Origin of the sequence: Aeromonas sp. RU39B (genome assembly GCF_900156095.1) — a bacterium.
In the GTDB taxonomy this organism is placed as follows: domain Bacteria; phylum Pseudomonadota; class Gammaproteobacteria; order Enterobacterales; family Aeromonadaceae; genus Aeromonas.
The window spans coordinates 169482-225885 of the sequence record NZ_FTMJ01000002.1; the positions used below are offsets into that span (position 1 = coordinate 169482).

Sequence of the window (56404 nt, forward strand, 5' to 3'; positions counted from 1 at the left end):
CCGCTCGATACGCCGATCAAAGCTGGCGACGAAGTGGCTTTTTTCCCGCCGGTCACAGGGGGCTAACATGCAGCCGGTGATCCGGATTCAGCGCGAGGATTTTTCCCTCGCGCACGAATATGAGCGTCTGGCAGCCGATGCGGGCAGCGGCGCCGTCGTCACCTTCGTGGGTAAGGTGCGCGACGTCAATCAGGGGGAGGCGGTCGCCGGTCTGTCGCTGGAGCACTATCCCGGCATGACTGAAAAAGCGCTGGCTGAGATTGTCGCAGAAGCGGCCCGGCGCTGGCCACTGCTTGATTGCACCGTGATCCACCGTATCGGGGATCTGCTGCTCGCCGAACAGATAGTATTGGTAGCCGTGAGCTCGGCCCACCGCGAGGCGGCCTTTGCTGCTTGTCATTTCATCATGGATTTCCTCAAGACCCGTGCTCCGTTCTGGAAACGCGAGCTGACGACCGATGGCCGCCACTACTGGGTTGAGGCTCGTCACAGCGATAACCAGGCTGCCGACCGTTGGCAGGCAGCATCATCAACCGGGTCCGAGAGTGACTCGTCCAAGGAGTAACCGAGAATGAAGCGTCAAATGGGATGGGGCTTGGCCCTGCTGTTGGCCATGCCTGCCGCGCAGGCTGATGAAGTGAAAGTCGCCGTTGCAGCTAACTTCAAGGCCACGCTCGGCAAGATTGCCGACGCCTTCAAGGCCGATACCGGCAACACCGTGACCATCAGCTCGGCCGCCACCGGAGTGCTTTATACCCAGATCACCCACGGGGCGCCGTTCGATCTGTTCCTCTCGGCCGATGCAGCCACCCCGGCCAAGCTGGAAAAAGAGGGCAAGGGCAGCGGACGCTTTACCTATGCGGTGGGCAAACTGGGCCTGTGGCACAAGGGTGGCCCGGCGCCTGACGACGCTGCGCTGCGCGCCTGGCATGGCAATCTGGCCATCGCTAACGCCAAAACCGCCCCCTACGGTGCGGCGGCCATGGCAACCCTGGACCATCTGAAGATCGATACCAAGCAGTTTCGTGTGCTAACTGGCAGCAACATTAGTCAGACCTGGCAATACGTGGAAAGTGGCAACGCCGAGTACGGCTTTGTGGCCTGGTCCAATCTGGTGGATGCTGGCAAGACGGGCGAAGCCTGGGCAGTGCCGGCGGATTACTATCCGGCTATCGAGCAGCAGGGCATTGTACTTAAACCAGGTAAGGCCACCGATGCACTGGTCGCCTGGCTTAAGAGCGACAAGGGCCGCGCCCTGATTACCGCCGCCGGTTACGGCCTGCCGGCCGGGAACTAACTGACCATGCCCGGTAGTGCTGACCTGCTCGCCATTGTTCTGACTCTAAAGCTGGCTGCCTGCACCACCGGGATCTTGCTGCTCATTGCGCCACCACTGGCCTGGTGGTTGGCGCGCAGTCGCCACCTGCTGCGGCCGCTGGTCGAGGCGCTGGTGGCGCTGCCTTTGGTGCTGCCCCCCACCGTGCTTGGCTTTTATTTGTTGCTGGCTTTTTCCCCTGAAAGCTGGCTCGGCCAAAGCTGGCAGCAGCTGTTTGGCTTCCAGCTGGCGTTCAGTTTCAGCGGACTGCTTATCTCTTCGATGCTCTACTCGTTTCCCTTTGTGGTGCAGCCGCTTACCTCTGCCTTTGTCAATCTGGGCAATCGTGAGCTGGAGGCGGCCGCCACCTTGGGGCTCGGGCCGCTTGAGCGCTTCTTTCGCATTGTGCTGCCGATGACCTTGCCAAGTTTTGTGATGGCGGCCGCGCTGGGCTTTGCCCACACCCTCGGTGAGTTTGGCGTGGTGCTGATGATTGGCGGCAATATTCCCGGGGAGACGCAGGTGCTCTCGATTGCCCTGTTTGATCACGTCGAAGCGCTCGATTATGGCAATGCCCACCGGCTGGCTGGCGGCTTGATGCTCTTCTCGCTGGTGATTTTGGTGCTGGTCTATGGCGTGCTGCAGCGCCGTCAGCGGAGACTGCTCGGATGCTGACCCTCGCTTGCCGCCGCCATTTTGGGAGTTGGGATCTTGAGTGTGATCTGCGCTGGCGCGGGGAGGGGATCTGTGCCCTGTTTGGCCCCTCCGGCAGTGGTAAAAGCACCTTGCTGCGCATTCTTGCCGGCCTTGATCGCGCCGCCGATGACCAACTGCTTTGGCACAATGCCGCCCTTGCCAGCTTGCCACCAGAGCGACGGCGTATCGGATTGGTCTTTCAGGATGCGCGCCTGTTTGGCCATTTGACGGTGCGCGGTAACTTGCTGCTCGCCGCCGAAAAAGGTCAAGGACGCTGGCAACCGGACGAGTTGGCGCGAAGGTTGGGGTTTTATGAGCTGATGGCGCAGCCGGCGCAGGCGCTCTCTGGCGGCCAGCGGCAGCGGGTGGCGCTGGCGCGTGCCCTGCTGGCCGAGCCCACCTTGCTGTTGCTCGATGAACCCTTCTCGGCGCTGGATCGGCGCAGCCGTCTGCACCTTATCCACGAGCTGCAAACACTGCAGCGCGAAGCGATGCTCCCCATGCTCTATGTCACCCATGCCATGGAAGAGGTGAGCATGCTGTGTGATGAGTTGATCCTGATTGAAAACGGGAGGGCAATTGCCCAAGGGGCGCCCGATACGCTGTTTTCAAGGCTCGATCTGCCGATTGCCAGCCGCGATGATGCCGGTGTGATCCTCTCGGCTAACCTGCAGCAGTGGCTGGCGCCCGAGCAGATGGCGGAGCTGCATGTCGACGGTCAACCGCTGTTTGTCACCATGCCGGCGGCGCCTGATGCGCCGGGGCCGGTACGCATCAAGGTGGCGGCGCGTGATGTGGTGATCGCTACCGAGCCGCTTACCCACTCCAGCCTGTCGAACTCTTTGCAGACCACCTTACAGGACCTGCGCGACGTCTTGCCGGGACAAACCCTGTTGCAGCTTGCCCTCGGGCAGCAGATACTGCTGGCGCGTATCACCCGCCGCTCGGCCGAGCGTCTGGCGCTCAAGCCGGGTTCACGGGTATACGCTTATATCAAGGCCGTGAGTTTGCTCGGGGAGGCGTAATGCGCCGCAAACGCAGAGAGGTTCGCGTCAAGGGCCTCTATCAGCGCAGTGCCGGTGAAGGGCCGCTGCTGCTGTTTCTACATGGACTCGGCTCATCCAGTCTCGACTGGCAGGCGCAGCTTGAGTATTTTTCCAGCCATTATCGGGCGGTGGCGCTTGATCTGCGTGGCCACGGCCTGAGCCTGCGCGACGGGCCGTTTGATGTACCGACGCTTGCTGCTGATGTGCTGCAGTGGCTCGACGAGCAACCCGGGCAGGTGGTACTGATCGGGTTGTCACTCGGCGCCATGGTCGCACTGGAAGTGGCGCTGGCTCGGCCGCAACGAGTGGTTGGCATGATGCTGATCAATGGCTTTGCCGAGTTTTCCCTCGACAATGAGGCCGCAAAAGCCGATTTCACACAGCGTCTCAAATGGTTGCGCTGGATTGGCATGCTCCCCTTGGGGTGGTGGCTGGCGCGTAAGCTGTTTCCGGACAGCGAACAAGGTTCGCTGCGCCAGACATTTCGCCGCCGCTTTCGCCGCAACAACAAACGGGTATATAAACAGATACTGGAAGCGCTGCCGGGCTGGAGCGTGCGCGCTCGCTTGGGAGTGCTGAGCCAACCGGTTGCCGTGGTATCCAGCAGTGACGACTATTTGCCGCTGGCCAAGCGGGTGGCGCAGTTTGCCGCGCTGCCCAACGCCAGCGTCTATACGCCAAGCGGCCATCACGCCTGGCCGGCGGAAGATCCCGCAGCCTGCAACAGTTTGTTGGCACGGTTTCTGGCAAATTTGAATTACGAATAAGAGGATGAGTGAAGAGCCATGAATGAACGTCTCTTGACCGGACTGCTGGTGCTGGCACTGGGTGCGTGTGCCCAGCAGCACACCGCGTTGCACTATCAGGGTGACAGCTCGGCCGAGGTCGCCATGAATGGCTCGCCGGCCCTGTCGTTAAACGGTGTCTGCCCGGATGGCGAAACCGTGCACCTGACCCGTGAGCAAAGTGGCCAGGCCATCGGCTCGTTGGCTAGTTTTAACCCGGCAACGACCGAAATTCGCTGCGGCGATCATTAATGCTCATGTCATCTAGGGCGCAGAGTGATCACCTGCGCCCTGTCCATCACGCCTCCCGATAACACCCCGCTCCATCAAAAGACCCGCTGCGATCTTATGGTCTACCACGTTAATCTTGCGATGAGTGCTCATCAGCGGAGCGTTGTTGCTGCAAGCGAGCCAGCAGGAAGCGCGGAAAGGTGACAAATTGCTCAGCCAGAATGCGCGTGACAACATCCAGCGCTCCATCAAAGGGGACACTGGCCTCTTGCTCGCGTTTGTGACCAATCCCTTGTGCCAGAAACGACAGCAGCAAGACAGGCAGGCCGACCAGCCAACTCCCGCTGTGGTACCCGAACAGAGATGCTAGACAGGCGACGGTGCCCAGCCAGAAAAACGGCACCGCCACCATGTGAATAATCAGATTGACCCGGTCGTGGTGATAGTGGGCATAGCCGGAAAATTGCCATTGCAGCAGGTCTCGCCGAATCCTCATTGTCATGCTCCTAATGTTATCTAGACAGTGACAAGTATGTTAGACTACTAGTCATTGTCAAGATCCCCTTTGCGAGCGTTTATGTCATCCGCTGATTCATCCAAGACGCCAACTCGTTATCACCACGGCGATTTGCCAAGCACTCTGCTCGCCGCCGTGGGAGATGTGCTGGCACAAGGGGGGCCCGATACTCTGAGCTTGCGGGAAGTGGCAAGGCGGGCTGGTGTATCGCACGGCGCGCCGGCTCATCACTTTGGTGATGCGCGCGGATTGTTGACGGCTTACGTGCGAGAGGCTTTTTTAGACTTGGCCGCCACTTTGCAGGCGACCCGCGTCGAAGGGGGAGAGCTTGCCCGGCTCAAGGCTCTAGGGATGGCATACGTGGAGTTTGCTCTGGCGCATCCGGCCCGCTATCAGCTCATGTTTCGCCGCCAGCGGATTGACCACGATGATTGCGCGTTGCAACAAGCTGCAGAGCAAGCCTTTTTACCTCTTGCTCAGTGTGTTGCCACTCTCACCAAGACGCCGCACAGCAGAGCGGCCGACAATCCATATCTGCTGTTGGCCTGGTCCAGCGTGCATGGCTTTGCGATGTTGGCTCTCGAGGGGATTCCTGCGGTGTTAAAACACAGCGACAACCAGTGGCGGGCTCAGCTTGGACAGATGCTCGACACACTGCTGGCAAGCTGGCCTTCGTCCGAGTCGTGAGGGTACAAAAAACCCGGCTCGCTTGGCCGGGCTTGGGGGCGTTAATCCGAGCAGCCGGGACAGCCTGGACGGCGGGGCAGACGCAGAGCACGAAACTGGCCGGTCAGCCCGTCAATCAATAGCATGCGGTGGGTGAGCGGCTCGCCGCAGCCCGAGAGCAGTTTGATGGCTTCGAGCGCCTGTAAACTACCGACCATGCCCACCACCGGCGCCATGATGCCGGCTTCGACGCAGGTGAGCGCCTGCTCGCCAAACAGCTGACTTAAGCACTCGTAGCAAGGCTCGCCCTGGCGCCACTGAAAGCTGCATACCTGACCTTCAAAGCGGATCGCCGCGCCGCTCACCAGCGGGACCTTGTGGGCCCGTGCGCGGCGGTTAAGCAAATTACGGGTCGAGAGGTTATCGCTGCAATCGAGGATCAGCTGATGAGTGGGCAGCAGCGCATCGAGGAGCGACTCGTCGGCGCCCTGGCAGTGGGTCGTGATGGTCAGGTGCGGGTTGAGGGCACGCAGGGCCGTGGCGGCGGAGTCCACCTTACTCTGGCCAATGCGCTCATCAGTGTGCAGCACCTGACGCTGCAGGTTGGAGAGCTCGACCTTGTCGTAATCGACCAAGGTGAGGTGACCGACACCGGCGAGCGCCAGATATTGGGCGGCGGCGCAGCCTAAACCACCGCAGCCAATGACCAGAACCCGGGCCTGCTTGAGCGCCTCTTGTCCCTCAAAATCGAACGATTTCAAGATGATCTGGCGGTTGTAGCGTAGCAGCTCGGCATCCGAGAGGATCTCGCTCACAGCAACATGCTCCCAAACAGCTCAACCGTGACGGTTTCACCGGCTTCTACCCGGCCGCGATCTTGCTCCAGCACGATGTAGCAGTTGGCCTTGGAGAGCGAGCTAAACACGCCCGAATCTTGCGATCCGGTGCTGCGTACCACCAGACCGCTGGCGGTGTTCTCCACGATCCCGCGTTGAAAATCGAGGCGGCCCGGCGCCTTTTTAAGGGCGGTGGCGGCGGTGGCACTCAGGCGCAGTGGCGCCTTGAGGGTCTCTCCGGCCAAGGTTGCCAGCGCGGGACGCACCAGCTGATCAAAGGTCACCATGGCCGAGACCGGGTTCCCGGGCAAGCCAAAGAACCACGCCTTGCCAAGGCGGCCAAACGCAAACGGCTTGCCGGGCTTGATGGCCAGTTTCCAAAAACCGATCTCGCCCTGCTCTTCAAGCAGCTGTTTGGTGTAATCGGCATCCCCCACTGACACGCCGCCCGAGGTGATGAGGGCATCAGCCTGCTCGCTGGCATGCAAAAACGCGTGACGCAGCGCCGCCGGATCGTCGGGAATAATGCCAAGATCGAGCAGCTCGATGCCGAGGCGCTCGAGCATGGCGCGCACGCCATAACGGTTGGAGTCGTAAATTTCGCCGTGGGCCAGCGGCTCGCCCACCATCTTGAGCTCATCACCGGTGCTCAGTAACGCCACACGCGGGCGGCGGCGCACGGCCACTTCGGCAATCCCAAGGGAGGCCAGCAGGGGCAACTCCCGCGCAGTCAGTCGCAGGCCTGCGGGCAGCACCTCGGCCCCTTCCTCAATGTCTTCACCACGGCGGCGCACGTTTTGACCCAGACGTGCCGGCTTGGTGAACGTCACCTCATCGCCATTGACCTCGGTCTCTTCTTGCATGATCACGCAGTCAGCGCCGGCAGGCAGCGCGGCGCCGGTCATGATCCGCACGCACTGACCGCTCTGGCACGCATCGCCGTCCTGCAGCGGGTGGCCGGCCAGGGCACGACCTTGTAAGGTGAGGGTGCTGCGATGTTGCAGATCGGCTGCGCGCAGGGCGTAGCCGTCCATGGCCGAGTTATCAAAGGGCGGGACGGCCATGGGGGAGATGATGGCGCTGGCCAGCACCCGGCCAAGACTGTCTGCCAGCGGCACGATTTCTTGTCCGTCCAGCGGGGTGAGTGAGGCGAGCATGTCGCGCAAGGCGCACTCGAGGGGACGCAGTGACTGATGACCCATGGGGTCCTCCTTCTGGTGATGACACGCGTGGAGAAGGGCGGATTATCCCAAAAATGGTCGCAAATGGGCAGGGTGATGGAGCACTCGGTATCAATCATTGGCCAGCATGGCGCGCATAGGGTCAGAAGTTGTCCGGATATTGCGGGCGATCAAGGGTGCTTGTCCCTTGCAATCTGCTGGCTTCGCGCTTCTACTATGGGCCGAGCTGGCTCTAATAATGAAGAAAAGAGAGTGAACCATGAGTGACCTGAGTCCCCACGCCCGTCTGGTCCGTGATGCCCTGGTGGCACAGGGACTGGAAACCCCATTGTCCCCCAATGGCCTGGGGCAGGGTGAAAAACGCCAGAAAATCGAAGAGCACATGCGTGCCATTATGGAAGTGCTTGAGCTGGATTTAAGTGATGACAGCCTGGCCGAAACGCCTCATCGCATTGCCAAAATGTTCGTCGGCGAGATCTTTGCCGGCCTCGATTACGCCAACTTCCCCAAGGTGACGGTGATCGAGAACAAGATGCAGGTCGATGAGATGATCCTGGTGCGTGATATCACCCTCACCAGCACCTGCGAGCACCACTTCGTGACCATCGATGGCCTGGCTCATGTGGCTTACATCCCCCGTGGCAAGGTGATTGGTTTGTCCAAGATCAATCGCATCGTGCAGTTTTTTGCCCGTCGCCCGCAGGTGCAAGAGCGGCTGACCCAGCAGATCTTGCTGGCACTGCAGACCCTGCTTGGCACTCAGGATGTGGCCATCAGCATGACCGCCACCCACTACTGCGTCAAAGCGCGGGGCGTGATGGATGCCAATTCTGCCACCACCACCACCTCCCTGGGGGGCGTCTTTAAAACCCAGCCGGCGACGCGCTCGGAGTTTTTAGCCGGTTTGCGCGCGCCTCGCTAAGTCTTGGCGATAGCGTTTGCCATAAACAACGGCCCCGCACAGTGCGGGGCCGTTGTCGTTGCAGAGCTAGTGTGCTACTGCAAACCGATAATCTCACCGTGCTCGTCAATGTCGATATGGCGATAAGCCGGTAGGCTGCCAAGACCTGGCATGGTCATGATGGGGCCGCACAGAGCATAGATAAATCCGGCGCCGGTGCAGGCGACCAGCGACGCGATGGGCAGGGTAAAGCCGCTGGGCACCCCCTTGAGCATGGGGTCATGACTGATGGAGAGCGGCGTTTTGGCCATGCACAGCGGCAAGTGGCTAAGCCCCTCGCGCTCCAGCTTTACAAGCTCAGTAGTGGCCTGCTCGCTTAAGGTAACGCCAGCGGCCCCGTAGCCGACTCGCGCAATGGTCTCGAGTTTTTCCATAAGCGTAGCGTTGTCTGGATAGAGCTCGGTGACCTCACCGGGCTGCTGACAGGCATCAACCACAGCGCGAGCCAGCTCGGCCGCGCCTTCGCCACCGCGGGCAAAGGCTTCTGATACGGTCGCTGCAATGGCTCCATGACGACGGGCGATAAACAGCACCTCGTCGAGCTCATCGGCGGTGTCATCGGGGAAACGGTTCAATGCCACAACCACCGGCACGCCGTAGCGACGCGCGTTGGCGATGTGCCAGCAGAGATTTTCGCATCCTTTGGCCAGCAGCTCGGCATTGGGCTCGGTCAAGTTGGTCGGCAGCGGTTGGCCGGGTTTGAAGCTAAAGGCGCCGCTGTTGGCCTTGATACCGCGCACGGTCGCAACCAGCACGACGCAGGAGGGTTGCAGACCGCTTTGGCGCTGCTTGATATTGAAGAACTTCTCCAGCCCCATGTCGGAGCCAAAGCCGGCCTCGGTCACCACATAATCGGCGTGGCGCAGGGCGATGCGATCGGCGATCACCGATGAGTTACCGTGGGCAATATTGGCAAACGGGCCGGCATGCACCAGCACCGGGGTCTGCTCGGTGGTCTGCAGCAGGGTGGGGGCGAGCGCCTCTTTCAGCAGTACCGTCATGGCGCCGGCCACTTCGAGGTCGTCTGCGGTGATGAGGCTGCCGTCAACCCGCTCGGCCAATCGAATGCGGCCAATACGCCGGCGCAGATCCTGCAAATCCGTGGCCAGCGCCAAGATTGCCATCAGCTCGGAGGCCGCAGTGATCACGAAATGCTCGGCTCTCTCCACGCCATCTTCGGCGCCGCCCTGGCCAATGGTGACATGGCGCAGCGCCCGATCATTCATGTCCATGGCGCGTGGCCAGAGGATGCGGGCAATCTCAAGGCGCGCCAATCCGGTGCGCTCGGTAAAGGCTTCCCCCAGTTTCTGCTCATGAAACAGACGGGCATCGAGCGCTGCGGCCGCCAAATTGTGGGCGGCCGTGACGGCATGAAAATCCCCGGTCAGATGCAGGTTCATCTCTTCCATCGGCAGCACCTGAGCGCGACCGCCACCGGCGGCGCCCCCCTTGACCCCGAATACCGGCCCAAGGCTTGGCTGGCGGATACAGGCAATGGCCGGATGACCGATATGGTTAAGCCCCATCGAAAGTCCGAGCGTGGTGACCGTTTTCCCTTCGCCAAACGGCGTCGGGGTGATGGCGCTGACCAGCACCAGTTTGCCTTTCTCGATGGCCGGTTGGCGCAACAGGGCCGGATCCAGCTTGGCTTTGTGCCGGCCGTAAGGGAGGACAAAACGGGGATCGATCCCCAACTGCTCGGCCAGTGTCTGGGCATCTTGCAGCGGTTGATGGCGGGTAAGGGGGATGGCGTGTTGCATCGGACTCCTGCTAAAACCAATGTAAAACGTTTGTCTTGGGCGCAAAAGGGTAGTGATTCACGCCGCCTGATTCCATGACCGATAACAAATTATGCCATGAAATAGGGGTGAATTAGGTCACTGAACTAGATAAGACCCGCATCCCAGTAGTAAGGCGCCGAAAAACGCTGCTCGACAAACTCGATAAAGCGCCGCACCTTGGCCGAGACGAAGCGACGATGGGGATAGATGGCATGCAGGCGCACCGGATCGCGATGCCACGTTGGCAAAATGCGCACCAGCTCGCCGCTTCGCAGCGCATCACCGACGATAAAGGTCGGCTGCAGTATGATGCCCATGCCATCAATGGCGGCGCGGGTCAGCGCCACGCCATTGTTGGCCTTGAGCGGCCCTTGCGGGCGCACGCTGACTCGCTCGCCTTCACACTCGAGCGTCCACTCCAGCGGGCTTAACGTGTAGAGCAGGCAGTCGTGATGGCGCAGCTCATCCGGGCTCTCTGGCGTACCGCGGCGCGCCAGATAGTCGGGGCTGGCGCAGAGCAGGATCTCCATTTGTGCCAGTGGCCTTGCGACCAGCGAGGAGTCGGGCAAGGTGCCGATCCGCAGTGCCAGATCAAACCCCTCTTCGACCAGTGCAACACGGCGATCGCTGTATTCGATATCCAGTGTCAGATCCGGGTATTGCTCGCGAAAGGCGGGCAGGGAAGGGGCCAGGTGCAGATAACCAAAGTCCATCGGTACCGTGAGACGCAAGGTCCCCTGCGGCTGCTGACTCTGTTGGGTCAGTTGGCTGTGGGTCTCTTCAAGTTCAGCCAGCAATGCCACGCAGCGCTGGTAGTAAAACTGCCCCGCTTCGGTGGGGTGCACCCGCCGGGTGGTGCGTGACAGCAGACGGGTGGCCAGCGACTCTTCGAGTTGCAACATCTGCTTGGAGGTCATGGCGACCGAGATGCCAAGCTGCTGCGCCGCCTTGGTAAAGCTCTGCGATTCAACCACTTTGATAAAGGTTCGCATTGCCGAGAGCTGATCCATTTTCCACCCTCAGTTGATAATATATTTATAGAATCGCTGATTATCATGAGTTAACGCAAGGCTAACATCTTGGCTTCTTCCAACCCCCCTGAGGAACCCTTGATGATTAAGCTGAAACACACCCTGCTGGCCGCTGCCCTGCTGAGCTCCACTGCCGTCATGGCCGCTGACTATGATGTGGATCCGGCTCACACCACCGTCCAGTTCAAGATCGGTCACCTGGGCTTTTCCGAGCTGGTAGGTCGTTTTGATAAATTCTCTGGCAACTTCTCTGTGGATGATGCCAACCCGGCTGCCGCCAAGGCCAGCTTTGAAGTGGATGCCGCCAGCGTCGACTCCAACCACGAACCCCGTGACAAGCACCTGCGCAGCCCCGATTTTCTGGATGTGAAGAGCTTCCCCAAGATCACCTTTAGCAGCACTGCCTATGAAGGCTCCAAAGAGAAGGGTGTGCTCAAGGGTACCTTGACCATGCACGGTGTCAGCAAGGAAGTGGCCTTCAATCTGGTTCACGTGGGCGAGGGCAAAGATCCGTGGGGCGGCTATCGCAGCGGCTTTAACGCCACCACCACCATCAAGCGCAGCGATTTTGGCGTGAAATACATGATTCCGAACATCCCTGACGAGATGACACTGTCCCTGTTCGTGGAAGGTGTGCGCCGCTAATGGGTGTTCAACTGCTGTTACAAAGTGCAGCACTGCCGCTTCTGGCCGTGCTGCTCTCCTGGCGTTGGCCGCGATGGCAGTGGCTGTTTGCCGCGTTGGCGATGCTGGGCGTAGCCCAGTGGCTTGAGCCTTACGCCTGGCCCGCTAAGGCGTGGCAATGGCTGCCAGCGCTCTTGCTGCCGGCCCTGTTTGGCTTGCAAGCTAACCATCGCATCGAGTGGGGAGGGTATGCAGTGCTGACCCTGCTGCTCGGTGGGGTGGCCACTGGTTCACTGCTTTCCACGGCGCCAGAGGCGGCCTTACTGGTGCTGCCTGCCATCCTGGCTTATGGCGTGCTGCGTGCGCTGGGGGATACGCCGGAAGGGCTGGGGTTTGCTCTGGCATTTCTGTGGCTGGCGCTGGTCATCGGCATTGATGGCAGTTTGCTGATTGCCCAGCTCAGTGGCGCTCTGGCGGCGCTGGCTGGTCTGGCGGCATTGCGTGCGCTGGTCAGCGGTCCGGTCTCCTCGGCCGGCTTTGCCGCGGCGCTTGCCATGATGCAACTGCTGGCCTGGCAGTATGTCGAAGTGCCGCTCAAGGTACTGCTGCCAACCTGGATTCTCGTGGCACTCGATTTGCTGCTGCGCAACCAACCGGTTTGGCGGCGTTGGGCGGTGCTGATTGTGGTGGGGGCAGCCGGAATTGGCGTCAGCCTCTGGGCGGTTTGGCCTACTGAGTCATTGTATTGAAACCGCTTAAATAACAATCGGATAGAGTTATTATTGCGAGCTTTGTGACAAAGCTCGCAGATACCGATTGAGCCGCTCAATGGTTTCATATAAAACAGGGTCTTATTACGGACCTAAGTAGACCCGGGCGCTGTCCCGGGTCTACTTGATCCTGTCGTTGTGCGCACTCAAGGAGGCTATCGTTGCGCAGTCAAGGATCCGAGCGTCAATTTTTCGGCCATTTCACCGCTCAAGGCCACATACAGGACCTCTGCATTCTGCTGGTGACTCACCTGCTGCCAGATCGTCCTCTTTTTATCGAGACGCTGGCTCGGATCGGGCGCATCGGGGCGATTTTGCCCAAGCCGAAGTCGATACATGCGGCCACGCTCGAGCGTGTCAGTCGCCAATATCCGGTGGTGGAGCTCGATCGCCGCTGGACGGTGGATCCGGCGTTGGCGCTGCCACGGATAAGTCAGCTTATGAAGGAGCATGAGCGGCTGGTGATCCTGGATATCGGTGGTTACTTCGCCACGCTTTTACCTGCCTTGCAGCAACACTTCGGCGAGCGTTTTCTCGGCGTGGTGGAGATGACCGAAAATGGCCATCAGCGCTATCTGGAAGGGCCGGTGCCGGCACCGGTTATCTCGGTGGCGCGCAGTCCGCTCAAGCAGGCTGAAGACGTGCAAATCGGGCTCAGCGTCGTTTACTCGGCCGAGTCGTTAGCGCGTGGTCTGAACCGGACGTTCAACGCCTGTCAGGCGGCGTTATTCGGTTATGGCAAGGTGGGGCGCAGCATTGCGCTGGAGCTGCGCAGTCGCAACCTGTGGCTCGATCTGGTCGAAACCTGCCCGCTGCGCCAAGTCGAAGCCCTGTCGCACGGCTTTCATCTGGTGGATAAAGAGACGGCGCTGTCGCGCGCCGAGCTGGTCATCAGCTCCACGGGCAATGGCGTATTGAGCCAGCAAGATCTGTTGCTGCTACGCCCGGGCGCCATGCTGGCGTCCGTCACCTCGGCCGATGACGAGTTCGCGTTTACGCTCAGTGAGCTGAAATGGCCAAGTGTTGAGATTTGCGATCGGGTGCTGCAATTAACCCGTCCCGACGGCAGCGTCATCTATCTGCTCAACCGTGGTGAGGCGGTCAACTTTGTCCACGGCGCCGTCATCGGTGAATATGTTTATCTGGTGCTGGCCGAGATCATCGAAGGGGTCCGCCAGCTGGCCGAAACCCGTCATCGCAGTGGCGTGCATGAACTGCCGCTGGCGGTGATGCGTGATATTGCCCGTCTGTGGCTCAATGATTTTCATGGAGTGTCGAAATGAAGCCAAGGATTGAGATCCGTTATTGCACCCTGTGCCGCTGGATGCTGCGCGCGGCTTGGCTCGCACAAGAGCTGCTCTCAACCTTTGACGGTGAGCTTGGTGAAGTGGCACTGGTGCCGGCCAGCAAGGGGGAGTTTCGCATCCTGGTCGATGGGGTACAGGTGTGGGATCGGGTGGTCGATGAGGGCTTCCCCGAGGCCAAAGAGATTAAGCAAAGAGTGCGCGATATCATCGCGCCAGATCGGGATCTTGGCCACAGCGACCGGCAATCCCATTAATAGGGCAGGCAAAAAGAGAGGGATGGCGAAGGCCATCCCTGTTGATTTTATGGCTGGTGTTAGCTGGCAAGCTCGGTAGGGCGCGCCAGGTGCGGCGCAATATAGCGCTGATATTTGCTCTGCTTGAGCGCATGCAGATCGACCCACACCAGACCATCGACGCAGTAGCCAAAATCCGGATCAACGCCAAAATCGAGAAACTGTACGCCGCCCGGCTCGCACAGATCGGCATACTGCTTGTAGAGGGTGGGAATGGCGCAGCCCAGATTGTCGAGTTGCCCCTTGAGGGTAGCAAGCTCCTCGCGGTAATCCACGGCGGCCAGTGGCGGCACTGTGGTTCGACTTGGGTGTGGCTGTGGTTGCGGATAGGGGCGGTGGGCTGCGGCCAGCGATTCACTGCTGCCAAAATGGCGCTGGAAAAAACTGACCAGCAGATCTCGCGCCGAGGCTGGCAGCGTGCCAGAGATAGAGACCGGTCCGTAGAGATAGCGATATTCCGGGTGGCGGGCCAGCACGGCGCCAATACCATACCAGAGATAATCGAGGCCACGCTTGCCCCAGTAGGCGGGCTGGATAAAGCTGCGGCCAAGCTCGACGGCTTGCTGCAGTTTTGGCGCCATGGCCGGCGCGAAGTGAAACAGGCCGTGACAGTAGAGTCCCTGTTCCCCCTTGAGGGTCATCAGCTCAGAGACCGCAGCAAAGCGGTAGGCGCCGATAATTTCCAGCGCTTTGGGATCCCACAGCAGCAGATGCTGATAGTGGTCATCAAAGCCATCGAGATCGCGCCGCTTGCCGGTGCCTTCGCCCACGGCGCGAAACGCCACCTCCCGCAATCGACCCAATTCACGCAATATCGGGCTGTGCTCACTGTCTTGGCGACGATAGAGTCGGATCTCCTGGCCATCGGGGGTAAGCCCGAGCAGTTCGCTTTGGTTGATCGCCCGGTTAAGGCGAGTGCGATCTTCGGGCAGCGCGATCGGCGTATCGGTGGGCAGGCGCGGCTTTTTACCGCGACCAATGCGATAGACATGCTCGCGCACCAGCTTGGCTGCCAGTGGCGGGGGCAGGGCGTCGAGCGCATCGCGTTGCAGGCGCCGACCGATGGTGATGGTCAGACTGCGCTGGCGCTGGCGAAACAGCTCATCAACCAGCAGCAGGCCGGAGAGGGGTTTACTCAGCCAAGAGGCGAGATAGAAGTGACTGCTGTTGCGCCCGGCGACGTGCAGCGGCACCAGTGGCGCGTTGGTGCGCCGTGCCAGCTTGATAAAGCCCGGGCTCCAGCGGCCATCCCTGATGCCATTCGGGCCAAGGCGGGACACTTCACCGGCTGGAAACACGATCAGTGCGCCCTCGCGCTCGAGGTGCTCGCCCATGGCGCGCAGCGCCTCACGGCCGGTTTTGCCGCTGAGGTTGTCCACGGGTAGCAGCAGAGGTTGCAGTGGCTCGATCACCGAGAGCAGTTGATTGGCCACGATTTTCACATCGCCGCGTAATCGTCCGACCAGGCGCAACAGCGCCAGTCCATCCAGTGAGCCAATCGGATGGTTGGCGACCAGAATGACGCGCCCGCGCGCCGGTACGTTTTCCAGCTGGGCATCATCATGCTGGCAATCGAGCTCGAGATGGCACAGCGCCTGCTCGACAAAGTCCATACCGCGCAGGTGCGGAAAGTCGCTGGCAAAGCGCCGGAACTCTGATTCGTGCAGCAAGCTGCGCAGTAGCGGTCGCAGCAGGGTCGGGAAGGGAAGCCGAGGCAGGTGATCGGCGAGGATGGCATCAACACTGAACATGGGCGCAGCTCCTTGCAAGATGCGCCCAGAGTGACCCGCCACTGTGACAGTAGCGGGTCAGATAGATGACGAAATGGTGTCTTAGCCGCGCCAGTCGGCGGTCAGACGCACCAGATTGACCAAGGTTTGCACCGCTTTTTCCATCACCTGGATTGAGATGAACTCGTGCTTGCCGTGGAAATTGTGGCCACCGGTAAACAGGTTCGGGCAGGGCAGCCCCATAAACGAGAGGCGTGCGCCGTCAGTGCCACCACGGATCGGCGTCACCTTGGGCTGCACATCAGACTCAACCATGGCCTGACGGGCCAGCTCGATGATGTGCAGATGCGGCTCGACCTGGCTGCGCATATTGCGATAGCTGTCGGTGATGGTGAGCTCGATGCGGGCATCGCGGTAGCGGCGGCGCAGCTCGGTCACCCGATCTTCAAGCAGCGCCTTGCGCGCAGCAAAACCGGCTTCGTCGAAGTCGCGGATGATGTAGTGCAGGGTGGTCTCTTCCACCGTGCCACTGCTGTGGGTCAGGTGGAAAAAGCCCTCGTAGCCTTCGGTGCACTCCGGGGTTTCATCGGCAGGCAGGAAGGTGTGGAACTGAGCGGCCAGTGTCTGGCTGTTGATCATGGTGTTTTTGGCGCTGCCCGGGTGCACGTTGTTGCCGATAAAGCGAACGGTGGCACTGGCGGCGTTGAAGTTTTCAAACTCCAGCTCACCTTGCTCGCCGCCATCGACGGTGTAGGCCCAGCGCGCCTTGAAGCGATCGAGCGGGAAGCGGTCGGCACCACGGCCAATCTCTTCATCCGGGGTAAAACCAATCCAGAGATCGCCTCGGGGCATGTCGGGGTTGGCCAGCAGGGTCTCGACGCAGGTGATGATCTCGGCAATACCGGCCTTGTCATCGGCGCCGAGCAAGGTGGTCCCATCGGTGGTGATAAGATCGTGCCCCAGGTAGTTTTTCAGAAAGCGGAACTGGCGCAGAGAGAGCACTTCATCCCCCTTGCCAAGACAGACGTCGCCGCCCTGATAGTTCTCGACGATCTGCGGTTGCACGTTACGAGCTTCGTAATCGGCCGTGTCCATGTGTGCAATCAGACCTATCGCCGGTGCCTCGCTGACGTTGCCGGGGAGCAGCGCGGTGAGGTAGCCGTTCTCATCGAGCGTCACGTCACGAAGACCCAGATCGCTCAGCTCGCGTGCCAGCGCTTGACCAAGCACACGCTGGCCGGGCGTGCTCGGGCAGCTGGTGGAGTCGGCATCGGAGCGGGTATGAAAGGAGACATAGTGCAAAAAGCGGTCGACAACGGAAGTCATGGCAAAACTCAACGGTTACAACGGAGCGTGCATTGTGAGCAGGATCACGGCCAAAATCTTTGTCCCAGAACAGGGTTTGTGAAGAAGATTCGAAGCCAGATAACATTTCAACAACCTGAAACTGACGCAGTGCTGTCGGATGCCGAGTGGGGAGCACAAGAAAAAAAGTGATGTTTTTTTGCGCTGGAGCAGGATGCTGCGGCTATCACTGTTGCTAGCCTGACGCTTCACTTATGACAATTTATGCAAGGAGGCGTTATGGACTATTCAGTGTTTCAGCACCAGTTGCAGCAACACGAACTGGATGAAGAGGCCGTACTGAGCCTGCTTGACTGGATCCGGCAGTGGCAGCGCGAGGCGCCGGCCTGCCAGCTCAATCGGGGGGAACGCCTTTGCAGCGTCGATTTTTTCTGGCCCCAGCATCACGACAAGCCGCTACTGCAGGTTGATGGCTATGGGCGCATCTGGTTCTATCATCAGCGTATGGCCGGCGCTGCCTTGTTCAACGCGCTGAAATCGGCGTTTGGCATTCTATTCAGCGCGCAGGAACACCCCACCGTGAGCTGTTTGCATCCCCCCTTCTGGCAGGGACAATTGCCGGTTTTGACGCAGTTGATCAAAGGTCATTTTTGAGCATTTTTTCTATTGTCACTGGGCCAACTCTGTGTGTAAACTCCGCGCCGATCCAACGCCTTGGCGACCCTGAATGGTCCCGGTTGCGGGTCATGCGCCCTCACGGGCGAGGCATGCAGAAACGCCAGACACTGCAGGAGTTTTGGTTTCTTTCGTACCGGCGTCGCCGGTAGCAGGGAGAGCAGCATACACGCAACGATGTGCGGTGACCGATTGAGCGACGCGGCTCACACTTTTCCCTTGTCATGGGCGGTCATCGACGACAGGCGTGCTGTGGTGTCGTTTCCGGTTCATCATCCCGATGCGCCGGTGTCTCGTCCCACTCCCTGAAACCACCCTGGTCTTCGCTTCTGCGGCCAAAGGATGAGTTGGCAGCGTGGCAACTAGCTGTCGCCATCAAAGCGTCGCGGAATACGTCTAACGTATCCCCCGCATACTGTTGAGCTTGATGTAAAGCCACCAGCCCCACATCAAGACTCGTTACTTCCCAAAATCCACCAGGCAGCCTTGGCTTGCCGCAAATGGTCTGGATGTGATCGAGGGTAACGAAGGCGGCGCAAGCCGCTCATTAGCGAGGCATAGCCCATGACTAACTGGTCCAGCAAGGACTCTCTGAAGGTCTATAACGTCCCCTACTGGGGAGCCGGTTTCTTCGGTATCAACGAGGCCGGTCACGTCACCGTGGCCCCCGACAAGTCGCGTCCCGAAGCCAAGATCGTCATCTCTGACGCTATCGAACAACTGCGTCAGGCCGGCCTGACCACCCCCGTTCTCCTGCGCTTCCCCGACATTCTCAAGAGTCGGGTCGATGCCCTGTTCAATGCGTTTGGCCAGGCTATCGAAAAATCAGGTTACGAGGGTGACTACCTGTGCGTTTACCCGATTAAGGTGAACCAGCAGCGTCGCGTTATCGAGACCATCAGCTCCGCCTACACCGACAAGCCGCGTCTCGGTCTCGAAGCCGGCTCCAAGCCCGAGCTTCTGGCGGTGCTGTCTCATCATCACGAGCAGGGATCAGTGATCGTCTGCAACGGCTACAAGGATCGGGAGTACGTGCGTCATGCGCTGCTCGGTAACCTGATGGGCCACAAGGTGGTGATCGTTGTTGAAAAGCCCTCCGAGCTCGACATGGTGCTCGAAGAGTCTGCCCGTCTCAACATTCGTCCGCACATCGGCGTGCGTGCCCGTCTGGCCTCTACCGGCTCGGGTATGTGGGAGTCGAGCGGCGGTGCCATGTCCAAGTTTGGCCTGAGCGCCAGCCAGATCCTCAAGCTGGTCGAGAAGCTGCGTCACATCGGCAAGCTCGATTGCCTCGAGTTGCTGCACTTCCACCTCGGCTCGCAGATTGCCAATATCCGCGACATCCAGGGCGGTGTGCGCGAATGTGGCCGCTTCTATGCCGAGCTGCGTCGTCTGGGTGCCAATGTCACCATCGTCGACGTGGGCGGCGGTCTGGGGGTGGACTACGAAGGGACCCGTTCCCAGAGCCACTGCTCGGCCAACTACAGCCTCTCCGAATACGCCAACAACGTGGTGTGGGGCATCGGCGATGTGTGCCGCGAGTTCGACCTGCCGCATCCGACCATCATCAGCGAGTCGGGCCGTGCCCTGACTGCCCACCACGCCGTACTGGTCACCAATGTGATCGGTGCCGAAGGGGTGAGCATGAGTGATATCGGCGCGCCGGGCGAGGAAGATCCGACCATCCTGCGCAACATGTGGCAGAGCTGGCAGGACCTGCACGGGGAAGATCCTTCCCTGCTGGAGATCTTCCACGACTCCCACGCCGATCTGGCCGACGTCAACACCCAGTACACCATGGGTCTGCTCAATCTTGAGCAGCGTGCCTGGGCCGAGAGCCTGCACCAGAACATCAGCCTGGCCATCAAGGAGCGCCTCAACCCGGTCAACCGCAACCACCGCGATCTGGCCGACAAGCTGAGCGAACAGCTGGCAGACAAGTGCTTTGCCAACTTCTCCCTGTTCCAGTCGCTGCCGGATGCCTGGGGTATCGGTCAGGTGTTCCCGGTATTGCCGCTCACCGGTCTCGATCGTCCGCTGACCCGTCGCGGTATCCTGATGGACATCACCTGTGACTCCGACGGTCAGGTGGAGCACTACGTCGATGGTCTTGGCGTAGAAACCACCCTGCCGATGCCGGAGTATGCCGACAACGAAGATTGCCACATCGGCTTCTTCCTGGTGGGCGCATATCAGGAGATCCTCGGTGACCTGCACAACCTGTTCGGTGATACGCACTGCGCAGAAGTGTGGCTCGATGAGCAAGGTGAGATGGATATCCGTAACGTGGTGCGTGGCGACACCGTCGACCAGCTGCTGCGTTATGTGAACATCGACCCGTCGGTCATTCGTGAAAACTACCACCAGATCGCTCATAAGCTGGCCCTGGGCGACGACGCCCGCAAGGCGCTGCTCGACGAGCTGGAGCTCGGTCTGCAAGGTTACGCCTACCTCGAAGAGGAATAAGGCGCAGCGCAAATGAAAGCGGCACCCTCGGGTGCCGTTTTGCTATCGGTTGCTATCAGAGTCGGAAGCTTTGCACCACATCGCGTAGCTGATCGCTCAAACTGCGAATATGGCTGGCGGCATTGCGGGCATCGGCCGCGACCGTCAGCGCTTCATCACTGCCATCAGAGATGCGCACCACGTTGCGTTCAATCTCGGCCACCACGCTGACCTGCTCTTCAATGGCGCTGGCAATCACGTGGTTGCTCTCGACCATCCGATCAACCTTATCGGTGATGCTGGCAAAGGCCTGCTTGGCCTCTTGTGCCAGCGCCACGCCATTGCCGGCCTGGCTACGGGCACCGCTCATGGCATCGACCGAGCGGCGCGCTTCATTTTGCAGCTCTTCAATCATGCGCTGGATCTCAACCGTCGAGCTTTGGGTGCGTCCTGCCAAAGAGCGCACTTCATCGGCCACCACGGCAAAGCCGCGGCCCTGCTCACCGGCCCGCGCCGCCTCGATGGCCGCATTGAGTGCCAGCAGATTAGTCTGCTCGGCGATGGCGCGGATCACGTCAATGACGCCGCCAATGCGGGTGCATTTCTCTTCCAGCTCAGCGATGGTCTGGGCCGAGCCGGATACTTCCCGGTCGATAAAGCCGATGGCGTTGATGGTGCGATCGAGCACCGCTTCGCCGGCATTGACCACTTGCTGGGTCTGCTGGGTCATCTGCGCTGCTTGCTGGGCGTGGTTGCCCATCTCTTGCGACGTCGCCGCCAGCTGCTTGACGGCGGTGGCGACCAGATGGGTTTCATCCTGCTGGCCCTGGATCACCGCCAAAGAGCCCGTCGTGCGCTGCTCGATATTGCCGGCGCTGTCGGCGACTTCCATGCCGTTGCTCTGCATCTTGGTCATCAGCTCGCGCAAGGTGCCGAGGGTCACGTTGTAATCGCGGCTGATCGCGGCCAGCTCGTCGTTACCGGTCACCTGTACCTGCTGGCTCAGGTCACGGCTGTTGACGCGGGCGGCGATGCGGCGAATGTTGCCTACGGTCTCTTGCAGCGAAATATAAGCCCCGATCATCAGATAGAGGTAGACCGCCAGCACCAATAGCAACATGCCGATGATGAGCCAGAACTGGGAGAGGTTGGCGTCGTGACGTGTTTGCAGATCTTGCTTGAGCAGGCTGACCGCCTGCTGATTCAGTTCCGCCAGCGCCTGATTCATCTCGTCACCTAAGCTAAGTACCTCCGCCGGAGAGAGTTGCACCTGCTGATCTTTCATCAGCTTGTTTTCCAACACCTCGATACCGGCGCGCAGCTTGGCAACGGTGGCATCACTCTGCTGGCCGAGACGATTGCGATAGCCGGGCTCCATCTGATAGAGCAGGTCGAGATCCTGCTTGAGCTCGTCGAGGGAGGCGCTGATAAGATCGATACGAAAACGCAGGCTGGCATAGCCATCGGACTGGAACAGTCCGAAATCGGCAATGGTGGCGGCACGATCACGCACCTGACTGACCAGATCGCGCAGCTGTGGCAGGCGCTCGGTGCTGAAGATCACCATATCGTAGGTGCCAAGGTAAGGGTCCTGAATAAGGCCCGTGTCGGCAGAAATGCTTTTGTAGAGCCGGCGCAAGTTGGCCAGCAGGCGATCGTTGGCGTTATTAGCTTGGCTGGCATCAAGGGTCGCCAGCGCGGTCGGGGAGGCCTGCCAGGCTTGTTGCAGGGCGCTCAGCGCGCCCTGACTGCTGGTGGCGCCCTGTTCGCTGCGTGCCACCTCGTTGAGTGCCTGCTCAACGGCCGCGCGGGCAGACGCCACGTCGCTTTGTGGCGCCGGTTTGAGCTCAAAGTAGTGCTGATTGACCAAGTTGCGGTATTGCAGCAGGGCCGGCTCCAGGGTCTGAAGCGGAGCAAGGCGAGTCAGGCCACTTAGCTCGTCTTCAACCAGCCGGTTTTCATCTTGCAAGCGCTGCAGCAACGTCGCCATGCCATAGGCCAGCGGCAGTAGCATCAGCAGCGACCAGAGCAGGAACTTGAACTTGAAGGGAAGGTGGTTGGCCAGCCGGATGGCGGGCATGAAAATCCATCTCATGGGATACCTTGCTGTCAATATCAGGTTGTTATGCTGCCATTATCGGAGCCATGGCTCCGTGCCAGTGTGGCAGTCTCTCTTTTCAATAACGGTAATGACCTGAAAACCTTGAGATTGACAAGTCATTTCTGGGATTTCTCCCGCTTTTATGGATAAAAGGTCTGAAAAGGGCTCCTAATGGCCCTTTTCCTCAATAGGGTTGCTGCTCGCGGACTTTGCGCTGGTAGTCTCGTTCGACAATCGCCAAGGCTTTGAGTACCAGCTCGGGCGGTAAACGGTGATTTTCCAGCAGCTCGATCAGATCGACGGCGAGCTGCACCTCTTTGGGGGCCTGCTCCAGCGACATGAGACATCCTTGGGTGGGGATCAGGGGGGCAGTATAATGGGCCGCCGGACGCGGCCCAAGATGGAAAATACAATGGCGTGCGGACCGGCACATTTAAAGGTGCGGGCGCATCTCCCGGTCAATCAGCTCGCGCAGCTCGACCAGCCGGATGGCGTATTGCTCCAGCTTTTTCTGCTCGTCGGTGTGGGGCGTCCAGCTTGGCACGGTGCGCGGTTTACCGTGCTCATCCATGGCCACGAAAATGATAATGCAGTGGGTGGTCTTACAGCGCTCCCGCTCGGTAGTGTGACGGCTATAGACATCGACCGCCAGGTGCATGCTGGTGGTGCCGGTGTGGATCACCTGGGCGTGCACTTCGACCAGTTGACCAATCTGGATGGGGTGGATAAAGCGGATGCCGCCCACGTAAACGGTGACGGCATAGCCGCCGCTCCAGCCTGAGGCGCAGGCATAACCCGCTTGGTCAATCCACTTCATCACCATGCCCCCGTGCACCTTGCCACCGAAGTTGACATCTGAGGGCTCGGCGAGAAACTGCAGGGTTAACTCTCTGGGTGGGCTCATGTTTTTTCCTCTTGTCGATGGCTGGCAACCAAGCATGCCGCTCTCTTACACACTCTGTTGAGCATGCGCCCATCATGGGCGAAACGCCATTCACATCAGATTCAAATCCCGTTTGAAAATATGGGGTACACACTGACAGGAGATGGCCATGAAACAGATACTCGATCAACTGCTTGGCAGCGGCAAAGGCTGGCTGGAGCAGGGCGGTGAGAAACGCAAAGGTCAGTTGCAGGGGGCGCTGGCTGGCGGTGCGCTCGGTATGCTGCTCGGTCATCGCAAGGTAAATAAATACGCTGGCAAGATTGCCGCGCTTGGCGGCGCTGCTGCGCTCGGCGGTCTTGCGCTCAAGCTCTATCAGGATTGGCAGGCTGGCCAGGCAGGCGCTGGTGGCGGCTCGCCACCCCAGCCGCTGGCAACGCTGGAAGGGGAGGCGCTCGATCAGCGCGCTGCGCTCTTGGTTCGCGCCATGATTGCTGCTGCCCGCGCCGATGGCCACATTGATGAAACTGAGCGACAGCGTATCAGCGACCACTTAAGTGCGTTGGGGCTGCGTGATACGGCCCGCTATATCGACGGCGAGTTGGCCCGTGCGCTCGACCCGCACGCATTGGCGCGGGAGGTAACAGATATGGAGCAGGCGACCGAGCTCTATTTTGCCTCGTTACTGGCCATTGAAGTGGATCACTTTATGGAGCACGGTTATCTCGACGAGTTGGCGCGAGCCTTGCGCCTTGATCCCGATCTGAAAGGGCGTATTGAGCAGCAAGTGGCCGCGCTTTAGCAGGCGAGTGACCGCCATGGCGGCCTCGCTATATGGTCAGCGGCGCTAGCGGGTGGCGCCGATGACGGGCGTTTCCAGCTCGACGGTGGTAAGGCGAGCGGCCCATTCGTTGAGCCACTGATCGCGCACCGCCTCGGCCACCTGCTGCGGGGCGTGAAAGATGGCCGGTTGCAGCACATCAAAACCGACATAGTGCAACATGCCGTGGGCAATCGGGGCCAGCAAGGTGTCCATGTCACCGCACGGCGCATCCGGATGAAAGGCGCTGGCGGGCTCACCGGTGGTGAGTGAAAGCAGCGCCTTGCGCCCGGCAAAACGTCCCTCCCGATGGGTATATCCCGGCGTGTGAATACGGCCGAGGGCAAAGACCCGGTCAACCCATCCCTTGAGAATGGCAGGCATGCCAAACCACCAGAGCGGAAACTGGAACAACAGCAATTCGGCCTCTTCCAACTTGGCCATCTCACCATCAATTTCGGCGGCAAAGGTGTCGGTTTCGCTGGCGATCAGCTGCTCATGGCGCAGCGAGAGGTAATCCGGGTTGCCCATATCGAGGAAATTGCGGCGATCTGACACCGGATCAAACCCCATGGCATAAAGATCGCTGGTCATGACCGTATGTCCGGCGGCCTCCAGGGTATCTATCGCGGTGTCAAACAGCGCACCGTTGAAACTCTGTGGCTCGGGATGGGCATAGACGATCAAAACCTTCATCGGACAACTCCAGCAACGGCGGTTTCCCAGCATACCGTGAGTTGCCGACGGCGCCCACCTTCCTTGGGGGTAAGAGGGCGCCGGGTCACATATCTTTACTACTGGTTAACTTTCCACGGGCAGCAGAGCGCCTTGGCTCGGCCTGAGATAGGTCAATCCCAATGCCATCAGGACGATCAACGAGCCTATCCAGGGCGTGTGCATCAGCCCCAACTGGCTAACGATGAGTCCGCCCAGGCTGGAACCAATCGCGATCCCGATATTGAATGCCGCGATATTAAGACCCGATGCCACATCCACCGCCTTGGGCGCATGCAGGCGAGCCTCCTGCACTACCAGCAGCTGCAGCCCCGGCACGTTACCAAACGCAAACGCCCCCCAGACCAGCACGGTCAACACCACCAAGATGGCGTGCGGCGCCGTCAGTTGCAGCATCATTAATACTGCCGCGAGGCCAAAAAACATGATGCGCAGCGCCTTGATGGGGCCAAGTCGGTCGGCCAACTTGCCGCCCCAGATGTTGCCCACTGCCACCGATACGCCGTACACCAGCAGCACCAGGCTCACTGCGTTGGCCGAAAAACCGCTGATCTGCTGCAAAATCGGAGCGAGGAAGGTAAAGGCCGTAAACGCACCGCCGTAACCCAGCGCGGTCTTGGCATACACCTTCAGTAGCGGCAGACGGGTCAGCACGCCCAGTTGTTCACCTAAGGTGGCCGCTTCCCCTTTGGGCAGATTCGCCGGGATCAGCAGCAGGCTGCCAACCAGCGCAATGGCGCCGAGCAGGCTGACGACGAGGAAGGTCTCACGCCAGCCGACGTGTTGGCCAATCCAGGTGCCGAGCGGGACGCCAGTCACCAGCGCCACGGTCAGGCCACTGAACATGATGGCGATGGCACTGGCGGCCTTATCGCGCGCAACCAGCCCGGTTGCAATGGTCGAGCCGATGGAGAAAAACACGCCGTGCGCCAGGCCCGTCACCACCCGGGCGATCACCAGCGTGGTGTAATCGGGCGCCTGCCAGGCCAGCAAATTACCGATGGTAAAGAGCAGCATCAGACCGACCAACAGCCATTTACGCGGCAAGCGGGCGGTGAGAGCGGTTAGCACCGGAGCACCCACGGCGACGCCAAGGGCATAGAGACTGACCAGCAAACCGGCAGATGGCAAAGGCACCTGCAGTTGCTCGGCGATGGTCGGGACCAGCCCGACAATAACAAATTCGGTGGTCCCGATGGCAAAGGCGCTCAGGACTAGCGCAAAGAGGGCAAGCGGCATGAGTTCTCCGTGTGTTGCATTGGAAATGGTCTTGGAATGCCGCGCAGTATGAAGAGAAGTGTTGTTGCTAAAAATGCCTGAATTGGCAAATTACTATTGATTTAAGAGCATCAATCTCCGTCACCGATGGGGCGTTCTGGCCATCTCCAGTATGGGAACCAGCACAGCGATCGCCGCGCTCATCTGCTCGTCGGTAAAGCCGCCAAACCCGAGCAACAGTCCACGAGCGTGATGGGGCTCGGCATAGGTGGGGGAGAGCGGGCGCAGTGCCACGCCACGGGCCAGGGCTTGCCGGCAGATCGCCACATCGTCCATCTCTGGCGGCAGCCAAAGCAGCAGGTGCATGCCTTGATCAGACGGTTGCACCGTCAGCCAAGGCAGCGCGTCGGTTAGCATGGCAAGCAGATTGTCGCGCGCTTTGGCATAGACGCTGCGCACCCGGCGCAGGTGCGCGTTAAAAAAGCCCTGTTTAAGGTAGGCCGCCAGCACATGTTGCTCGGCCAGCGGCGAGCCGCGTCCCAGCAGGATGCGGGCACCGAGTAGTGCCGGTTTCAACGCCGGCGGCGCCACCAGATAGCCCAGGCGAAGTGAGGGAGCCAGCACTTTGCTGAATGTGCCAAGGTAGATAACCCGTTCGCCATCAATGCCTTGCAGAGCCGGAAAAGGCGGACTGCCAAAGCGCAATTCGCTGTCGTAGTCATCTTCCACAATCCAGCTTTGGTTGCGCTGCGCCCACGCCAGCAGCGCCAACCGCCGTGGCATGGAGAGCGGCATCCCAAGCGGGTAGTGGTGAGAGGGGGTCACAAAGGCGACCTGTGCGCCGGGCGCCATCTGTTCGCCGCGAGCGATATCAATGCCCTGCTCATCCACCGGCACGTGGGCCATCGTGATGCCAAGGCTGGTGAGCAGGGCCGTCAGTCCGCCATAGGCAGGATCTTCAACCAACGCCGTGTGACCCGGTTCAAGCAGCGTCATTGCAGCGACATAGAGGCCCTGCTGGGTACCTTCGGTGAGGATGATCTGATCAGGCTCGCAGTGCACCGCCCGCGAGGTGCGCAGGTAATCACACAGTGCCTCGCGCAGCGCCGGCAATCCTTGCGGATCGCCATAGCTGCCAAGTTGGGCGGGCTGACTGGCCAATACCCGTTGCCGCAGTCTCAGCCAGTGGCGATCTGGCGCCACTTTGCCACAAGGTACGGCCATGGCAAACGGGATAGCCGGCAGCGGGTTAAAGGCGCTGGCAACAGCGGCCAAGGATGCAGAGCGTGGCGGCAATGCCGGAGTGGGGGCGGTGATGGCCATGCCGCTTGGCTTTTGCACGTTAGGCAATGCCCGGCAGACCCGGGTTCCAGCGCCGTGCTCGGCGTCGAGATAACCTTCGGCGATAAGCTGCTCATAAGCGCTGGTGACAGAGCTTCGCGAGATACCGAGCTGCATTGCCAGCAGGCGTGAGGAGGGGAGCTGATCGCCCGCTTGCAGCTGGCCAGAGCGGATAAGGACTCTGAGTCGTTGGCACAGGGCCGGCACAATGCGCCGGCCATCACGCTTAAGCACGCCCAGTGCGGCTAACTCCACCATGTTTACCTGTCTGCTCATGAACCAGTGCCCTGTCTGCTGTGCTGATGAGAAATAGTGGTCTGAATAACTTTGCTAAATGTGGCTCTATTTATCAGGCCATTTTGTCACAACAATGGTGCTCAACAAGCCATGAGTGGAAGGACAATTGTTATGCAGACACCGTTATTAGAGCAGGTTGAACCGCGACTGCGCGAGCAGGCGCGTGAGCTGATCTGTGCTCATCCGCTGGCCACGCTCATCACCACCAGTGAGATCGGTATCGCGGCAGATTGTGTCCCGTTTGTGTTGGTTGAAGAGCAAGGGGGCTGGTGGCTACGTGCGCATTTGGCTCGCAATCATCCTCGCCTGCGCTGCATGACAGACAAACCTGTGCTGGTGGTCTTTCAGGGAGCGAACGGGTATGTCACGCCGACCTGGTATCCCGGCAAGCATGAACACGGCCGGGTGGTGCCGACCTGGCTTTACAGCATGGTGCAACTGGGTGGGCAGGCACGATTGGTCGATGACCCTGCGTGGCTGGCGGCGCAGCTGATGGCCCTGACGGAGCTGCAAGAGAGAGAGTTGCCACAGCCATGGCGGGTGGAGGATGCGCCGGCTGATTATCTGGCCGCGCTTAAGCGCGGCATTATCGGGCTGGAGATCGCGGTGACGAGTCTGGAAGGGCGCTGGAAACTCGGTCAGCAGCGCTCGGTTGCTGACCGGTTAGGGGTGCTGCAAGGATTCACCAGAGAGGGAGATAACCCGCTCTTGGTCGCGCAGCTGACGGCACTCGAACAGGCTCGTCAGTAAGGAGATTAAACCGGCTGGTAACGGCGGATATCGACCTCTTGCAACCACGCTTTGGCGGTAGCCAGGAACGCGCCCATGTGGGCGGTTTGATTGTGCGCCTCGAGCGCAGCCTGGCTTTGCCAGATCTCGTACATCACCCAGGCGGCCGGGTTTTCCAGATCTTGATTGAGCTCATAGCGAAGGCAACCCGGCTCTTTGCGCGTCGCCGCAATCAGGGTATCGAGGGCGGCACGCAGCGCGTCAGTGTGTTGGGGATGCGCCACCAGACGGGCGATGACGATGATGGAAGAGGACATGACAACTCCTTGAATACGCAGTGAGATATGACTGGGTAGTTGAAACGGCCAGTATGCGCGTTTGGATGCAGATGGCACAGGGGGCAGGGTGCAATTATCTGCTGCCGGGTGGGCAGCAAGGGTCAGCAAGCTCTGGAGAGCCATGCGCCGGCACATCGAAAGAGTCATGTGCCAGCGCATCAAGCTATCACAGTGATATTAACCTCGGTGTCTTAGTCCCATTTCGGCGAAAAGTCGGGATTGGCGCAGCGCACGCCGCGATCAAGGCCGGCAATCACTTGCATCTCCTCATCGCTCAGGATTAATCCTTGCGCCTGCAAATTGGCCTTCTGGTGCGCCGGGTTGGTCGAGCTTGGGATCACTGCCATCTCTTGTTGCAGCAGCCAGGCCAGCGCAATCTGGGCCGGCGTCACCGCATGACGGGCCGCGATCTCCTGCAAACTGGGTTCAGCGAGCACCTTGCCATAGGCGAGCGGCATATAGGCGGTAACGGCAATGTCGTGCACAGCGCAGGCGGTGCGCAGGCGGCGATTTTGCAGCAAGGGGTGCACTTCAATCTGCTGGTGAGCGATGGCCCCTTCACCGAGGATGTCGATGGCCTCTTCGAGCTGGGCAATGGTGAAGTTGGAGACACCGATCTCCCGCGTCAGCCCACGCTCGCGGGCTTCAGCCAATTGCTCAAGATACGTGGCCATCGGCACGTCATCAGCGGGGGAGGGCCAGTGGATCAAGGTCAGGTCAACCTGATCGGTCTGCAGTCGCTCGAGGCTCTTTTCCAGGCTGGGTATCAGGCTCCCCTGCGCGTACTCGTTAAACCATACCTTGGTGGTGAGATAGATCTGGTTGCGGGGAACCGATGCGCTGGCCAGTCCGGCACCAATATCGGCTTCATTGCCGTAAATCTGGGCGGTATCAATGTGGCGATAACCGAGTGACAGCGCGCTGTCGAGGGCACTGCGCAATACATCGCCCTTGAGTCGGTAGGTACCAAACCCCAGTGATGGCATCTTCATGTAATACTCCTGATCCGGGGAAAGGGGCCGCAGGCGGCCCCCAGACTACAGACGGAAGCGGCGCACTGTCGCGTTGAGATTGACCACAACGTTGTGCATCTGCTCTGCCTCCTTTGCAGCGTCACGTGAGGCAGCTTCATTTTGAACGATCATGCGGGAAACTTCATCGACACTGGCCGCAATTTCGTTACTGGCCAGACTCTGCTCGGCCAGAGCCCGGGTGATGAACTCGGTCACCCGCTCCACTTCGCTGGTGGCATTGGCGATACGCTGCATCGCCTCGCTGGCATGGCGGGCCAGCTCGGTGCTGCCCTGCGCCTCGCTTTGGGCCTGCTCAACCCGCAATACGGTGGCACCTGCGCTGTCACGCACGGCGCCAAGGGTGCGGGCAATCTCCTTGGTTGACTCGCCGGTGCGCATGGCAAGGGTACGGACTTCGTCAGCCACCACGGCAAAGCCGCGTCCCTGTTCACCGGCGCGAGCGGCCTCAATGGCGGCGTTGAGTGCCAGCAGGTTGGTCTGCTTGGCGACCTCATCAATCACCGCGACCACGTTGACAATGTTTTCGCTTTGGCTGGAAAGGGTCTCGATCATGTTGGCACTTTGCGCGACTTCGCTGGCAACCAGGCTGATCCGCTCGGCCATCTGCGCGATGATGCGACTGCCTTCACGAGACTCGTGCGCGCTGTGATCGGTGGTTGATTGCGCCTCTTTGGCGTGATCGGCAATCTGGCCAATGCTGGCCGCCATCTGCTCAAGCGCCGCCGCCATGGTGTGGGTGGCATGGGTCTGGCGCTCCGAGCCGCTGGCAATCTGGCGCGAGGTGACGTTAAAGCGCTCGGCGCAAGCCGAGACATCGTCAGCCTCTTGCTGCACATCTTCCACCAGTTGGCGCAGCACGCTTTGCATCCGCTGCATGGCACCGAGCACACTGTCAGTGGGAGCCTGCTTGTCAAGCTGTAGCCCCAGATCGCCATCGGCGATGGCGCGGGCCAGTTTGACTGCATCGGCCGGCTCGCCGCCGAGTGGACGTAGCACCAATCGTTGCAACAAGCTGAGGAGAACAATCAGGACAATCACAGCCAGGGCAATTCCCCCACCGATGATGGTGATCGCCCGCTCATGAGCCACCGCATCGATTTCGGTACGCGGGTAACCGGCAATCACGCGAAAGCCCCACTGGTTAAACGGCTGCTCGGTCCAGTCCCAGGTTGGGTCACGCGCCTGAATCAAGGTGCTGATTTCGTCAGGTGAGCGACCTTGCGAGGCAAAACGCAGCTTACCCTTGTCGTCGAGCACGGCGACAAACCCGGTGTCAGCCAGCTTGATGCGGCTGGCAGCATGGGCCAGCGGTGTCAAATCAACCGGATAACCGACATACCAGATGCCGATGGTCTGGCCGGTGGCATCATGGATCGGCTCATAGCCAGTGAGATAGGGGTTACCGAGAATATCGACCTGACCGTAAAACGGCAGGTTCTGTTTGATGGCAGCAATGGCGCGGCCATTGGGATCAAGCGGTGTGCCGGTGGCGCGCACGCCCTCTTTTTTCACCGTGGTACTCACCCGGATAAAGTCATCGCCGCTGCGGCTAAACAGGGTAGCTGTCCCTTCCATCAGGGCGCTGACGCCATCCACCAGTCCACTCTCGTTGGCTTGTGGTTGCTGGCCAAGCAGCAACTGCGGCACTTGGCGCTCTTTAACCGTGACCATCTCCCCCTGACTTGCCTGACCGAGTGCGCTGCTGCGCTCTTTGAGCAGTCGCATGGAGGCTTTCACCCGCTGGCTTATCTGCCCATCAAGCAGGCCCATCTGATCGAGTAAACCGGTGACGGCATTGTTCGCATCGCTTTTTGCCACATGGTGCAGTTGCTTCTGATCGCTCCAGGCCAGCAGCAGGACGCTACCGATCAGGGTGGGTAGCAACAGGCTGGCGATGGTCAGGGTGATTCGACCACGCAAGGTTTTCAACATCATGCCTCTCCCTTTGATAAACAACGGCGCGGGTGCTTGACCGGCAAGCTTGCGCTGGGGCATACCGTTTGCCCGCACCGATTCCGTTATGGCCGTCACATCCTATAGAATAGCTGGCTTATCGCAACATCCCATTCACTTAATATGCATTAATGTTTTTCATGCAAAACAGGGCTATAACCTTTTATTTCGCATGGTTTAGGTGCTTATTGACCCTCTTTTAGTATTCGCTGGAGTGCATAAATGTCGGAATATTCAACGTAAGGCTGGTTTTCGTTGCCAAATGATGCCTAAAAAGAGAGCGATTGATTTTGTTCTGTTACATCAACGGTGCTGGCAGCCATCGCTATTTGTTAAGCTAGTGGCACTTTTCTCTGTGCGTTCTTCCCTATGCGTTCCTGGTGGAAAGGGTCATTGACCCGCAAAATTGGCAGTCTCTCGCTGGTACTGCTCTCTTTTCTGTTCCTGGTCATTCTCTATTCGGTGTTCACGTTGCAGCGCATCGACGGTGAACTGCGCGAAGTGGCCGAGATTGATGTGCCGCTTGCTGAAACCATGGCGGATATCGAGACGCTGCAACTCAAGCAGCATCTGGTGCTGGAGCAACTTGAGCTTGCTCAGTTAGGCGTTGAGGCGGCGCCCCTTGAGGTATTTCGTGCTCATCGCAGTGCGCTGCTACAAGCACTCAACAAGGCTGAAAAAGTGCTCGATAACGCCTTGCGTCGCCACCAGTTGCGTCTGGATATTGGTCAGCACCGGGACGTCTTGCGAAAAATAGATGCTCTTAAACAAAGCTGTGAAACGTTTGAACAGGCCATTGTCAACGTGCTGGCGCTGCCGGTACGCAAAGAGGCAGACTGGCAAGCGTTAGAGCCCCATGCCAACCGGCTGGACCAGCATATGGAAGCCATGCTGGCTGCGCTGGATAATCTCACGCTGGAGGCGGCGCGCTACACCGAAAAACACGAGCGCGAGTTTATGCTGGTCAATGCCGTTCTGGGCATTTCGGCGCTGGGCATCGGTCTGTATCTCACCCTCTATATTATTGATGTGCTGCGCCGGCGCATTGGTCGCCTGCAGGGGGATCTCGATTCGCTGCAACTCTCGCTGGCCAGTGGCGAGCCAATCACTGTCTCACCCGCTACCGGAGTGCGCTACGTGGACGAACTCGGCACATTGGAGCAGGATCTGCGCGCCATGATTGCCAGTTTGTCCCAGCGTTTTGCCGATCGGCGGGCGGTTGAAAAAAGCCTGCTTGAGTTGGCCACTCAGGATAAATTGACTGGCGCCGGCAACCGCCACAAGTGGGAAGAGCAGCTGCAACTGGAGTTATCATTGGCGGCTCGTGGCGGGCACTTTTCACTCATCATGATCGATGTGGATCACTTCAAGCGCATCAACGATCGCCATGGCCATGATGTGGGCGACCGGGTGCTCAAGCGGATGGCTGCCAGACTGCGCGAGCGTCTTCGCAGCAGCGATCAGTTGTTTCGTCTGGGGGGGGAGGAGTTCGCCATCCTGCTGCGTCAGCTCGAGCTGACCACGGCACTGACGCTGGCTGATGAGTTGCGAGCCCTGCTTGGTAGCGATCCCGATTCGGCCTTGCCACCCTTTAGCGTCAGCATGGGCGTGACCGAATACCGACCTGGCGATGACGCGACGTTGCTGGTCAAGCGAGCCGATGCGGCGCTCTATGCGGCCAAGTCACAAGGGCGCGATTGCGTCCAAAGCGCCTGAGCCCGATCCGCTGCCAGTTGGCAGGGGATCTGATATGCTGCCCGGCATCAATGGATGATTGTCTCTTCTTATGCGTACATGGTGGAACGGGTCGCTGACCCGAAAGATTGGCAGCCTCTCGCTGATCCTGCTCTCCTTTTTGTTTCTGGTGATTATCTATTCGGTCTTTACGCTGCAGCGCATCGACGGTGAACTGCGTGAAGTGGCTGACATCGACGTGCCGCTGAGCGAGGTCATGAGCGACATTGAGATGCTGCAACTCAAGCAGCATGTGGTGCTCGAGCAGTTGGAGCTGGCGGCTGCCGGGGAAGAGGCTGCGCCGCTCTCGGCCTATCAGCAGCATAAACAGCAGTTGCAGGCATTGCTTGGCAAGGCGCGCGCCACCCTGACCGAGGCGCTGCGCCATCACGAAGCCCGCTTTGATCTAGGTCGTCACGAGGCGGCGCTCGGCAGTATTGATGCCCTGCTCACTCAGAGCGATCGCTTCGAGGTGGATATTCGTCAGCTCATCAACCGGCGCAGTGTGCGTGAAGCGGACTGGGCGCAGCTTGAGCCGCTGGCTAATCAGCTCGATAGCGCCATGGGTCAACTGCTCTCCCAGCTCGATGAGCTGACGCTGTCGGTGTCGCGCTATTCGGAAAAGCATGAGCGCCAGTTCATGCTGGTCAACGCCGGTCTGGGGATGGGCGCCCTGTTTATCGGGATCTATCTGACCATCTACATTATCGAGGTGTTTCGCCGCCGCATTGGTCGCATTCAGGGGCAGATTGATACCCTGCAGCAGTCGCTCTCTTCCGGTCAGCCGCTGCCGACGGCGCCGCTCGCCAGTGGACGAAAAATCCCCGATGAGCTGGGCGAGCTTGAGAGCGATCTTAAGATGATGATCGGTCGCCTGACGGCCGAGTTTCACCACCGTCAGGAGGTCGAGAAAAGCCTGCTGGAGCTGGCGACCCGCGACAAACTGACCGGCGCTTACAATCGTCACAAGTGGGAAGAGGAGATCCGCCACGAGCTGGCACTGGCCGCTCGCGGTGGAACGGTGAGTGTATTGCTGCTGGATGTGGATCACTTCAAGCACATCAACGACAACCACGGCCATGACGCCGGCGATCGCGTACTCACCGCGCTGGCGACTAATTTGGTGAGCCGGCTTCGCAGCAGTGATCTGCTGTTTCGCCTAGGAGGGGAGGAGTTTGCCATCTTGCTACGCGAGCAGTCACAACAGGACGCCGCTTTACTTGCAGATGCGCTGCGCCAGATGGTCGAGCAGGCCACCACGGCCGGGTTGCCAGCGTGCACGGTCAGCATAGGTGTAGCCACTTATCAGCCGGGTGATGATGAGCAGAGCCTGCTGCGCCGCGCCGATCTCGCCCTTTACCGCGCCAAAGAGCTGGGGCGAAATCGGGTTCAATGCGGCTGATGGCCGCGTGATTGGCCGATAGACACAGAGGAGAGTGCGTGAAGACTCATTCCGATGAACTGGCGTTATTTGTGGCCGTGGTCGAGGCAGGCAGTTTTCGCCAGGCGGCCGAAAATCTGGGGCTCGACAACTCGGTGTTAAGCCGCGGCGTCAAACGCCTTGAGGCCAAGCTCGGTACCGTGCTGTTGAGCCGGACTACCCGGCGCATCAGCCTGACCGAAGAGGGCGCCTGGTTTTATCAGCGCGCCGAGCAGATCCTGACCCAAATGGCCGAAGCCGAAACCACCTTGCAGATGCGCCGTGAGCAGCCAGAGGGGATCTTGCGGGTCGATGCTGCTACCCCCTTTATCCTGCATCAGCTGGTGCCCATCATCGGCCGATTTCGCGAGCGCTATCCTGCCATTGAGCTGCAGCTGCACAGCTCGGAGGGGTTTATCAACCTGATGGAGCGACGGGTGGATGTGGCGATCCGCATCGGTGAGCTGGGCGATTCGTCCCTGCGCGCCATGCCGCTTGGACGCTCGCATCTGCGCATTCTGGCATCCCCGGATTATCTGGCGCGCCGCGGTACGCCGCGCCTGCCTGACGAACTGTCTGGTCACGTGCTGCTCGGTTTTATCACGCCAGAGCATCTTAATCACTGGCCACTGTTGAGTGGTGAGGGGGATCGCCTCGCTATCACCCCGACAATTCGTGCCAGCAGTGGCGAGACCTTGCGTCAGCTGGCGCTGCGCGGAGAAGGGCTGGTCTGCCTGTCAGACTTTATGACCGGCACCGATCGTGAGTGCGGGGCGTTGGTCGAAGTGCTGGCCCGCACCAACAGCGGCGCATCGCGACCGGTCAATGCGGTGTTTTATTCCGATACCCAGCGCGATCCGCGTTTGCGTGCCTGGCTCGATTTTCTCAAAGAGAATCTGCAACTCTCGGGGCTATAGACCCCCTGCCTGCCAAGGCCGGTGTCGATGCCGGCAGCACTGATTGCCCTAAACGTTCCCTGTATGGCCTGCGTTCCAGCCAACGTCGGTGGATGCGGGCCATCTCTCTTTTCATCCTTTTTACTTTATGCCTCAGTCATGAGGTCGCTAGGGTTTTCAGCCAACTATGCCACCTGTTATTGGCAAAGCCATCTGTCTTTGATAGTGTTTTATATAATTCAACCTATCAAGATAAAAAATATTAGAAATTTATGTCAAAGAATCTTTCCGTGGTTTAGGCTATGCGCTCATTTTTTTCGGCGCTCTCCCCGATCACACAGGATGTGTTCTCTGGGTGACCCTCCGCTCTTGTCCGGGCGTGGTGACCTGAACCGCTTGCTGTGTGTCGCTGTGGACAGCGCACAGGCCGCTTTTGCGGCCTTTTTTGTTATTGGAGTAAATGACATGACCCGTTTCCCGGAGGTTGTATGAGTCAGGTGCAGTGGTCTTCCCGTCTAGGGCATGTGCTGGCTGCCGCGGGCTCTGCCATCGGCCTTGGCGCTATCTGGAAATTCCCCTATGTGACGGCCACCAACGGTGGCGGTGCGTTTTTAATGGTGTTTTTGCTGTTCAGTTTCACCCTAGGGGTGGCGGTGCAGGTGGGGGAGACCCTGCTCGGCAGTCACAGTCAGCGTGGTGTGCTGGGGGCATTCCATCGTCTGGTGGGGCCGCGGTGGCGCTGGATGGGCTATATGGGCATTTTGTGCGGTTTCTTTATCTACTGCTTTTACAGCGTAGTGGGTGGCTGGACCGTCGGCTACGCTGCACTGGCCGTGGGCGGGCAGCTCAAAAGTGGCGATGCCGCCGCCCTGACTGCGCTGTTTAACGGCTATGTCAGCGATCCGCTGTGGCCCATTGTGACCCATCTGGTGTTTGCCGGCCTGACCTGGTGGTTTGTGCAGGGCGGTCTGGAAAAAGGGGTCGAGCGGGCACTGCGCTGGATGATGCCGGCTCTGTTTGTGATGATGCTGATTCTGGTTATCACCGGCCTCTCGATGCCGGGCTCAATGGCCGGTGTGCGCCAATTCTTGTTGCCCGACTTTAGTCATCTCACCAGTAAGGGCGTGCTTGATGCGCTCGGGCTGGCGTTTTTCTCCCTCTCTATTGGTTTGGGGATTCACACCACCTATGGTGCTTACCTGCCCAATAACGAGGGGGTGCTGCGCTCCGGTGTCTGGGTGGTCGTGCTGGCCAGTTTCATCTCGGTGTTGGCCGGGCTGATGATCTTCCCGGTGCTCGCCTCAACCGGTATCGATCCGACTGCGGGGCCGGGGCTGACCTTTATGACCATGCCGGCGGTGTTTCAGCATCTGCCATTCGGGCAGGGACTGGCGGTGATCTTCTTCCTGTTGCTGCTGGTGGCCGCATTGTCATCGTCCATCTCCATTTTGGAGCATCTGGTGCGCTTTACCTGTGAAGAGTGGGGTTGGAGCCGGCGCAGTGCCTGCGTTGTCGTGACCTTGCTTATTATGGCGTGCGGCGTACCGGTCAGTCTCTCGTTTGGCCCCTGGTCCGGTTATACCCTGTTTGGCAAGACCATTTTTGAGCTGCTCGACTACCTTACATCCAACTTGATGATGCCGCTGTTTGGTCTGGTGTTGACCCTGCTGCTCGGCTGGCGTTTGGGTGACAAGTTTGTACCGGCCGATCTGAGCGGCACGATGCGCACGTTGCTGCTGTGGTGCTGGCGACTGGTGGCGCCGCTGCTTATCAGCGGCATTCTGCTGCGTGGTTTGATCTAAGGCGATGCATTAACGAGCCCTGGCAATGGATAGCGCCAGGGCTCAGCGTGTCATCAGAGCGTCAGTAAGAACTTGCGACCCTGACCCTGCTGCTTGGCTTCTGTAAGGGCATCTGGCAAGGCTGCAAAGGGGCGCAGTTCCAGCGGTGCGGTGGGCAGGCTGCCACTGGCCATCTGCTCCAGCATCCGGTTGCCGGCCTCTGTCAGCTGTTGCCACTGCCGATCCGAGCCAAATGCATGCTGGGCACCCAGCGCAATTTCGTGCAGGGAGACGCAGCGGGTAAAGGCCGGTAGCGGGCTCTGCTCAACCCGTCCCAGCACAGCCACCAGGTGGCCGTAGTAACCAAGATGCTCAATCAGGTTGCAGGCTTGTTCGCTGGACACCAGATCGATGGCCGCATAAAACGGCGCATCGCCGTTAGCGCGTCGTAGCTGTGCCAGCCAGTCTGCTTGGTGGTAATCGGCCACCGCTTGCACGCCCAGCGCTTTGAGCCAGCCGTGGTGGCGGGCATCAGCACTGGCAAATACCCGGGCGCCGGCGTTAAGTGCCAGCGCCACCGCGTAGCGTCCCACATTGCTGGCTGCGGCGGTGATCAGCAGCGCTTCCCCTTGCAGCGACGGGATCTTGTGAATCGCTTGCCAGGCGGTCAGCCCCGGACAGGGAAAGGCGGCCGCCGCCGCATCACTGAGCGTTGCTGGTACGCTAAGCAATGCCCGTGCGGCGACCAGAGTATGCCGGGCAAAGCTGCCGTGGCGGCGCAGATCGCCATGATAGGCCACCCGGCTACCCAGTTTGATATGGGTGACACCGGCACCGACTGCGGTGACGATGCCCATGCCATCGACCCCCGGAATGTGGCCGGCCTGCCAGTTTTCCGGTCCCCAACCAATGAGCTTCCAATCCACCGGATTGATGGCGACCACCTTGTTTTCTACCAATACGTCGCCCGGCCCTGGTGCTGGCAGTGTCAGCGTCTCATGAACCAGTGCGTGCGGCTCGCCGGGCGCATACCAGCGCCAGCCTTGGGTCTCTTGCATCGTGTTGTTCCTGTTCTATGTTCGCCGTGCCTGACAGGGCAAAGCCCGCATCAGGATGCGGGCCTTTCTGTTAGCTCGGGTATAAAAATAAACAGTTAAGCTGCGCTACCGTCAGCCTTAGGGTAATCGGTCAGGCCGTGGGCATCGCCGCCAAACAGGGTCGCCGGATCATGGGCTGTCCAGGGCAGGGAGAGCTTGATCCGCTCGGGCAGGTCCGGATTGGCAATAAAGGGTCGGCCAAAGCCAATCATGTCGGCCCACCCTTCGCGCAGCGCACTACGGGCACGCTCGGCATCGTATTTCCCGGCATAAATCAGGGTGCCGGAGTACGCGGCGCGCAGCGCTTCTTTAAATTCACGGCGCATCACCGGCGCATCATCCCAATCGGCTTCGGCAATGTGCACATAGACCACGCCCAATTGGCCGAGCAGGGCAGCTGCAGCGGTATAAGTCTCTTCCGGATTGGCATCGACGGTACCGTTTAAGGTGGTGAGCGGCGCAAGACGCACGCCGACTCTGTCCATGCCAATCTCGGCGCCCACGGCGGTCACGACCTCTTTGAGAAAACGCAGGCGGTTTTCCAGCGAGCCACCGTACTGGTCGGTGCGGGCGTTGGACTCAGAGTCGAGAAACTGGTTGATAAGATAACCGTTGGCGCCGTGTAGCTCGATGCCATCAAAGCCGGCTTCCAGGGCGTTGCGCGCGGCTTGGCGATATTCGTTGACCACAGCGGCAATCTCATCGACCGACAGGGCGCGCGGCGTGACCGTTTCGACAAAGCCGGGGGCGCCGTTGCTATCGACAAACACCCGTACGCCCTCGGCGCGCAATGCCGATGCGCTGATTGGATGGGCGCCGCCGATGTTATCCGGGTGGGTGACGCGGCCCACGTGCCACAGCTGGGCGACAATGGCGCCACCGTTGGCGTGCACCGCATCGGTCACTTTGCGCCAACCGGCAATCTGCTCGGCGCTATAGATGCCGGGCGTCCAGGCATAGCCCTTACCGAGCGGGGAAATTTGGGTGCCTTCACTGACAATCAGGCCGGCGCTGGCACGCTGGGCGTAATAGGTCGCCATCAGGTCGGTGGCCACATCGCCCGGCTGGGCGGCGCGCGAGCGGGTCATGGGCGGCATGACAATGCGGTTTTTCAGGGTCAGTTGACCCAGGCGCAGGGGGGCAAACAGGGGATCTTGGCTCATGGGGGGACTCCAATGACAATAAATTTGGGATGGTGCAGAGCCTAACGCTAACACTGTTGTGAAAAAAGAGGGGGTTTATCAGTTCACTGCTGCACAGTAAGCAACAATCGTCATCCTGCGATGCAGGGAAATCGTTTTACTCTTTGTGTGAAAGAGGAGTAAAGGCGGTAAATCTGATGGGGTTTGCCCCTTGATCCTGCACGCCCTTGGACTGATATACTGCCCGCCACGTAATAGCAATGTGTGAGCGAATGTCGGGTAGACGTGGATGCCTGCCGACATTGAGGTCGCCGGGGCGCCGGTTTTATAGCGTGCAAAGGCGCATGCAAAGCAACAACAAAGGGAACAAGGATTCATGATCCCGAGACTCGATTATCAGGGCAGTGTCTCGCCCCTGACGCTGGCTTTTCTAGATGAGCTCAAAGCCGGGGGATTTCATGGTGAGTTAGACAAGAGCTATGCCGGTCGGCTTGCCATGGCCACCGACAACAGCGTCTATCAACTGACACCGCAAGCGGTCATCTATCCCAAGGATGTCGATGATCTGAGCCGTATGCTGATGCTGGCCCAACAGCCGCGCTATCGGGAGCTGACCTTCTCCCCGCGTGGCGGTGGCACCGGCACCAACGGTCAGTCCCTGACTCCCGGTGTGATTGTCGATCTCTCCCGCCATTTCAATCAGGTGCTCGAGATCAACCTTGAAGAGCGCTGGGTACGGGTGCAGGCCGGGGTTATCAAGGATCAGCTCAACGCCGCGCTCAAACCCCACGGTTTCTTCTTCTCTCCGGATCTCTCCACCTCCAACCGGGCCACCCTCGGTGGCATGGTCAATACCGATGCGTCGGGTCAGGGCTCGCTGGTCTATGGCAAGACGTCTGATCATGTGCTCGGTCTCAAGGCTGTGCTGGAAAACGGTGAGATCATCACGACCGAGCCGCTCAAGGGTGAGCGACTGGCCGATAAATTTGCGCTGCAAAGCCGCGAGGGAGAGATCTATCGCACCCTCTATCGCATCGGTCGTGAGCGCCGCGCCGATATCGAGGCAACCTTTCCCAAGCTCAATCGCTTTCTGACCGGTTACGATCTCAAGCACCTTTATGATCCGGCCGAAGATGCTCTCGACATCAGCCGCGTGCTGTGTGGCTCGGAAGGCTCGCTGGGCTTTGTTGTCGAGGCGCGCCTCGATATCACGCCGATCCCGACCTATCGCACCCTGGTCAATATTAAATACGACAGCTTCCCGTCGGCCCTTCGTAACGCCCCCTTTATGGTGCAGGCTAATGCCCTGTCGGTGGAGACGGTTGATTCACGGGTACTCAATCTGGCCAAGGCTGACATCATCTGGCACTCGGTGAAAAATCTGATTGAAGAGGTGCCGGGCAAGCAGATGGACGGGCTCAACATTGTCGAGTTCGCCGATCTGGTCGAAGGTGATCACCAGGTCAAGGTGACCGAGCTGTGCCGTCGCCTCGATGAGCTGATGGCGCGTGGCGAGGCGGGCATCATTGGCTATCAGGTGTGCGACCACCTGCCGAGCATCAATGCCATCTACAACATGCGCAAAAAATCGGTGGGTCTGCTGGGCAACGCCGAAGGGCGCAAAAAGCCGGTGGCGTTTACCGAAGATACAGCGGTTCCTCCTGAATCGCTGGCCGATTTCATCATGGAGTTCCGTGCGTTGCTCGATAGCCACGGGCTCGATTACGGCATGTTTGGTCACGTCGATGCCGGCGTGCTGCACGTGCGCCCGGCGCTCGATATGTGCGACCCGGCTCAAGAAGTGACCCTGCGCCGTATCTCCGATCAGGTGGTGGCGTTGACGGCCAAGTACGGTGGTCTGATGTGGGGTGAGCACGGCAAGGGGTTTCGCTCCGAATACGGTCCGGCTTTCTTTGGCGAGTTGTGGCAAGAGCTGCAGCGGGTCAAGGGGGTGTTTGACCCGGACAACCGCCTCAACCCCGGTAAGATCTGCACGCCCTATGGCAGCTCGGCACAACTGGTGTCGGTCGATGGCCCCAAGCGCGGTAAATATGATCGCCAAATTCCGATTGCCGTGCGCAGCAGCTATACCCGCGCTCTGGATTGTAACGGCAATGGCCTGTGCTTTACCTTCGAGACCGATTCGCCAATGTGCCCGTCGTGGAAGGTGATGGCCGACAGGCGTCACTCGCCCAAGGGGCGGGCAGGGCTGATGCGTGAATGGCTGCGTCAGCTGGCGCTACAGGGCTTTGATCCGCTTGCCGAAGAGGTGGATATCCAAAGCGGTGGCCTGCGGCTTAAGTCCATCATCGACAAGGTGCGCAACACTTGGGCGAAACAGCGTGGCCAGTACGATTTTTCCCATGAGGTGATGGAGGCCATGGAAGGGTGCCTGGCCTGTAAGGCTTGCACCAGCCAGTGCCCGATCAAGGTCGATGTGCCGACGTTCCGCTCCCGCTTTATGCAGCTCTATCACAGCCGCTATCTGCGCGGGCCCAAGGACTATTTTGTCGGCACCGTTGAGAGTTATGCGCCGCTGATGGCCAAGGTGCCCAAGCTGGTCAACTTCTTCTTGGAAAAGGAGTGGGTACAGCAGGCGACCGAGAAGAGCATCGGCATGGTGGATGTGCCGCTTCTGTCGGTGCCGACCCTGGCCGAAGAGCTCAAAGAGAGCCGTGCCCGTTACTTTGATCTTGAGGGGCTCGAGGCCATGACCCCCGCTCAGCGCGAGCGGGTGGTGCTGATTGTGCAAGATCCGTTTACCAGCTACTACGATGCGCCGGTGGTGCGCGATCTGGTGCGATTGTGCGAGCGGCTTGGTTATCAGCCCTATCTGCTGCCGTTTAAGCCCAACGGCAAGCCGCAGCATATCAAGGGATTTTTGCGCGCGTTTGCCCGTACTGCGGCCAACAGCGCCCAGTTCCTTGGCAAGGTGGCACGCCTTGGCGTGCCGCTGATTGGCGCCGATCCAGCCATGGTGCTGTGCTATCGCGACGAATACGTTAAGGCGCTGGGCGAGGCCCGTGGTGAGTTCAACGTCATGCTGGTGCAAGAGTGGCTGATGGGTCTGCCGCAGGCAGATGCTCGTCCGCTGGATGGGGAGCCCTGGTATCTGTTTGGCCACTGCACCGAGAAAACCGCCGTGCCCTCGTCCCATGCAGACTGGAAGCGGGTGTTCGAGCGCTTTGGTGCGCGCCTGGAAGCGGTATCGGTCGGTTGCTGCGGTATGGCGGGCACTTATGGTCACGATGCTCGCATGGTCGAGCATTCGAAGAATATCTATGCCTTAAGTTGGGCCGAGCCGCTGTCGCGTCTGCCCCACGAACGCTGTCTGGTGACCGGTTATTCCTGCCGCAGTCAGGTCAAGCGTATCGAGGGTGAGAAGCTCAAGCACCCCTTGCAGGCGCTGCTGGAGCTGGTGTGATCCTAAAGCCCAGCAAGCGCTTCGTGGTGCCGCTTGATGAGCGGCACGAGAACTGGTTACTCAAGGCCTGCGAGGAGTCGCAGGCCACTCTTGAGTTTCTGGTGCTGATGCGCGAGCGCGACCGGTTGCATCAGTTGTTTCGCCCCGATGACGGCTGGCCTTCCGAGCATTTTTCCCTTGAGCAGCATCAGCAGGATGTGCAGTGGCAGGTCTCCGAGCGTCTGTCGCGCCGCTCGTTTGCCTATAGCCTTTGGCTGCCAGACGAGAGCGAGCTGATAGGCGCGGTGCACCTCTATCCATCGGTGTTGCCGGAGGTGGAGGTGGAAGTCTTTTTCTGGCTGGTGGCGCAATGCCCGTTTGGCGAGGCGGAGTTTGAACGCTGGCTGCGGCGCTGGCTGGCGGCGCGCTGGCGCTGGAAAAAACCGGTCTTTCCCGGCCGTGACATGCCTTGGGCCGATTGGCCCGGGGTGACTTATCCCTGGTAGGGGCAAGGCCCTTACTCATCACGAGCAGATATCATGTCCATCTGGAAAAAACCTGTCAGCCTTGAGGGGCTGGAAGCGAGCTCTCGCAACACGCTGATGGCTCATCTGGATATTCACTACACCGGGTTTGGCGATGACTGGATTGCTGCCAGCATGCCGGTGGACAGCCGCACCCATCAACCGCTGGGCATGCTGCACGGCGGTGCCTCGGTGGTATTGGCCGAAACCCTGGGGTCGATTGCCGCCAACATGTCGGTTGATAACGGGCACTACTGCGTCGGTCTTGATATCAATGCCAACCACATCCGCGCCAAGCGCGAAGGGGTGGTCACTGGCATCACCCGACCGGTGCATCTGGGGGCCACCACCCAGGTGTGGCAGATTGAAATCAAGGACGAGCGTGACCGACTGATCTGCACCAGCCGCATTACCATGGCGGTGCTCAAGGCCAAGCGGGAAGAGGCATAATCCCCCTCTTGGGGGGTAACAGTGGCAAGCTTTTGGAAGAGGCATATACTTGGCTAAGTCGCTGCGATACTTGTCACATTTTTCAAGACAGGACAGCAAATTGGCGATATAATCCCCGGCCTTTTTGCATTATTCGCGGTGTGAACCGCCTGCCTAACCTGGAAGAATCTATGTCTGATACCGAACAATTGCCCTTGTTTGACGAGCTCGGATTGGCCGCGCCCATTCTCAAAGCACTTCATGACGTGGGCTATGAGCGTCCGTCCCCGATCCAAGCCGCTGCCATTCCACCTCTGTTGGCCGGCCACGATCTGCTGGGACAGGCCCAGACCGGTACAGGGAAGACCGCAGCCTTTGCACTTCCGCTTTTGTCGCGCTTGGAGGCCGGCAACCGCGCAACCCAGATTCTGGTGCTCGCTCCGACTCGTGAGCTGGCCATCCAGGTTTCCGAGGCGTGCCAGCGTTACGCTCACCACCTGACCGATTTCCAAGTGCTGCCCATCTATGGCGGCTCCTCCTATGACACCCAGATCCGCGCACTGCGCCGTGGTGTGCAGGTCGTTGTCGGTACTCCGGGCCGCGTGATGGACCTTATTCGTCGCAAAAACCTGGATCTCTCCGGCCTCAAGGCGCTGGTCCTCGACGAAGCGGACGAAATGCTGCGCATGGGCTTTATCGACGACGTGGACTGGATCATGGATCAGTGCCCGGCCGGTCGTCAGGTTGCCCTGTTCTCCGCCACCATGCCGGATCAGATCCGTCGTGTTGCCCAGAAGCACCTGAAGAATCCGAAAGAGGTCAAGATTGCGTCCAAGACCGCAACTGCGACCACCATTCGCCAGCGCTACTGGCAGGTCACTGGCACCCACAAGCTGGAAGCCATGACCCGTCTGCTGGAAGTGGAATCCTACGAAGCCCTGCTGGTGTTCGTGCGCACCAAAAACGCCGCCGAAGAGCTGGCTGGCAAGCTGGCTGCCCGCGGTCACGCCTGTGAAGCCCTGCACGGTGACATTCCGCAGAAGCTGCGTGAGCGTACCGTTGAGAAGCTGCGTCAAGGCCAGCTGGACATCCTGATCGCCACCGACGTGGTCGCCCGTGGTCTGGACGTTGAGCGTATCACCCACGTCGTCAACTATGACATTCCGTACGACACCGAGTCCTACGTACACCGTATCGGTCGTACCGGTCGTGCCGGTCGTAAGGGTGAAGCGATTCTGTTTGTGGCTCCGCGTGAGCGCCGTATGCTGCGCGCCATCGAGCACGCCACACGTCAAAGCATCGAGCCGATGAAGATGCCGACCATGGCTGACATCAACCAGCACCGCATGGCCAAGTTCAAGGAGCGTATCCGCGAAACCATGCTGGGCGAAGAGCTCGACAACTATTACGAACTCATTAACGAGCTGGTCTCGGAAGATGAGTGTGATCCGATTGAACTGGCTGCCGCTCTGGCCAAGCTGGTACAAGGTGATCAGCCGCTGCTGCTCGACGAATCCAAGCCGGATCCGCTGCTCTCCCAGCCGCCCCGCGAATTCGAGCGCCGTGAACAGCGTGATTTTGGTGATCGCGGTGAGCGCGACTTCTCCCGTAGCAATGATCGTGGCGATCGTCCTGCCCGTCGTATGCCGGATCTTGCCCCGCGGCCGCTTAAAGACAACCCGGACATGCAGATGGAGCGCTTCCGCGTGGAAGTCGGTTCCCATCACGGCGTCAAGCCGGGCCAGATCGTGGGCGCTATCGCCAACGAAGCCAACCTCGAGAGCCGCTACATCGGTAACATCGAGATTGCTGACGACTTCTCCACTGTCGACCTGCCCCGTGGCATGAGCGCCGAGGTGATGGAAGTGCTGCGCCGTGCTCGTGTGTGCCAGCGTCCGCTGATGATCACCCCCTATACCGAAGTGCCGGAAGGGACCCGCAGCGCCGCACCGCGTCAGTTCCGTGGCGACCGTACGTTCAACAAAGAGCGTCGTCCGTTCAAGGAGCGTCGTGACAACCAGCGTGAAGGTGGTTACGACAAGAATCGCAAGTTTGGTAACAAGCGCCGCGACAACAACTCATAAATGAGTTGAGTTCACATGCCAAAGGGCCGATCAGATGATCGGCCCTTTGTTTTTCTGCGCTTGCTGCACGATACGCAGCAATCAGTCGTCACCGAAAAAGCAATTTGTCGTGACGGGGAAACAGGGAGGGGAAGGTGATTGCGTTCACGTTATTGATAGGGCAAGATGTTTGGACGTCTAAACATCTGAATGTTTGGGTGTCCTATCAATAACAATCATACGCCGGAGAGCATCATGAGTGACAGACAAGGGGTTGACGTTCTGGATGGAGGCATGGGTCGAGAGCTGGCGCGTCGCGGCGCTCCGTTCCGCCAGCCGGAGTGGTCGGCGTTGGCCTTGATCGAGGCACCAGAGACAGTCAGCGCTGTGCATGAGAGCTATGCACAAAGCGGTGCGCGCGTCATTACCAGTAACAGCTATGCGCTGGTACCGTTCCACATTGGTGAAGCGCGTTTTGCCCGTGACGGTGCAACGTTGGCTGCTTTGGCGGGTCGTCTGGCGCGTGAGGTAGCGGATCGTCACCCGGGTGTTCGTGTGGCTGGCTCGCTGCCGCCGCTGTTTGGCTCTTATCGTGCCGATCTCTATCAACCGGAGCGGGTACGCGAGCTGGCCACCCCTTTGATTGCGGCCCTTTCTCCCAGCGTGGATATCTGGCTCACCGAAACCATGAGCCTGATTGCCGAGCCGCTGGCCTATCGCGCGCTGTTGCCGGATGACGGTAAGCCGTTTTGGGTGTCGTTCACCTTGGAAGACGAGCATCCCCATGCCGAGCCGCGCCTGCGCTCGGGCGAGCCGGTGAGCGCCGCTGTTCGTGCACTGGTCGAGGCCGGCGCATCCGCGATTCTGTTTAACTGCTGTCAGCCCGAGGTCATTGGGGCAGCGTTGGCGGAAGCCACCGCAACCCTGAACATGCTTGAGCGCAGCGACGTGCGTCTGGGCGCTTACGCCAATGCCTTCCCGCCGCAACCTAAAGAAGCGACTGCCAATGATGGTTTGGACGAGATCCGTGATGACCTGGGCCCGCGTGACTATCTGGAGTGGGCCGAGCGCTGGCAACGCCAGGGCGCTAGCCTGATTGGCGGCTGCTGCGGCATTGGCCCGGAGCACATTGCGGCGCTCAGTGAACGTTTCAAGGAGCCGGCATGAGCGAACGCAAGATTGGACTCTGGTCGCTGACCGCACTGGTTTTTAGCTCCATGGTGGGCGCCGGGGTCTTCAGCCTGCCGCAGAATATGGCAGCGGTAGCTGGCGTCAATGCAGTGCTGATCGGCTGGGTGGTGACCGGTGTTGGCATCCTGGCGCTGGCCGCCTGTTTTCTCTATCTATCCCGGCTGCGACCACAACTTGATGGTGGCATCTACAGCTATGCCCGTGAAGGGTTTGGCGATCTGGTCGGTTTTTTCAGTGCCTGGGGCTACTGGCTCTGTGCCACCATCGGTGTCGTCGGCTATCTGGTGGTGGCGTTTGCCGCGCTCAGCAGCTTTGTCGATACGCCGCAATACACCTGGTTTGGTGAGGGAAACACCGTTTGGGCCTTCCTTGGTGAGTCATGCATCCTGTGGGGGGTGCATCTGTTGGTAGTGCGCGGCATTCGCCAGGCGGCGCTGTTTAATCTGGTCGCGACGCTGGCAAAGAGCCTGCCGCTGCTGATCTTTATCGCCTTGGCCTGCTACTGGTTTGACCCGGTCGTGTTCCATGCCGATGTGCAAGGGGAGAGCCTGGCCCAGCCGGTCTCCGAGCAGGTGCGTAACACCATGCTGATCACCCTGTGGGTCTTTACCGGTATCGAAGGGGCGGCGGTGCTGTCGGCGCGGGCACGCAGCAAGCGTGACGTAGGCCGTGCCACTGTGCTTGGCGTGTTGCTGGCACTGGCGCTCTATGTGCTGGTCTCGGTGCTCTCGCTCGGTATTCTGGGGCGCCCTGAGCTGGCTGCGCTCAGCAACCCTTCTATGGCCGGGCTGATGGCGCACATGAGCGGTCACTGGGGCAAGGTGGTGATCAGCCTCGGCCTGATTGTCTCGGTGCTGGCCTCGTATGTGAGCTGGACGCTGTTTGCCGCCGAGGTGCCTTATAGCGCCGCGCAGCGTGGCGCCTTCCCGGCGGTGTTTAAGCAGCAGAACGAATCCGGTACGCCGGTCGCCTCGCTCTGGCTCACCAGCCTCACGGTTCAGGGATGCCTGCTGTTGGTGTGGCTGCTTGGCAAGGGGTATACCAACCTGCTGCTGGTCTCCACCTCGATGATTTTGGTGCCCTATTTCCTGATTGGTGCCTACCTGCTCAAGCTGTCGCTGGCGGGCGAGGGCGATCTTAAAGTGCGCATCGCGGCGCTGCTGGCCACTGTCTACGGTCTGTGGCTGCTCTATGCGGCGGGAGTGGAATATCTGCTGCTCTCGATTCTGCTCTACGGACCGGGCCTGCTTTTGTTCCTGCATACCCGCAGAAAGCTGGGCCTGCCTCTGGGTGGCCGTGAGCGGCTGCTGGCAGGGATCACGCTGGTCGCACTACTTCCTGCGCTTTGGAGTTTCGGTCAGCAGCTTTCGTAATCACCACGCGAAGTAATAAGAAGGGGAGCCATCACGGCTCCCCTTCTGTTTATGACATGTTGCTAGCAGCTTATAGCACTTGGCTTAAAAAGCGTTGCAGCCGCTCCGAGGCGGGGGTGTCGAAAAACGCTTCGGGCGTGTCATCGACCAGCAGCTCACCGTTTTCCATAAACAGCACCCGGTCGGCCACTTCGCGAGCAAAGCCCATTTCGTGGGTAACCACCACCATGGTCATGCCATCGCGTGCCAGGCTCTTCATGACTTCGAGCACTTCACCCACCATTTCCGGGTCGAGCGCACTGGTTGGCTCATCAAACAGCATGATGCGCGGTTGCATAGCCAGGGCGCGGGCGATCGCCACCCGCTGCTGCTGGCCGCCGGAGAGCTGGGACGGGTAGCTCTCGGCCTTGTTCGACAAACCTACTTTGAGCAGCAGTGCCTTGGCCCGGTCCTCGGCATCTTTACGCGACAGGCCGCGAACCTTCTGCGGAGCAAGGCAGATATTTTCAAGCACAGTTAGATGCGGGAACAGGTTGAAGGACTGGAACACCATGCCCACCTCTTCACGCAACTTGTTGACGTTACCGGGCTCGGTCAGGCTGATGCCATCGACCACGATGGAGCCATCGTTGATGGTCTCAAGCTGGTTAAGCGTGCGCAGAAAGGTCGATTTGCCCGAGCCGCTCGGGCCGACAATCACCACCACTTCCCCTTCTGCCACCTGGGTGGTGACGTTTTTCAGGGCATGCACAGCCGTGCCGTAAAACTTCTCGACGCCCTCGGCGTAGATGATGGGATCAGTTGCTTTTTGCATATTTCACCTCGAGGCGACGAACTAGGAACGACAGGGTACCGGTGAGCAGCAGATAGAGCAGGGCCACGGTAAACCAGACCTCGAACGGGCTGAAGGTAGAGCTGACCACTTCGCGACCGGCCTTGGTGAGATCGGTAATCGAGATGACCGACACCAGGGAGGAGTCCTTGATAAGGTTGATGAATTGACCCGCCAGTGGCGGCAGTACACGCTTGAACGCCTGGGGCAGAATGACGTAACGCATGGTCTGCCCGGCGGTCATGCCAAGGCTGCGCCCTGCTTCCATCTGCCCTTTGTGAATGGAGCTGATACCGGCACGCACGATTTCGGCCACATAAGCGCCGGTAAAGACCGCCAGCGCGGCGACCCCGGCCGTGAAGCGATCGAGGTTTAACACGGTGCCGATAAAGAAATAGACGATAAAGATCTGCACCAGCAGCGGGGTGCCGCGGATGATCTCGATGTAGGTCACCGACAGATTGCGCAGCGCCGGGTTGTGCGACAGACGCGCCAGCCCGGTCAGTGTTCCCAGAATGATGGCAACGATGCCGGAGAAGAAGGATAGCTTGACGGTGACCCAAACACCCATGGCAATCGGGCCTGCAGTCCACTCTTTGTGACTATCGAGCGCGTCACCGCGAAAGACGGTATCCCCTTCAGCAACCACGGCACCCTCGGCCGCGACGGCCTGGCGATGCTTGGCATCCTGATCATCTTGCAGCCACAGCGCGCCCTTGTCGGCGACGATGGTGCCGTCAAATTCGGCAAAGCTCTTTTGCTCGGTTTGATAGACGATGTATTGGGGGATCCGCTCCCAGCGCCAGGTGTAATTGACGGCCTGAACGGCTTGATAAATTCCAAGGCCAACGAGCAGCATCAAAAAAGCAAACACGCCATGCCACAGTAACGGGTGGGGGCGCTTTTCCATCTGGCGTACAGGTTTTGTGCTCGGCACTATGACAACCTCTTGTTCTTACTAACGAAAATATTGTTATTGAGCGATAAGGGCGGCCAGTGGCCGCCCTTGCAAGACGTGCTTACTTGAGTTGCTTGAGCCAGTCGGTGGACTCAAACCACTTCTTGTAGAGGCGATCATAGCTACCGTCGCCCTTGATTTGACGCAGGTAGTTGTTCAGCCAGTTGATAAAATCTGCATCACCTTTGCGCACGGCCCAGGCCAGCGGCTCGAAAGTGAAGGGCTTGTCGAGGTGCACCACGGCGCCCACGTTTTGCGAGGCAAACACGGCGTTGTAGGGCAGGTCGTAAACAAAGGCATCTACCTTGCCGTTGATCACTTCCAGCTTGGCATCGTCCTGGGTTTCAAATTGGAAGATCTGAGCCTTCGGGATCAGACGCTTGACGGCTTCTTCCCCGGTGGTACCGAGCTTGACGGCAATCTTGTACTTCGGATCGTTCAGGTCTTGGAAGGACTTGATGGTGCCAGCCAGATCCTTGCGCAGCACGATGGTCTGACCCACTACGATGTAGGGATCGGCAAAGTTCACGCGCAGGTTACGTTGGGGAGTGACGGTCATGCCGCCCATGATGACGTCAAATTTGTCGGTCAGCAGCGCCGGGATGATACCGTCCCATGCCGTGTTCACGAACTCGACCTTGACGCCCATGTCCTTGGCAACTAGCTTGGCCAAGTCCACATCAAAACCGATGTATTGGCCTTGCTTGTTGGTCATTTCAAAGGGTTGGTAGCCTGCATCGAAACCAACACGCAGGGTGCCGCGCTTGAGGATGTCATCAACGGTACTGGCCTGGGCCAGACCGCAAAACAGTAATGCGGTAAGAATCAGCTTTTTTATCATTTTGACGTCTCTGTCGATGTTGTGTTCTGCCTTGAACCTGCGCCCACGCATTCCCTGTGAGAACAGCTGTCGCATCCGGCAACAGGCAAGACGGGAAGTGGCCTACGGCCAGCAACGAGATCACCGTTTTATGCAGCACAATATTGCGGAAGATTTGTTCAACTCCAGTTAAAACAGAGAGCTGTCACCCGCAAGAGCGACTTGCACAGCAATGATATCTCGATGATCCAACATATCTATCTCCGCTTGTCGGTGCAAGCCCTTACCTGCAGATTCGCCAGCATGAGTGGCGGTCAGTATGGGGGAGGACAAACGGTTCAGCGCTCACATATACTCCCGCCAGTTATGCCGGCTGGTAGATGGATGAAATGGAAATTTTTCTACTAAAACTAGATATTTATACACTTATGCTGCTGGCTCTATTCGGCTATCTGCTGGGTTTTCTGACCCTGTCGCTGACCTGGATGACGCACCGGGATATGCCTGGTACCGGGCTCTGGTGGTTGGGCAGCCTGCTGGCCGTGATCGGCCAGTCCGGATTTGCCATGCAATTGTTAACCACCTCAGCGGTTGGGTTGTGGGTCGGCAATGTGTTCTTGATTACCCATGTGGCGCTGATGGTGGCGTCGCTGCGTCGTTTCTTTGCTCTGCCGCCAGCCTGGCGAGTCTGGTGGGGGGGGGTGCTGGCATTTGCTGTGCTGATGGCGTGGGCGTTTTATGTCGAGTTGGCTGTCAGTGTGCGGATCGTTCTCTCCAGCCTGGCGTTTCTTGCGTGGGGCAGCACCAGCGTTTGGCTACTGTGGCAACACGGACGGGAGGATTCTCCTCTGGCCTCGCGGCTATTTATGGCCGTCATGGCGCTGATAATGGCGTTGACCCTGCTCAGAATGGGGCTGCTGTCGGTTGAAACGGTCGGCTCGCCATTTCGTCGACAACTGGTCAATGTGATTCCTTATATTTCCATGCTGGTGGGTGGGTATCTGAGTTCGATAGGATTTCTGCTGCTTTGCACCGAGCGGCGCAACATGATGCTGCGTGAGCTGGCCCTGCGTGATGCATTGACCGGTGTATTCAATCGGCGCGGATTACACCATGAACTCGGGCGTCAGCTGACCAACGAGCCCATGATGCTGGCTATGTTGGATTTGGACGATTTCAAACTGATCAACGACTGTTTTGGCCATGATACCGGAGATAGGGTGCTGCAAAGCGTGGCCCAAACGCTCTCGCAGCAACCCGGACTGCTTGTGGGCCGCTTTGGTGGTGAGGAGTTCGTCTTGCTTGCTCAGCGGCCTGATGGTAAGGCTGCCGCGTTGTGCCAGCACCTGTGCCGCGACATTGCTGATATGCGGATTGATGGATTGCCGATTACTGCGAGCATCGGCATGGATTGGCTGCAACCGGGCGAAACGCTGGATGAGGCGCTGCGCCGCGCCGACAAGGCGCTCTATCAGGCCAAACTGTCAGGCAAGAACCGGGTATGCGAATGGACAGCCGACCTGCCAGACGTAACGCGGGCCTCTGGTATGGCGATACCCCAATCATCGCCATAAAGGTGTGTGGCGCCGGGCAGTGTCGTCATTGCGGCCAAGGCGCTGAGATCTTCTGCTAGGGGGTATTTTGGTTTAGACTGCGCGCTCCATCCTGCAGAGTTCTTCTTCAAAGCATGAATATTCCCAGTTCTGAAATGGTGATGCGTTGGCTGCAGTCAGCCCGCATCGAGCACTATGTGTGTGATCAGTGCCATGGCATCCATATTGTGTCCCTGCAATCGGTTGATGGCGTGCAAGAGAGCAGGGTCTTTGTTGAAGAAGAGGGACTCTTGTTTTCAACCGAGCTGGAGCTTCGCCCTTCTGCACTGCTTCCTATGGTCGCGGACGTTGGCCGTTTGAATATGCAATACCCGTCGCTTAAGGTGTTTGTCGATGTGACCGATGACAGCCTGCCGCGTCTGGTGGTCGGCCATACCGTGTTTACCAAGGCGGGACTCTCGCTCGAGCAATTTATGCTGTTTGTAAACAGCACCATCGCGACCACCCATGAAGTGGTTGCCGAATGCGAACGTTTGGGTTATCTGAATCTCCCGGAAATCGAAGTGGGGACCAACTCCGTTCATTAATTGTTCGAACGCGCTCGAGCGGCGATAAATCTGTTGACGGGGGGAGGGTATTTCCCTAAAGTACGCCCCGTTCCGGCGCAGCAGCGTGCGTACCACGTGTTGACTGAACACGCTAAACAACAGATCAAAATTTGGTGAGGTGTCCGAGTGGCTGCACGTCGACAAGGTCGACATGAAAGCACGCATAGCGTGCTCCGCACAGCCACCATACTGAACTAACAAAATTTGGTGAGGTGTCCGAGTGGCTGAAGGAGCACGCCTGGAAAGTGTGTATACGGCAACGTATCGAGGGTTCGAATCCCTCCCTCACCGCCAAATAAAACAAAAAGGCCCTGTCGCAAGACAGGGTCTTTTTGTTTTATGCGGTGATGGGCGGACTTGGTTCGAACCCTGTTCGACCAAACGGCAGAACTGCCGTTTGGGACAGCTGCATGCTGCCCACAAGGCGAGCGCCAAGGATGGCGCGAGTCAATCCCGACCGGCGAGCAACACACCCGACCTCTTCAATGACTGCAAACCGGCCGGTGTCACAACAATGCCGATTGCTCTTCGGGCAGGTGGCTATGATGGTGACCACATTAGCATGTGGAATAATCTGGGGATCGCTCGCCCGGTGCGGCCAGATTTCCTTGAGGGCAACACTGTCACGGCCACTAACGACAAGCATTGTCTGACGCCTATGACAGCCATACCCATACCGACGTTTTTTATTGATTCTGATCACAAGGTATACTCGAGTTTACTCTTACTCTCCATCCTTGCTAACTCAATCGGGTGTCGTTCGGGCTTTCCAGTGTACTGGCCATCCTGTTTCTTCTAGCATCCTGTCTATCATTGCAAAAACAGTGATAAAGCGGGTCGTCAAGGAGTGTACCTTGCAGAATATACTTGCTTCCTCTGCCACTTTTTACTCTGTGCGCTTGTTGCCTGGCCAGGAATTATTGTCAGAGCTGCGAAGGGTGATGCAGACACGTCAACTGAGGGCTGCTTTTATTGCGGCAAGTGTCGGGAGTTTGACTGATGTCTCGTTGCGATTTGCAGGGCGAGCGGAATCAACCGTTTTCACCGGTAAGTTTGAGGTTATTTCGCTCAGTGGTACTCTGGATGAAAATGGTGAGCATTTACACCTGTGTATTTCTGATGAAGCGGGACGGATGTTCGGTGGCCATGTTTTGCCTGGTTGTTCAATTCGGACCACCCTCGAATTGGTGATTGGTGAGCTCACATCGGTCGTGTTCAATCGTGTACAGTGTGATTTATCTGGCTACGAAGAACTGGACATATCCAAGCGTTAAATAAATTTGTAAAAGGATAGTGTATGCGAAACTCATACTTATCGAGCCAAACACTGGTATTGATCGTGATCGCTATTGCCATCAACATGATTGGTGGGCAACTGGCATCCATGCTTAAGCTACCAATATTTCTAGATTCTATCGGTACTATTTTAAGCGCTGCATTGGCGGGTCCCTGGATTGGGCTCATTACAGGATTGTTGACCAACCTTATATGGGGAGTATTGACTGATCCTGTTGCTGCAGCCTTTGCTCCTGTGGCAATGGTGATTGGACTGGTAGCCGGTGTGCTGGCCAAAAGTGGCTGGTTTAAACATGGTGTGAAGGTGGTCTTGGCTGGGGTGCTGATTACCCTTGCTGTGACTATTATTGCGGTACCCATTCGCACCTATCTGTTTGGTGGTGTGACTGGGAGCGGGGCCGATTTCCTGGTGGCTTATGTGCACTCCATGGGTAATGATCTGATTGAATCGGTGGCACTCACGGTTTTAGGGGCTAATCTAATCGACAAGGTTCTGACTTGTGTTGTTGTCTGGTTACTGCTCGGGAAATTGCCGCAGCGTACCCTGCTGAAATTTCCGAACTACGCCACATCACGTTGATGCATCCCTTTACTGTGCTGACAATCTGGTTGGTAGGTGGTATTAGCACTCTGCTGATACCACTGAATTATTTACTTGTGGCAGTTAGCTTCAGCCTTTATGGCTTGTTGTTTTTTTGCAAGCGCACCAGAGCGCGAGCTAAGTATGTTACCTGGATTATGCTGCCTATGGCGGCAGGTTTATGGTTGGTCCACAGTGGTTGGTTGGCTCATTGGCTTACAGGTCAGCCGGTTGATGGCAATGCTATGCCAGGTGTCGTCGCTCTCTGGTTAAGGTTATTGGCGGTGATGTCGGGCGGTCAGATCATGTTACTGGCCATGCCAACCCGACGTTTTATTCGTGCTCTTTTCGCCAGTCGTCTTCCAATCAGTTTTGCTTATTTAATGGCAGGGCCATTGTTAATTGCCGAACAGCTACGTCAGCAGCTTGCTGCTATTCATGAGGCTCAGCTGGCCCGCGGCGTCCCGCTGGATGAAGGCTGGTATCAGCGGTTACGTTATATTCCTGCTCTGATTACGCCACTAGTTATGAATGAAATCAATGAACTATCTGTACGTGGTGCGGCGCTGGACATGCGTGCTTTTCGTCTTCATCGTCATCGTGTTACGTTGTGGGCACCACCGGATCCAATATGGCAGCAACGAGGGCGTTATTGTTTACTGATCGTAGGCCTCATTGAGCTGGGTGTGTGGTTGATATGGTAGAGCTTCAGGATCTTAGCTTTGCTTTTCCTGGGAGTGAGCCGTGTGTTGGCCCATTAAATTTTTCTGTGCGATCACCCGGTATTATTGGTTTTTTTGGTGGCAATGGTGCTGGTAAGAGTGTGTTGGCACAATTACTGGCTGGTTGTTATCCCGAGCATCTTTCTGGACGAATCCACGGACAGGCAAGAATATTAGGTGAAGCATCGCTGGGGGGGCGCCGGCTGGCTGAACAAGCCGCTCGGGTTCAGCTCGTTCAGCAGTCCCCACGCTTACAATTATCAGGTTGTACGTTCAGCGTTGAAGAAGAGATTGCCTTTGGTCCTGAAAATCTATGCCTGCCTACTGCCGAGATTTTA

54 protein-coding genes and 1 tRNA gene (2 of these 55 only partly in view) are annotated in these 56404 nt (G+C 59.0%); 34 read left to right on the forward strand and 21 right to left on the reverse strand.

Translation table 11 applies throughout. The features are described from left to right. The 7 genes in view from moaD to BW958_RS03585 are tightly spaced (at most 18 nt apart) and all read left to right on the forward strand, a layout consistent with a single transcriptional unit that may run on beyond the window. Positions 1 to 66, forward strand: partial view of a molybdopterin synthase sulfur carrier subunit gene (gene moaD / locus BW958_RS03555; RefSeq protein ID WP_076574354.1) — the final stretch only. It extends 180 nt beyond the left edge of the window; the window shows 66 of its 246 coding nt (coding positions 181-246); the start codon falls outside the window, past its left edge; its stop codon occupies positions 64 to 66. Between the two features lies 1 nt (position 67). Beyond that, on the forward strand, positions 68 to 565 hold the full coding sequence (gene moaE / locus BW958_RS03560; RefSeq protein ID WP_076574355.1) for a molybdopterin synthase catalytic subunit MoaE: 498 nt from the start codon (positions 68 to 70) through the stop codon (positions 563 to 565). Between the two features lie 6 nt (positions 566 to 571). Continuing rightward, positions 572 to 1297, forward strand: a complete 726-nt coding sequence (modA, locus tag BW958_RS03565) for a molybdate ABC transporter substrate-binding protein (protein WP_076574356.1) — start codon at positions 572 to 574, stop codon at positions 1295 to 1297. A 6-nt stretch (positions 1298 to 1303) separates the two neighbouring features. Further along, positions 1304 to 1990, forward strand: coding sequence for a molybdate ABC transporter permease subunit (gene modB / locus BW958_RS03570; protein ID WP_076574357.1), 687 nt, complete (start codon positions 1304 to 1306; stop codon positions 1988 to 1990). After that, positions 1984 to 3036, forward strand: a complete 1053-nt coding sequence (gene modC, locus BW958_RS03575) for a molybdenum ABC transporter ATP-binding protein (protein WP_076574358.1) — start codon at positions 1984 to 1986, stop codon at positions 3034 to 3036. The genes modB and modC overlap by 7 nt, the downstream gene beginning before the upstream one ends. Further along, positions 3036 to 3824 carry an alpha/beta fold hydrolase gene (locus tag BW958_RS03580; RefSeq protein WP_076574359.1) on the forward strand — a complete coding sequence of 263 codons (789 nt, stop codon included), beginning with the start codon at positions 3036 to 3038 and terminating at the stop codon, positions 3822 to 3824. Before modC ends, BW958_RS03580 begins: the two co-directional genes overlap by 1 nt. A gap of 18 nt (positions 3825 to 3842) precedes the next feature. After that, positions 3843 to 4094, forward strand: coding sequence for a hypothetical protein (locus tag BW958_RS03585; RefSeq protein ID WP_076574360.1), 252 nt, complete (start codon positions 3843 to 3845; stop codon positions 4092 to 4094). A 109-nt stretch (positions 4095 to 4203) separates the two neighbouring features. Here BW958_RS03585 and BW958_RS03590 read toward each other — a convergent pair whose 3' ends face one another. Beyond that, on the reverse strand, positions 4204 to 4569 hold the full coding sequence (locus BW958_RS03590) for an Mpo1-like protein (RefSeq protein ID WP_179078810.1): 366 nt from the start codon (positions 4567 to 4569) through the stop codon (positions 4204 to 4206). An 81-nt stretch (positions 4570 to 4650) separates the two neighbouring features. Between BW958_RS03590 and BW958_RS03595 the strand changes: the two genes are divergently transcribed. After that, positions 4651 to 5277 carry a TetR/AcrR family transcriptional regulator gene (locus tag BW958_RS03595; protein WP_076574362.1) on the forward strand — a complete coding sequence of 209 codons (627 nt, stop codon included), beginning with the start codon at positions 4651 to 4653 and terminating at the stop codon, positions 5275 to 5277. A gap of 41 nt (positions 5278 to 5318) precedes the next feature. On the opposite strand, the gene BW958_RS03600 is transcribed toward BW958_RS03595, so the two are convergent. After that, the gene (locus BW958_RS03600) at positions 5319 to 6071 is read right to left on the reverse strand and encodes a molybdopterin-synthase adenylyltransferase MoeB (RefSeq protein WP_076574363.1); all 753 of its coding nucleotides are present in this window, start codon (positions 6069 to 6071) and stop codon (positions 5319 to 5321) included. After that, on the reverse strand, positions 6068 to 7294 hold the full coding sequence (gene moeA / locus BW958_RS03605; protein ID WP_076574364.1) for a molybdopterin molybdotransferase MoeA: 1227 nt from the start codon (positions 7292 to 7294) through the stop codon (positions 6068 to 6070). Before moeA ends, BW958_RS03600 begins: the two co-directional genes overlap by 4 nt. Positions 7295 to 7532: 238 nt before the next feature. Between moeA and folE the strand changes: the two genes are divergently transcribed. Then, the gene (folE, locus tag BW958_RS03610) at positions 7533 to 8195 is read left to right on the forward strand and encodes a GTP cyclohydrolase I FolE (RefSeq protein ID WP_076574365.1); all 663 of its coding nucleotides are present in this window, start codon (positions 7533 to 7535) and stop codon (positions 8193 to 8195) included. Positions 8196 to 8269: 74 nt separating this feature from the next. Here folE and BW958_RS03615 read toward each other — a convergent pair whose 3' ends face one another. Continuing rightward, positions 8270 to 9994 (reverse strand): formate--tetrahydrofolate ligase, encoded by a 1725-nt coding sequence (locus BW958_RS03615; protein WP_076574366.1) that lies wholly within the window; start codon positions 9992 to 9994, stop codon positions 8270 to 8272. Between the two features lie 125 nt (positions 9995 to 10119). Then, positions 10120 to 11025 carry a LysR family transcriptional regulator gene (locus tag BW958_RS03620; RefSeq protein WP_076574367.1) on the reverse strand — a complete coding sequence of 302 codons (906 nt, stop codon included), beginning with the start codon at positions 11023 to 11025 and terminating at the stop codon, positions 10120 to 10122. 102 nt (positions 11026 to 11127) lie between these two features. Here BW958_RS03620 and BW958_RS03625 point away from each other — a divergent pair, with 102 nt between their 5' ends. The 4 genes from BW958_RS03625 (at position 11128) to BW958_RS03640 (ending at position 14001) form a co-directional block, all read left to right on the forward strand. Further along, positions 11128 to 11691 carry a YceI family protein gene (locus BW958_RS03625; protein ID WP_372628918.1) on the forward strand — a complete coding sequence of 188 codons (564 nt, stop codon included), beginning with the start codon at positions 11128 to 11130 and terminating at the stop codon, positions 11689 to 11691. Continuing rightward, on the forward strand, positions 11691 to 12419 hold the full coding sequence (locus BW958_RS03630) for a hypothetical protein (RefSeq protein WP_076574368.1): 729 nt from the start codon (positions 11691 to 11693) through the stop codon (positions 12417 to 12419). Before BW958_RS03625 ends, BW958_RS03630 begins: the two co-directional genes overlap by 1 nt. 182 nt (positions 12420 to 12601) lie before the next feature. Next, complete coding sequence (locus BW958_RS03635) at positions 12602 to 13723, forward strand: adenosylhomocysteinase (RefSeq protein WP_076574369.1); 1122 nt, start codon at positions 12602 to 12604, stop codon at positions 13721 to 13723. After that, complete coding sequence (locus tag BW958_RS03640; RefSeq protein ID WP_076574370.1) at positions 13720 to 14001, forward strand: Rdx family protein; 282 nt, start codon at positions 13720 to 13722, stop codon at positions 13999 to 14001. Before BW958_RS03635 ends, BW958_RS03640 begins: the two co-directional genes overlap by 4 nt. A gap of 59 nt (positions 14002 to 14060) precedes the next feature. Here BW958_RS03640 and BW958_RS03645 read toward each other — a convergent pair whose 3' ends face one another. Together BW958_RS03645 and pepT are read right to left on the reverse strand one after the other, a co-directional pair. After that, positions 14061 to 15791, reverse strand: coding sequence for a bifunctional ornithine lipid synthase OlsF (locus BW958_RS03645; RefSeq protein ID WP_076574371.1), 1731 nt, complete (start codon positions 15789 to 15791; stop codon positions 14061 to 14063). 81 nt (positions 15792 to 15872) lie between these two features. Continuing rightward, entirely contained in the window at positions 15873 to 17096 is a 1224-nt protein-coding gene (pepT, locus tag BW958_RS03650; protein ID WP_076574372.1) for a peptidase T, read from the reverse strand. Positions 17097 to 17354: 258 nt separating this feature from the next. Here pepT and BW958_RS03655 point away from each other — a divergent pair, with 258 nt between their 5' ends. Further along, positions 17355 to 17729 carry a hypothetical protein gene (locus tag BW958_RS03655; RefSeq protein WP_076574373.1) on the forward strand — a complete coding sequence of 125 codons (375 nt, stop codon included), beginning with the start codon at positions 17355 to 17357 and terminating at the stop codon, positions 17727 to 17729. A gap of 585 nt (positions 17730 to 18314) precedes the next feature. Then, complete coding sequence (speA, locus tag BW958_RS03660; protein ID WP_076574374.1) at positions 18315 to 20216, forward strand: biosynthetic arginine decarboxylase; 1902 nt, start codon at positions 18315 to 18317, stop codon at positions 20214 to 20216. A 55-nt stretch (positions 20217 to 20271) separates the two neighbouring features. On the opposite strand, the gene BW958_RS03665 is transcribed toward speA, so the two are convergent. The 3 genes from BW958_RS03665 to BW958_RS03675 all read right to left on the reverse strand — a co-directional run bounded on the left by BW958_RS03665 (position 20272) and on the right by BW958_RS03675 (position 23200). After that, complete coding sequence (locus tag BW958_RS03665; RefSeq protein WP_076574375.1) at positions 20272 to 22290, reverse strand: methyl-accepting chemotaxis protein; 2019 nt, start codon at positions 22288 to 22290, stop codon at positions 20272 to 20274. A gap of 190 nt (positions 22291 to 22480) precedes the next feature. Beyond that, complete coding sequence (gene rsmS, locus BW958_RS03670; protein WP_076574376.1) at positions 22481 to 22636, reverse strand: pleiotropic regulatory protein RsmS; 156 nt, start codon at positions 22634 to 22636, stop codon at positions 22481 to 22483. 93 nt (positions 22637 to 22729) lie between these two features. Then, positions 22730 to 23200, reverse strand: coding sequence for an acyl-CoA thioesterase (locus tag BW958_RS03675; RefSeq protein ID WP_076574377.1), 471 nt, complete (start codon positions 23198 to 23200; stop codon positions 22730 to 22732). A gap of 148 nt (positions 23201 to 23348) precedes the next feature. Here BW958_RS03675 and BW958_RS03680 point away from each other — a divergent pair, with 148 nt between their 5' ends. Next, positions 23349 to 23981, forward strand: coding sequence for a tellurite resistance TerB family protein (locus BW958_RS03680; protein ID WP_076574378.1), 633 nt, complete (start codon positions 23349 to 23351; stop codon positions 23979 to 23981). A 45-nt stretch (positions 23982 to 24026) separates the two neighbouring features. Here BW958_RS03680 and BW958_RS03685 read toward each other — a convergent pair whose 3' ends face one another. From BW958_RS03685 to BW958_RS03695, 3 genes are all read right to left on the reverse strand, one after another. Beyond that, positions 24027 to 24695, reverse strand: coding sequence for an NAD(P)H-dependent oxidoreductase (locus tag BW958_RS03685; protein ID WP_076574379.1), 669 nt, complete (start codon positions 24693 to 24695; stop codon positions 24027 to 24029). Positions 24696 to 24800: 105 nt separating this feature from the next. Continuing rightward, a complete protein-coding gene (locus BW958_RS03690; protein ID WP_076574380.1) occupies positions 24801 to 25973 on the reverse strand; it encodes an MFS transporter in 1173 nt (390 codons plus the stop codon). A gap of 120 nt (positions 25974 to 26093) precedes the next feature. Then, the gene (locus tag BW958_RS03695) at positions 26094 to 27569 is read right to left on the reverse strand and encodes a MocR-like pyridoxine biosynthesis transcription factor PdxR (protein WP_076574381.1); all 1476 of its coding nucleotides are present in this window, start codon (positions 27567 to 27569) and stop codon (positions 26094 to 26096) included. A gap of 132 nt (positions 27570 to 27701) precedes the next feature. Between BW958_RS03695 and BW958_RS03700 the strand changes: the two genes are divergently transcribed. After that, positions 27702 to 28340, forward strand: a complete 639-nt coding sequence (locus BW958_RS03700) for an FMN-binding negative transcriptional regulator (RefSeq protein ID WP_076574382.1) — start codon at positions 27702 to 27704, stop codon at positions 28338 to 28340. Between the two features lie 5 nt (positions 28341 to 28345). On the opposite strand, the gene BW958_RS03705 is transcribed toward BW958_RS03700, so the two are convergent. The 3 genes from BW958_RS03705 to BW958_RS03715 all read right to left on the reverse strand — a co-directional run bounded on the left by BW958_RS03705 (position 28346) and on the right by BW958_RS03715 (position 31626). After that, positions 28346 to 28636, reverse strand: a complete 291-nt coding sequence (locus tag BW958_RS03705) for a putative quinol monooxygenase (protein WP_076574383.1) — start codon at positions 28634 to 28636, stop codon at positions 28346 to 28348. Between the two features lie 212 nt (positions 28637 to 28848). Continuing rightward, positions 28849 to 29649, reverse strand: coding sequence for a 2,5-didehydrogluconate reductase DkgB (gene dkgB / locus BW958_RS03710; RefSeq protein WP_076574384.1), 801 nt, complete (start codon positions 29647 to 29649; stop codon positions 28849 to 28851). Positions 29650 to 29694: 45 nt separating this feature from the next. Then, positions 29695 to 31626 carry a methyl-accepting chemotaxis protein gene (locus BW958_RS03715; protein WP_179078811.1) on the reverse strand — a complete coding sequence of 644 codons (1932 nt, stop codon included), beginning with the start codon at positions 31624 to 31626 and terminating at the stop codon, positions 29695 to 29697. A gap of 411 nt (positions 31627 to 32037) precedes the next feature. Between BW958_RS03715 and BW958_RS03720 the strand changes: the two genes are divergently transcribed. The 4 genes from BW958_RS03720 (at position 32038) to BW958_RS03735 (ending at position 37496) form a co-directional block, all read left to right on the forward strand. Beyond that, positions 32038 to 33360 carry a GGDEF domain-containing protein gene (locus BW958_RS03720; RefSeq protein ID WP_179078812.1) on the forward strand — a complete coding sequence of 441 codons (1323 nt, stop codon included), beginning with the start codon at positions 32038 to 32040 and terminating at the stop codon, positions 33358 to 33360. Between the two features lie 70 nt (positions 33361 to 33430). Beyond that, positions 33431 to 34780, forward strand: coding sequence for a GGDEF domain-containing protein (locus BW958_RS03725; protein ID WP_076574387.1), 1350 nt, complete (start codon positions 33431 to 33433; stop codon positions 34778 to 34780). A gap of 38 nt (positions 34781 to 34818) precedes the next feature. Next, positions 34819 to 35715, forward strand: a complete 897-nt coding sequence (locus BW958_RS03730) for a LysR substrate-binding domain-containing protein (RefSeq protein ID WP_076574388.1) — start codon at positions 34819 to 34821, stop codon at positions 35713 to 35715. Between the two features lie 467 nt (positions 35716 to 36182). Then, complete coding sequence (locus BW958_RS03735; protein WP_076574389.1) at positions 36183 to 37496, forward strand: sodium-dependent transporter; 1314 nt, start codon at positions 36183 to 36185, stop codon at positions 37494 to 37496. Between the two features lie 53 nt (positions 37497 to 37549). Here BW958_RS03735 and BW958_RS03740 read toward each other — a convergent pair whose 3' ends face one another. Together BW958_RS03740 and BW958_RS03745 are read right to left on the reverse strand one after the other, a co-directional pair. Then, positions 37550 to 38533 (reverse strand): zinc-binding dehydrogenase, encoded by a 984-nt coding sequence (locus BW958_RS03740; protein WP_076574390.1) that lies wholly within the window; start codon positions 38531 to 38533, stop codon positions 37550 to 37552. 95 nt (positions 38534 to 38628) lie between these two features. Next, complete coding sequence (locus BW958_RS03745; protein WP_076574391.1) at positions 38629 to 39735, reverse strand: alkene reductase; 1107 nt, start codon at positions 39733 to 39735, stop codon at positions 38629 to 38631. A gap of 355 nt (positions 39736 to 40090) precedes the next feature. Between BW958_RS03745 and BW958_RS03750 the strand changes: the two genes are divergently transcribed. The 6 genes from BW958_RS03750 (at position 40091) to BW958_RS03775 (ending at position 48697) form a co-directional block, all read left to right on the forward strand. Beyond that, a complete protein-coding gene (locus BW958_RS03750; protein ID WP_076574392.1) occupies positions 40091 to 43138 on the forward strand; it encodes a D-2-hydroxyglutarate dehydrogenase YdiJ in 3048 nt (1015 codons plus the stop codon). Beyond that, positions 43138 to 43623 (forward strand): hypothetical protein, encoded by a 486-nt coding sequence (locus tag BW958_RS03755; RefSeq protein ID WP_076574671.1) that lies wholly within the window; start codon positions 43138 to 43140, stop codon positions 43621 to 43623. The genes BW958_RS03750 and BW958_RS03755 overlap by 1 nt, the downstream gene beginning before the upstream one ends. Positions 43624 to 43656: 33 nt before the next feature. After that, a complete protein-coding gene (locus tag BW958_RS03760) occupies positions 43657 to 44091 on the forward strand; it encodes a hotdog fold thioesterase (protein ID WP_076574393.1) in 435 nt (144 codons plus the stop codon). Between the two features lie 170 nt (positions 44092 to 44261). After that, entirely contained in the window at positions 44262 to 46154 is a 1893-nt protein-coding gene (locus BW958_RS03765) for a DEAD/DEAH box helicase (protein WP_076574394.1), read from the forward strand. Positions 46155 to 46388: 234 nt separating this feature from the next. Then, positions 46389 to 47300, forward strand: coding sequence for a homocysteine S-methyltransferase family protein (locus BW958_RS03770; RefSeq protein ID WP_076574395.1), 912 nt, complete (start codon positions 46389 to 46391; stop codon positions 47298 to 47300). Beyond that, a complete protein-coding gene (locus tag BW958_RS03775) occupies positions 47297 to 48697 on the forward strand; it encodes a basic amino acid/polyamine antiporter (protein WP_076574396.1) in 1401 nt (466 codons plus the stop codon). The genes BW958_RS03770 and BW958_RS03775 overlap by 4 nt, the downstream gene beginning before the upstream one ends. Before the next feature lie 70 nt (positions 48698 to 48767). On the opposite strand, the gene BW958_RS03780 is transcribed toward BW958_RS03775, so the two are convergent. The 3 genes from BW958_RS03780 to BW958_RS03790 form a co-directional block, all read right to left on the reverse strand. Next, positions 48768 to 49511 (reverse strand): amino acid ABC transporter ATP-binding protein, encoded by a 744-nt coding sequence (locus BW958_RS03780; RefSeq protein ID WP_076574397.1) that lies wholly within the window; start codon positions 49509 to 49511, stop codon positions 48768 to 48770. Further along, the gene (locus BW958_RS03785) at positions 49495 to 50439 is read right to left on the reverse strand and encodes an amino acid ABC transporter permease (RefSeq protein ID WP_076574398.1); all 945 of its coding nucleotides are present in this window, start codon (positions 50437 to 50439) and stop codon (positions 49495 to 49497) included. Before BW958_RS03785 ends, BW958_RS03780 begins: the two co-directional genes overlap by 17 nt. A 109-nt stretch (positions 50440 to 50548) precedes the next feature. Beyond that, positions 50549 to 51328, reverse strand: a complete 780-nt coding sequence (locus tag BW958_RS03790; protein ID WP_076574399.1) for a transporter substrate-binding domain-containing protein — start codon at positions 51326 to 51328, stop codon at positions 50549 to 50551. Positions 51329 to 51735: 407 nt separating this feature from the next. Here BW958_RS03790 and BW958_RS03795 point away from each other — a divergent pair, with 407 nt between their 5' ends. The 7 genes from BW958_RS03795 to BW958_RS03825 form a co-directional block, all read left to right on the forward strand. Next, positions 51736 to 52881, forward strand: a complete 1146-nt coding sequence (locus BW958_RS03795) for a GGDEF domain-containing protein (RefSeq protein WP_076574400.1) — start codon at positions 51736 to 51738, stop codon at positions 52879 to 52881. 113 nt (positions 52882 to 52994) lie between these two features. Beyond that, a complete protein-coding gene (locus BW958_RS03800; RefSeq protein ID WP_083687230.1) occupies positions 52995 to 53447 on the forward strand; it encodes a type III secretion system chaperone family protein in 453 nt (150 codons plus the stop codon). 227 nt (positions 53448 to 53674) lie between these two features. Beyond that, positions 53675 to 53762 (forward strand) — tRNA-Ser (locus BW958_RS03805). Between the two features lie 560 nt (positions 53763 to 54322). Next, positions 54323 to 54742, forward strand: coding sequence for a PPC domain-containing DNA-binding protein (locus BW958_RS03810; RefSeq protein ID WP_179078813.1), 420 nt, complete (start codon positions 54323 to 54325; stop codon positions 54740 to 54742). Between the two features lie 23 nt (positions 54743 to 54765). After that, positions 54766 to 55344, forward strand: coding sequence for an ECF transporter S component (locus tag BW958_RS03815; RefSeq protein ID WP_076574401.1), 579 nt, complete (start codon positions 54766 to 54768; stop codon positions 55342 to 55344). A 14-nt stretch (positions 55345 to 55358) separates the two neighbouring features. Next, positions 55359 to 56048: an energy-coupling factor transporter transmembrane component T gene (locus BW958_RS03820; protein ID WP_218641733.1), complete on the forward strand. Its 690-nt coding sequence runs from the start codon at positions 55359 to 55361 to the stop codon at positions 56046 to 56048. Next, positions 56042 to 56404, forward strand: partial view of an energy-coupling factor ABC transporter ATP-binding protein gene (locus BW958_RS03825; RefSeq protein ID WP_076574403.1) — the 5' end (the start) only. Its footprint extends 375 nt past the window's final position; the window shows 363 of its 738 coding nt (coding positions 1-363); it begins with the start codon at positions 56042 to 56044; its stop codon lies beyond the right edge, outside the window. Before BW958_RS03820 ends, BW958_RS03825 begins: the two co-directional genes overlap by 7 nt.

Excerpts from the sequence above, each read along its gene's own strand:
- BW958_RS03705 (WP_076574383.1), bottom strand. The coding sequence starts at position 28,636 with ATGTCCTCTTCCATCATCGTCATCGCCCGTCTGGTGGCGCATCCCCAA.
- BW958_RS03760 (WP_076574393.1), top strand. The coding sequence starts at position 43,657 with ATGTCCATCTGGAAAAAACCTGTCAGCCTTGAGGGGCTGGAAGCGAGC.
- BW958_RS03815 (WP_076574401.1), top strand. The coding sequence starts at position 54,766 with ATGCGAAACTCATACTTATCGAGCCAAACACTGGTATTGATCGTGATC.
- BW958_RS03640 (WP_076574370.1), top strand. The coding sequence starts at position 13,720 with ATGAAGCCAAGGATTGAGATCCGTTATTGCACCCTGTGCCGCTGGATG.
- folE (WP_076574365.1), top strand. The coding sequence starts at position 7,533 with ATGAGTGACCTGAGTCCCCACGCCCGTCTGGTCCGTGATGCCCTGGTG.
- BW958_RS03695 (WP_076574381.1), bottom strand. The coding sequence starts at position 27,569 with ATGAGCAGACAGGTAAACATGGTGGAGTTAGCCGCACTGGGCGTGCTT.
- BW958_RS03770 (WP_076574395.1), top strand. The coding sequence starts at position 46,389 with ATGAGTGACAGACAAGGGGTTGACGTTCTGGATGGAGGCATGGGTCGA.
- BW958_RS03765 (WP_076574394.1), top strand. The coding sequence starts at position 44,262 with ATGTCTGATACCGAACAATTGCCCTTGTTTGACGAGCTCGGATTGGCC.
- BW958_RS03700 (WP_076574382.1), top strand. The coding sequence starts at position 27,702 with ATGCAGACACCGTTATTAGAGCAGGTTGAACCGCGACTGCGCGAGCAG.
- BW958_RS03615 (WP_076574366.1), bottom strand. The coding sequence starts at position 9,994 with ATGCAACACGCCATCCCCCTTACCCGCCATCAACCGCTGCAAGATGCC.
- BW958_RS03725 (WP_076574387.1), top strand. The coding sequence starts at position 33,431 with ATGCGTACATGGTGGAACGGGTCGCTGACCCGAAAGATTGGCAGCCTC.
- modB (WP_076574357.1), top strand. The coding sequence starts at position 1,304 with ATGCCCGGTAGTGCTGACCTGCTCGCCATTGTTCTGACTCTAAAGCTG.
- BW958_RS03680 (WP_076574378.1), top strand. The coding sequence starts at position 23,349 with ATGAAACAGATACTCGATCAACTGCTTGGCAGCGGCAAAGGCTGGCTG.
- BW958_RS03595 (WP_076574362.1), top strand. The coding sequence starts at position 4,651 with ATGTCATCCGCTGATTCATCCAAGACGCCAACTCGTTATCACCACGGC.
- BW958_RS03655 (WP_076574373.1), top strand. The coding sequence starts at position 17,355 with ATGGACTATTCAGTGTTTCAGCACCAGTTGCAGCAACACGAACTGGAT.
- BW958_RS03630 (WP_076574368.1), top strand. The coding sequence starts at position 11,691 with ATGGGTGTTCAACTGCTGTTACAAAGTGCAGCACTGCCGCTTCTGGCC.
- BW958_RS03800 (WP_083687230.1), top strand. The coding sequence starts at position 52,995 with ATGAATATTCCCAGTTCTGAAATGGTGATGCGTTGGCTGCAGTCAGCC.
- BW958_RS03745 (WP_076574391.1), bottom strand. The coding sequence starts at position 39,735 with ATGAGCCAAGATCCCCTGTTTGCCCCCCTGCGCCTGGGTCAACTGACC.
- pepT (WP_076574372.1), bottom strand. The coding sequence starts at position 17,096 with ATGACTTCCGTTGTCGACCGCTTTTTGCACTATGTCTCCTTTCATACC.
- BW958_RS03690 (WP_076574380.1), bottom strand. The coding sequence starts at position 25,973 with ATGCCGCTTGCCCTCTTTGCGCTAGTCCTGAGCGCCTTTGCCATCGGG.
- BW958_RS03750 (WP_076574392.1), top strand. The coding sequence starts at position 40,091 with ATGATCCCGAGACTCGATTATCAGGGCAGTGTCTCGCCCCTGACGCTG.
- BW958_RS03740 (WP_076574390.1), bottom strand. The coding sequence starts at position 38,533 with ATGCAAGAGACCCAAGGCTGGCGCTGGTATGCGCCCGGCGAGCCGCAC.
- BW958_RS03665 (WP_076574375.1), bottom strand. The coding sequence starts at position 22,290 with ATGAGATGGATTTTCATGCCCGCCATCCGGCTGGCCAACCACCTTCCC.
- rsmS (WP_076574376.1), bottom strand. The coding sequence starts at position 22,636 with ATGTCGCTGGAGCAGGCCCCCAAAGAGGTGCAGCTCGCCGTCGATCTG.
- BW958_RS03675 (WP_076574377.1), bottom strand. The coding sequence starts at position 23,200 with ATGAGCCCACCCAGAGAGTTAACCCTGCAGTTTCTCGCCGAGCCCTCA.
- BW958_RS03580 (WP_076574359.1), top strand. The coding sequence starts at position 3,036 with ATGCGCCGCAAACGCAGAGAGGTTCGCGTCAAGGGCCTCTATCAGCGC.
- BW958_RS03775 (WP_076574396.1), top strand. The coding sequence starts at position 47,297 with ATGAGCGAACGCAAGATTGGACTCTGGTCGCTGACCGCACTGGTTTTT.
- BW958_RS03590 (WP_179078810.1), bottom strand. The coding sequence starts at position 4,569 with ATGAGGATTCGGCGAGACCTGCTGCAATGGCAATTTTCCGGCTATGCC.
- BW958_RS03780 (WP_076574397.1), bottom strand. The coding sequence starts at position 49,511 with ATGCAAAAAGCAACTGATCCCATCATCTACGCCGAGGGCGTCGAGAAG.
- speA (WP_076574374.1), top strand. The coding sequence starts at position 18,315 with ATGACTAACTGGTCCAGCAAGGACTCTCTGAAGGTCTATAACGTCCCC.
- BW958_RS03620 (WP_076574367.1), bottom strand. The coding sequence starts at position 11,025 with ATGGATCAGCTCTCGGCAATGCGAACCTTTATCAAAGTGGTTGAATCG.
- moaE (WP_076574355.1), top strand. The coding sequence starts at position 68 with ATGCAGCCGGTGATCCGGATTCAGCGCGAGGATTTTTCCCTCGCGCAC.
- BW958_RS03625 (WP_372628918.1), top strand. The coding sequence starts at position 11,128 with ATGATTAAGCTGAAACACACCCTGCTGGCCGCTGCCCTGCTGAGCTCC.
- dkgB (WP_076574384.1), bottom strand. The coding sequence starts at position 29,649 with ATGAAGATGCCATCACTGGGGTTTGGTACCTACCGACTCAAGGGCGAT.
- BW958_RS03735 (WP_076574389.1), top strand. The coding sequence starts at position 36,183 with ATGAGTCAGGTGCAGTGGTCTTCCCGTCTAGGGCATGTGCTGGCTGCC.
- modC (WP_076574358.1), top strand. The coding sequence starts at position 1,984 with ATGCTGACCCTCGCTTGCCGCCGCCATTTTGGGAGTTGGGATCTTGAG.
- moeA (WP_076574364.1), bottom strand. The coding sequence starts at position 7,294 with ATGGGTCATCAGTCACTGCGTCCCCTCGAGTGCGCCTTGCGCGACATG.
- BW958_RS03645 (WP_076574371.1), bottom strand. The coding sequence starts at position 15,791 with ATGTTCAGTGTTGATGCCATCCTCGCCGATCACCTGCCTCGGCTTCCC.
- BW958_RS03795 (WP_076574400.1), top strand. The coding sequence starts at position 51,736 with ATGCTGCTGGCTCTATTCGGCTATCTGCTGGGTTTTCTGACCCTGTCG.
- BW958_RS03785 (WP_076574398.1), bottom strand. The coding sequence starts at position 50,439 with ATGGAAAAGCGCCCCCACCCGTTACTGTGGCATGGCGTGTTTGCTTTT.
- BW958_RS03790 (WP_076574399.1), bottom strand. The coding sequence starts at position 51,328 with ATGATAAAAAAGCTGATTCTTACCGCATTACTGTTTTGCGGTCTGGCC.
- BW958_RS03685 (WP_076574379.1), bottom strand. The coding sequence starts at position 24,695 with ATGAAGGTTTTGATCGTCTATGCCCATCCCGAGCCACAGAGTTTCAAC.
- BW958_RS03585 (WP_076574360.1), top strand. The coding sequence starts at position 3,843 with ATGAATGAACGTCTCTTGACCGGACTGCTGGTGCTGGCACTGGGTGCG.
- modA (WP_076574356.1), top strand. The coding sequence starts at position 572 with ATGAAGCGTCAAATGGGATGGGGCTTGGCCCTGCTGTTGGCCATGCCT.
- BW958_RS03715 (WP_179078811.1), bottom strand. The coding sequence starts at position 31,626 with ATGATGTTGAAAACCTTGCGTGGTCGAATCACCCTGACCATCGCCAGC.